Below are 56,335 nucleotides of genomic sequence, written 5' to 3' on the forward strand. Positions count from 1 at the left end.
CGCGGCCAGTTCCGCCTCTACCTGCTCTCGCTCCTCTTTTAGCTCGGCGATGCGTTGCCGAGCGTCGTCCTCCGAAATGACGTATCGGATGACAAGATCGATGTTGCGCTGCCGCTCGCCCTCGATCCGATCTCGCTTCATCTCCAGGCGCGTGCGTGTTGCGGCGGAGTCTCCGGCAAGCCGCGTTCTTTCCCGATTGTAGTTGCGCACGTAAGTCTCAATCATCCGTGGATCCTTCAGCTCTTCAGCCATGCCGCTTAGGACCAGATTTTCCACGTCTCGAAGGTACAAGATCCTGCGGTTCGAACAGCTGCCGCTTTCTCGCACGGCCGAGCAGCGGACGCGGGTTTTGCCCGTCTTGTCCCGGTCATGAACCGACAGGCCGGACCCGCAGGAACCGCAGCGAAGAAGGCCGGAAAGCAGATGTGGCGTCCGGCGCTTCACATGGCTGGCCAGACGGCTCTTCTGCGACTTCAAAAGATGAGCCTGCTCCCAGACGGACTGTTCGACGATCCGCAGGTGGGGCGCTTCCATGCGCTGCCACTCGTCGGGCGGGTTGGGGCGAGATAGCCGCTTTCCGGTGTCAGGATCTTTGACCATTCGGACCTTGTTCCAGACGATGCGACCCGCATACAGCTCGTTGAAAATGAGCCCGTTCCCGCGTTGCGCGTTGCCGTTGATCGTCGATGCATTCCATCGCTTGCCACGTGGTGGAGGAATGTCTTCGCGATTGAGATCGTGGGCAATGTCGCGAGGTGTTCGTCCCTCGGCGTAAGCGCTGAAAATCCTGCGGACGATGGCGGCCTCATCTTCAACGATCTCGAGTTCGCCCGATTGGCCGGGTACCGCACGATAGCCATAGGCGCGTCCGCCGGCGTGGCGGCCGTCGCGTATCACGCCCGCCATGCCGCGACGAACCTTCTTCGCGCCGTCCTCACGTTGCATCTGACCGACAAGACCTCGAATTCCAATCAAGACGGAGTCTGCCGTACCGTCATGCACTGCTTGGATCTGGATCCCCTGAAAGGACAGCCTCTTGTGAATTCCGGCGAGATCCTCCATGTCGCGCGAGAGCCGATCCAATGCCTCCACGACGACGACATCGAATGTGTGCTGGCGTGCAGCATCCATCAGCTGCATCAAACCATCCCGCCCAAAGACCGAGGCGCCCGAACGGGCCCTGTCCTCGAACGTTGCGACGACTGCGAGTTGATGACGAGCCGCATAGTTCCGGCACAAAGCTATCTGATCTTCAGTCGATCTTTCGCTTTGGAGCTCGGTCGAGAATCTGGCGTAAATAGCTGCGCGTTTCATCATGTATACCATTGCTGCGGCACTGAGAGCTGACCGCATCAAGATGGCGTTTTGTCAGCGGATCTCTTTCCCGCAGATGATCGCGCCTCGCATCGGCAATCGCAAGCGCTTCAACGAATTTGACCAGGGCATTGTCAGTTTCGGCAACACAGCCTGTTGCCCGATGCGATCCCTGTCCGGTCTTTTGTCGCGCCATCTCGACAGGATGCTGCGCGGGAAGAGCCGAGGCGAGATCGGGGAACGATGAAGCGTAGCATTGGATAGAATCGAGAACGGAAACGTCGTTTGGATGCGGATCGCTTTGACCTTGGGCACTGTGCCTGCCGTCGGCACAGTCAAAAGAGGGGTGTCCGGAAACGGAAGAGGATCGGAGACGCGCTCGCCGTTTAGGATGCGCTGGCGAAGGAAAAGGTCCGCGATCGAGAGTGGGGAGCGTATGAATTGAGATACGAGAGCACGAGTCTTTACGTTCTGCGGCCGGTTGAAGGATCGCAAATCGAGCTTACCGGGCTTCCTCGAATCGGCCTTCCGCACGCCATCCGACTGGATCTGCGATCCATCGGTTGATATCGGATTCATGCCAGCCCGAACCGTTGCTGCTGATTTTGAGCTGGGGCGGGAACGTGCCCCCGGCGATCTTGCGGTAGATGGTGGACCGGGACAGCCCGGTCCTGGCAAGGACCGTTTTCAACCTAATGATACGGTCTGGCTCGCGCATGGCCGGGATGCCCCTTGCTGGTTGCTTCTGACGTCTTGTAAGATCAGAGAGGCCAAACAGGTGCAGGCGGGCAATAGGAGCTCGCGCGTTGCCGGGTGTAGCGCAGAGCCGGCGGCAAACGGGATGGGTCAAATTCCAAGGCTTCGGCCTCTGCCGAGATCGATGCCATGGACGAAGGCCAGATCCTGGCCGAGCCGGCGGCCTGATTCGAATGCAATGCCGAGATCGTTCTTGCGACCGGCGAGGATGGATTCCAATTGCGGGTCGCGTTCGAGAGTTTTCGCCATGTCGCTCATCGCTGAGCGCGTAGCCTTGTAGCCGGACAAGTCGCCCGCCTGATATAGGCGCTGGCTGGTCTGGTCGAGCTTCCGCCATCGCTCAACAAAGGCTTCGGCGCGACGGGCAGGATCGATGCGCAGTTCGGTCTCGAGCTGAAGCGCGCGGATAACGCCGCTGAGACGTCCGCCGGCAGCTTCCCGGGCGAGCTCCGGGTTCTTCCTATATGCGGCTTCAGCGTCGTGCGAGCCAAAGGGGCGCACCTCCTCGAAAGCTTGACGCGCCTTTTGCAACTCTTTCACCTGTTCGCTACTCGCTCGGCCGCTCTTCTCCCGCGCCGCGAAGATCGCATCCACCGCGCGAGCATGGCGCACCAGCGCCCGGGTCCGGACGCGACGTGCGTCCGCTTCGGGATCTGGCGCCACGTTCCTTGCCGGGACTTTGGCTCCGCGCCGGTCGGCTGCGGGATCGCTGCTTTCCCTTTTCGGCGTTGCCCGTTCGGGTCTCTGTCCGATATGCAGTCCGGCCACATCAGCCGAAGGGCGCAGGCCGTCGAAGATGTCACGCAGCTTCTCGGGCATGATCTTGCGCACGATCTCGGTCACGCGATCGCGGAAGGTGATCCCACGCCGCTCGGCGTAGCTCTGGAGCGGATCGGCGCGCTCGTAATCCGAGGCCATGTCCTTGGCGCGGTCGCGCGACAGGGCGCGGGTAAGCCGGTCTGCATTGGCAAAATCATCGCGACCATAATGCAGGTCCACCTCGTCGCGATGCCGCGACAGGGCGACATAGCTGCTGTGGGCGTCCATGCCGGGCGTCGCCAGGACATGGACGCGGTCGACCGTCATGCCCTGCGCCTTATGGATTGTCGCCGCATAGCCATGGTCGAGCCGATTGTAATCCTTGAGGTCGAAGCGCACGGATCGGCCATCGTCGGTCTGCACGGCTATGGACTGCGCGCTGACCTGCTCGATGGTTCCGAGCGTGCCGTTCTTGACGCTAAGGCCTCGCTCGTTCTGCAGGAACATCACCCGATCCCCACTGGCAAAGTTTCTCGCGCCGCGCTCGACCGTCACCTCCACGTCGTCGCCGAGATCGCCAGCTGCCCGCATCCGCTCGCGCGCTGCCTCGTTCAGGATGCGGACCTCGTCGTTCGTGTGGGTCAGGATGATACGGCTCCGATCCAGTGATGACTGCCGGTCGCGATCCCAGTGATCAATCAGATCGCCGCGCGCCTGGTCGCGACTCTCAGACTCATGCACCATGCCGTGGGCGCGGTACGCCTCAAGCGCGTGGCCCACCTTGCCGGTCGCCAGATCACGCGTGGCGTCGCGTTGCCAGTCCTCCCTCTGACGGCGCACGTCACCGATCTCGGCGCCGACGTGACGCTCATGAATCGACCGGAACGCCGCGCCGGCTTCGATGGCCTGCAACTGTTGCGGATCACCGACCAGCACCACCTTTGCGCCGGCCTCGGTCGCATGCGACAGCACGCGTTCGAGCTGCCGCGTGCCGACCATCCCCGCCTCGTCGATGACGAGCACATCGGTCGATTTGAGCAGGTCACGACCCTGTCCCCAGCCGTGCTCCAGGCTGGCGATCGTGCGCGAGGCAATGCCCGATCCGCTCTCGAGGTTTTCCGCCGCAATGCCGGACAGCGCGACGCCCCGGACCTCGAAGCCGGCTGCTTTCCACGCCTCCCGCGCCACCCCCAGCATGGCGCTCTTTCCCGTCCCGGCATGGCCGACAACGACGCTGAGATCGCGCCCGTCTGTGACGTGCGCCAATGCCTCGGTCTGCTCGGACGACAGCACCAGGCCGCGCACTTCCGCACTCGCCAAAGCAGCCTGGCGATCGAGATCGCGTACCTCATGGCGCGACCGTTTCGCCATCCGTTCAGCGGCCCGGTGCAGGCGCTGCTCCGCATCGACCATTCCGCGGGTGGTGAACCGATCCTCGCCGCGACCGTCCTTACCGAGTTCAACCAGATCGGGCGCTCCCTGCATCGCGCCCATGACCTGATTGAACTGGTCCATCCCGTCACTGTGACGGTGCCCGAACTTGGCGAGGTCGCGGCGTGTGAAGGTCGATTGCTGCTGGGTGATAGCCTCCAACCCAACGCTGGGATCGGCGATGATCCGCGCGCCATTGTTCCGCGCGATCTCGCGGTGCATCTCGGCGCGATCGGCCTCAAACCCTCCGCCCGCAATGCCCCGAACATTAATCCGCTTCGCCGGCGCGCCGATCTGGCTTTGCGGCTCAAGCGCGATACCCTGGGCCTCCAGACTCCGATGGTCGATCCGCGCGTCGATGTCGAGCTCGGACAAGCGCTCGTTAGCGAGCTCGGCCCAGCGCCGCCGCCAGCGCTCAACCATCTCGGTGCGGTTCCAGTCTCGTACTTTTTGGCCGAACCCGTTCTCGTCGACCGCGCGCATTGTCAGCATGACATGGGCATGGGGTTTGGGCAGGCCGTCCTCGGCCCTGTCCCAATGCACATTGAGATCGGCGATCATGCCGCGACGGACGAACTCGCTCTGAACGAAGTCCCGAGCCAGCTCGATGCCCTGCGCCTCAGTCAGTTCTCGCGGAAGGGCGAACTCGATCTCCCGGGTCAGCTGGGCGTCCTTGCGGACTTCGAATGCTTCGACATCGTTCCAGAGCCGCTCGCGGTCGCTCCACGCCTCCGGCGCATTCTCCGGCAGCATCACCTCGGAATGGACGACGCCGCGCTTTCCAGAAAAATCCTGATCGCGGCCGAGCCGCTCGTCGCGCAGCCGCGAGCCTGAGCGGTAGGCGGCTGAAGCCACCGCGCTGCTCCCGGCCTTGCGGCCAATGACCTTGACGTGAAGATGATAGATCGCCATCGCGATCAGATCACTGGCACAGCGAAGCGCACGTCGGAACGACGTATAAGCGCGCCCTCCCTCGAAAAAATCTCGGGCGGGATTACCGGGTCCCAGGCCGTCCTGACGACCTTACAGCATTGTGCGTGATGCTCGACTATCATTTGCCCATCGACACTCATGGAGACAACGATGCGCAAACCAAGGGACTTTGATGCGAACCTAAAGGCACTCGAGGACAAGGCGCGAGGCCTGAAGACCCGCAAGGTGCGGCAGCTCGGCGGACTCGTTATCGCCACAGGAGCTGACTCACTAAGCGCCGATGAACTGGCCGACGCGCTGATGTGCTAGCCGAGACAAAGTAAGCCGGAAACAGGGACGCATGGGCCGGGCGCGGGGCCGCGCTCTTTCAAAGCCGGGCGCGAGGAAATGCGCCAGCAACTGATCGCAACATGTATGGCGCTTCTACGCCACCGAGCGGCGTGCAACCGCCATCAGGCCGCAAGAGCGCGACATGACATGCGCACATGGCAGATTGAGCGCCGCAAGCGCACACGGCATCTCATCGAACTGGGCGGACTCGTCGTCAAAGCCGGAGTGGTGGACCTGACGGGCGATGATCGCGCCACTCTCTACGGTGCGTTGCTCTGGATCGCTGACCGGCTCCAAAGCGATCAAGGCAAAGAGGAGCGTGAGCTATGGGCCGCCAAGGGGGAAAAAGCGTTAGAGGCGGGCTCCGCAGCTCAAAAGCGGACATATCGAGCTGCTTCAGCAGTTCGTCGTTGATGTGCAACTATGACTACAGCGCAGGTGACGCAGAACGTATTCGACACTCCTTCGGTATACTTCCTGTTGCCTCCGCGAGGAGCTCGCCTGATCGGCGTCTACGATGGCCAGGTCATGGCGGCTGAGTCGCGTGTGCTTCTTAAACGAAATTGATCATGCCAAATAGCCGTTCGATCGTACCTCGAACGCCAACCGGGGGGGCGATGCGGGCGGCTGCTACGGGCTCTCAGACGAGGTCGAAATCATTGGAGACAACTCATCAAGAAGCGATGGATGTCAGCAATTGAGCCAGATACGGCTGGCATCAAATGGACAGCCAAGAAGGGGCCGCTTCTTGCTTGTGGGGGCGCCACCGATATCCGATGTTCATGAATGTCATATGTCGGGTCGAATTCGACCGATCGCCTATCGCCGCACGCCAACGCGGCTGACGCCGCCGTTCAGATTGGTCGGGCGAACCGTGCTTGCCCGTACAGCTGCGCGCGCGACGGGGCGAGGCCTCAGCACGACGTCGGCTCTTGCGACGCAGCTCGGCGGATAGTTGACGTACTGGCAGTAGACAACGGCTTCGGCCGGCGCCGATTCAACCATGACCGCAGTCAAGCCCCAGCAGGGCGCTGGCCGCGAGTCCCATCAATGTCACGTGCTTCATGGCGTTTCGTCCTCTCGCTGATGAGCTGTTTTACTTGTTCAAGCGGCTGCTCAGCTGAGCGTTTGACAGGCGTGATCAGCCAGCCGGCCCTCGGTGTTAACGCGCCATCTTGACCAAGTCGCATCCTCTCGTCCTTGAATATGACGGCGACGGCATCAATGACGCGTATGTCGGGATTGGTCTTGCAATGAACGATAATGTCGTGCTCGAGTCTCTTGGCTTCGTCAGGGTTCGGAAGGTGCTTTCGCGTCAGTCCGTTGTACCACCCGCTATACCAGGCAACCAGAAGATCGGCGTCTTCTTGAAACGTGCCGGCCAGTTGTCTGCATGTGAGCTTTTGGACGTCGAGGTAGCGGTTGGCGTCACTGTAGGTACTTTGCGGAACCTGTGCGGCTGCCTGGACTGACGCGAGGGACAGCACCGCGACGATTGAAAGCAGGCTATTGCGCATTGGGGACTCCTGTCTCGACTGCTGTAGCAGCACCTGGAAGCCTCGAAGAGATGGGTCGGCGATGCGCGACCGTTGATCTAAATCAAGATCATGAGTTGGCGGCCGTCGACACATCCGGTGAAAGCCGCGGGGCGTGCGCTCGGCATCTCCGTAGCCGCTCGCTTGCTTGTTTCGCCCCGCCGTGCGGTCCAGCGTCACGAGGTGTTTGAATGAGCTTGACGTCCGACCAACGCGCGGGATGGACGCGATTCTTTCCAGTCTGCGGCTGGTTGGCAGCCTATCGTCGCGAATGGCTCCCCTCGGACGCGGTGGCCGGAATAACGTTGGCAGCTTATGCGATCCCCGTATCGCTGGCTTACGCGACGCTCGCCGGCCTGCCGCCGCAGGTCGGCATCTACGGCTATATGCTCGGCGGCGTCGGCTATGCCTCGCTTGGTTCCTCGCGGCAGCTCGCGATCGGTCCAACGTCGGCGATTTCGCTTATGATTGCCTCCACCGTCGGTGCGCTCGCGGGTGGGGATGCAGTGCGATACGCGCAGATCGCCAGCCTTGCGGCGTGCGCGGTCGCGGTCTTGTGCTTTGCCTGCTGGCTGTTCAAGCTCAGTGTTCTCGTCCGCCTGGTCAGCGACAGCATTCTGGTCGGCTTCAAGGCCGGCGCGGGGCTCACCATCATCATGAGCCAGTTGCCGAGCGTGTTCGGGGTTGCTGGCGGTGGGCACAATTTCTTTGATCGCGGTATCAGGCTCGCCGGTCAGCTGGGCGACGTCAATCTCCTCGTCATGGCGATCGGCGCTGGGGCGCTCGCGCTGTTGTTGCTTGGTGAGCGGCTTCTGCCAGGTAAGCCGGTCGGGATCACGATCGTGGCGTTGTCGATCCTGGTTGCGACATTGCTTGGGCTGCCGGCTGCCGGCGTGCCGGTCACAGGGAGGATTCCCGAGGGATTGCCGTCGCTGCGACCGCCGACATTCGGTCTGGTGGAGTTCGACGATCTATTCCCGCTCGCCGCCGGATGTGTGCTGTTGGCTTATATCGAGGGTGTCTCCGCGGCCCGCAGCTTCGCTGCCAAGCACGACTATGGCTTGGACGTGCGGCAGGAGTTTCTGGGACTGGGAGCCGCGAACCTGGCTGCCGCCTTCGGCCATGGCTATCCCGTTGCCGGCGGCCTGTCGCAATCCGCGGTCAATGACAACGCGGGCGCCCGCACGCCCTTGGCTCTCGTGATCTGCTCGGTCGCGCTTGCCCTGTGCCTGCTGTTCTTCACGAGCTTGCTTACCAACCTGCCCAAGGCGGTGCTGGCGGCAATCGTGTTTGCCGCGGTTTACCGGCTGGTCGACGTCCGTACTCTGCTGCGAATGTGGAAGGTCAGCCGCATCGACTTCCTGGCTGCAACGATCGCTCTTGTGGCCGTGCTGCTGCTCGGAATTCTGCAAGGCGTTCTGCTGGCCTCGATTGCGTCCATCTTCCTGCTGCTGGCACGCGCCTCGCGCCCCAATGTGGCATTCCTCGGCCGTCTGCCCGGCAGCGGCCGCTATTCCGATAGCGCCAGGCATCAGGATGTCGAGCCGCTGCCCGGCGTCATCGCCTTTCGCCCCGAAGCCTCGCTGCTCTACATCAATGCCGACTCGGTTCTGGAGGCGGTGTTCAGCGTGCTGTCCAGGTCGCACGATGTCAGGCTGGTCGCCTGCGACCTCTCGGCGGCACCCTATATCGACATGGCCGGCGCGCGCATGTTGCGCGATCTTTACGACGACCTCGCGTCCCGTCACGTTGTACTATGCGTCGTCGGTGCACATGCACAGGTCCGCGATCTGCTGCGGGCCGAAGGCTTGGCGGAGAAGACCGATAGCGCGAAGTGGATGCAATCGCTCGACCGGGTGCTTGGCGACGCGCCGGCGAAGTAGTTCTGCTCGTTATGAGATTCGATCCGGACGCTGTCCCGCCAATTGCGGTCCATTGCGGCTTCGTCTATTCAATTGGGCCGCGGTCTGATGGTCGGCATTTTGGAAGAGCGCCCGCAAGGGGGCAGCCACGTCATCCCGTCGGTATCAGTATCTTTCGGCAACGAAGTTCATGCCGCGCAGGGTGACCTGGTCGTTGTAGTGCCCCCTGTCGGAGCGCGGCGGAAGCTCGACCTTGTCCTTCTTGACGCGCTGGTAGGGGATTGCTTCCAGCAGGTGCGCGATGCAGTTCAGACGGGCCCGGCGCTTGTCGTCGGAGCGAACGATGTACCATGGCGCGTGCTTGGTGCTGGTCTTCTTCAGCATCAGGTCGCGCGCTCGCGAATAGTCGTACCAGCGTCGATAGGATTCCAAGTCCATCGGGCTCAGCTTCCACTGACGGAGGGGATCGTCGATGCGTGCCTTGAAGCGCCGTTCCTGCTCGTCCATCCCGACCTCGAGCCAGAACTTGATCAGGACGATGCCGCCGTCGATGATGTACTTCTCCATCAATGGACAGAGCGTGAGGAAGCGCTCGTGCTCGGCGGGTGCACAAAAGCCCATCACATATTCAACGCCGGCGCGGTTGTACCAGCTCCGGTCGAAGATGACGATCTCACCGCCAGCGGGAAACCGCTCCATGTAGCGCTGAAAGAAAAGCTGCGTCTTTTCGCGATCGGACGGCGCCGGAAGCGCGACGACGCGAAACACTCGCGGGCTGACCTTTTCCGTGATCGCCTTGATCGTCCCGCCCTTGCCAGCGGCGTCCCGGCCTTCGAAGAGGATGATGATCCGAAGGTTGTTCGCCTTGACGAAGTCCTGGAGATGGCACAACTCGACCTGCAGCCCTTCAAGGTGCTTCTCATAGTTCTTGCGCTTCATGTGCCCCGCGGGTTCGGTCTTTGCCATGTGGCCCTCTTCACGATTTCCCCTCCGACACCGTGCTCCCAGCCTGTCTCCGTCAGGTTGATCGCGCGGCCTCCTGCTCGAGCAGGCCGGAGATTGGCTCTAGCCAATCAAGCCTCCATTTTCCTTTGCTTGATCTGGATCAAGATTGGGACGCAAACGCCGAAGCTAGCTCGGTCATACTCCAAACGGGAGCGCGGTCGTGCGGACACTTCGCCAGCTTCTCACCGGGGAGGAAATGATCCAGCTGGTGATCCGGCTCGGATTGCTCGCCTTGTTGATCGTGTGGACGTTCGTATTGATCCGTCCGTTCGTGCCGATCCTCGCCTGGGCGCTCGTTCTCGCGGTTGCGCTGCACCCCGTATTCATCTGGCTGGCCAAGCTATTGGGCGGCAGTCCGGGGCTTGCCGCGATCATTCTCACGTCGATCAACATTGCCATCATCGTCGGCCCCGCAACCTGGCTTGGCCTGGAGGCGGTCGACGGGGTGAGGGAGTTTGCCGGCGAGCTGGGTTCAGGAAACTTCGCCATCCCATCGCCACCGGAACGGATCAAGGATTGGTGGCTCGTAGGGCCTCAGCTCCACGAATTGTGGAGCCAGGCATCCAATAACATCCGGGCCGTCTTGCGCGAGATCGGCCCGCATCTGAAGCCTGTGGCGCGGACGATGCTTGGGCTTGCGGGTGGCGCCGGTGTCGGAACGCTCAAATTCATCTTGGCGGTGCTCGTCGCGGGGGTTCTCTTTCCCTACGGTTCTCAATTGGTTGGGGCGGGGCGGCGGTTTCTCTCCCATATTGTCCCTGAGCAGAGCGAACATTTTCTGGATCTTGCTGGCGCGACGATCCGCGCTGTGTCCCAAGGTGTGATCGGCGTCGCCGTGCTACAGGCCTTGTTGGCTGGCATCGGCTTCAAGATGGCCGGGATTCCAAGTGCCGGGCTGCTGGCGTTTGCCGTCATGCTTCTCAGCATCGTGCAGATCGGCGCCGCAGTCGTTCTTCTTCCCGTGATCATCTGGATCTGGATGGACAAGGATGTCACGACCGCGCTGCTGTTGACGGTGTTTTTCGTCGTCGTCGGCCTGCTCGACAATGTTTTGAAGCCGCTCGTGATGGGACGGGGCCTGACGACGCCCACGCTGGTCATTTTCCTCGGCGTGATCGGCGGCACCCTCGCGCACGGAATTGTCGGCCTCTTCATCGGACCGATCATTCTGGCCGTGTCCTGGGAACTATTGGTGGCCTGGGTTCGTGACGATCGCGCCCAGGGCGGAGCCGCCGACAATCGTAGAACGTTGACCTAGATCAACGTTGCGCATCGCGGGACTTCTCGAATGTGCTTGTGCGCCGATGAGGTGAGAACATGCCAAGCAAGACTGTAGACGTACCGGGCGGTCCCATGTCCGGGCTTGTCGCCTCGGCTGTGGAATACATGATCGATGCGGGACAGCGGAGCGTGCTGTTCCTGGACGTGATGCGACGGCGCGGTGACGGCTACCGCGAGCACATCGCCAAGACCGCACCGCATGTTCTGCAATATGCCGCCGAGTTGATCGTCGACGGCCGCAAGCTCGATGAGCCGGTCAACTACGCGCTGGTCCGCATCATTCCGCCCAAAGGCGTCGTGATCGACCTCGCACGGCGGCCATTCATCGTGGTGGATCCGCGCGCTGGCCATGGTCCGGGTATCGGCGGCTTCAAGGCGGACAGCGAAATCGGCGTCGCGATGAAGGCAGGGCACCCCTGCTATTTCATCGGCTTTCTGCCGGACCCCATGCCCGGACAAACCATCGAGCGCGTCGCACGTGCCGAGGCGCTCTTCATCGAGAGGGTCATCAGCCGGCATCCGGAAGCCGACGGGAAGCCTTGCGTGATCGGCAACTGTCAGGCCGGCTGGGCCGTGATGATCCTGGCGGCGCTCCGGCCGGAACTGTTCGGGCCGCTGATCATCGCGGGCGCGCCGCTGTCCTACTGGGCTGGCGTGCATGGCAGATATCCGATGCGTTATTCGGGCGGCCTGTTGGGTGGTAGCTGGCTGACGGCGCTGACCAGCGATCTCGGCGGCGGCAAGTTCGACGGCGCTTGGCTGGTGCAGAATTTCGAGAACCAGAACCCGTCCAATACTCTTTGGACCAAGCAATACAACGTCTATTCCAAGGTCGACACCGAAGCCGAGCGTTACCTCGAATTCGAGCGCTGGTGGGGTGGGCACGTCAACCTGAACGCCGAGGAAATCCAGTTCATCGTCGATGAGCTTTTCATCGGCAACAATCTCGCGGCCGGCAAGATCGAGATGTCGAACGGCGAGAAGGTGGACTTGCGCAACATCGGCTCGCCGATTGTGGTGTTCTGCTCCGAGGGCGATAACGTTACACCGCCGCAGCAGGCATTGGACTGGATCCTCGATTGCTATGCCGACGTCGATGATATTCGGGCCTACGGTCAGACGATCGTCTATACGGTCCATCAGAGCGTCGGCCATCTCGGCATTTTCGTGTCGGGCGGCGTTGCCAAGAAGGAACACGCGGAATTCTCCAGCAATATCGACCTGATCGACGTGCTCCCGCCGGGGCTCTATGAGGCGACGTTCGACGCCAAGGGAGAGGAGACTGCAAACTCCGAGCTCGTCGTCGGCCAATGGGTGATGCGCTGCGAGGCCCGAACGCTCGACGATATCAGGGCCATGGGCGGTAACTCGCCGGAGGACGAGCGCCGCTTCGCCGCCGCCAAGCGCGTCTCCGAGCTCAATCTCGCCGCCTACCAGAAGTTCGTTCAGCCGTGGATCAGGACGATTGTGACGCCCCAGATGGCGGAGACGATGCGCAAGCTGCATCCGCTGCGACTGCAATATGAAGCATTGAGCAGCCACAATCCCTGGATGACCGCAGTCAAGTCGGCCGCGGACGAGATCGAACAGAACCGCAAGCCGGTCTCGAAGGACAATCCGTTCCTGTCGTTCCAAGAACAGATGTCCAAGCAGATCGTCCATATGCTGGATAGCTGGCGCGACTCATCGGAGGCGCTGAGCGAGGCCATTTTCCTCAACGTGTACGGCTCACCGGCACTGCAGGCGGTGCTTGGAATCGACCCGCAGTCAGAACCGTCACGCCGGCGGGAGATGGCTGCCGAGCACCGTGCCGTTCTGGAGAAGCGGATCGCCGAGCTCAAATCCAAGATCGGCGAGGGCGGCCTTCGCGAGGCGGCCATTCGCAGCCTGCTGTACATCGGTTCGGCACGTGGAATGGTCGATGAACGAAGCATCGAGGCGCTGCGGCAGGTGCGTCGCGACTATGGTGCTCAACGATTGACGCTGCCAGAGTTCAAGAGCCTGGTGCGGGAGCAGTTCTTCATGCTGCTTCTCGATGAAGAGGGGGCATTGGCTGCCATCCCGAAGCTGCTGCCTGATGATGGTGACCAGAAGCGGAGCGCATTCGCGGCGATACGGGCGGTGCTGTCCGCGAGCGGCGACATCACCGGCGCGCGCGCCAGCCGCCTGAAGCGCGTCGCGGATTTGTTCGGCGTCGACGTCACACAAGAGCCCGAGAAGTCGAACGTTGCCCCTTTCGATCCGAAGGCGAAAGCGTCGTAACGCCGGTTGCAAGGAATGGGAGTGGCAGGATGTCGGCCGAGACAAGGCAACAGCAGGCGACCAGCAAGTATGACCGTTTGATTGCGGCGGCCAAGGCCGTGCCGGCGGTCCCAACTATCGTCGTGCATCCGTGTGACGAAACATCGTTGCGTGGCACGATTGAAAGCGCGGAAGCCGGCATCATCCGGCCGATCCTGGTTGGACCGGCAAGGAAGATCAGGGAAGTCGCAAGCAAGCACGGCCTGGACATCTCCGGCTTCGAGATCGTCGATGCCGCGCACAGCGAGGAGGCCGCTACCAGAGGTGTCGAGCTCATTCACGCCGCCAGAGGCGAGATGCTGATGAAGGGCAGCCTTCATACCGACGAACTGATGCGCGCCGTCACCGCAAAGGTCGGTGGCCTTCGCACCGAACGACGCATCAGCCATGTGTTCGTCATGGACGTGCCAGCCTACGATGAGACGCTGCTGGTGACGGACGCGGCCATCAACATCTTTCCTGATCTCGACGCCAAGCGCGATATCATCCAGAACGCCATCGATCTCTACAACCAGGCCGGCTTCGGCAAAACGCCTCGGGTGGCGATCCTGTCGGCGGTCGAAACCGTGACGACAAAGATTCCGTCGACGATCGAGGCGGCGGCGCTCTGCAAGATGGCCGACCGCGGTCAGATCACCGGCGGGCTGCTCGACGGCCCGCTGGCGTTCGACAACGCCATCGACGCCGAAGCGGCGCGGATCAAGGGAATCAAGTCCGAGGTCGCGGGCCGCGCACAGATCCTGGTCGTTCCGGACCTCGAGGCCGGGAATATGCTGGCGAAGAACCTTGCCTATTTCGCCAAGGCAGATGGCGCCGGCATCGTGCTGGGTGCCCGGGTGCCGGTCGTGCTGACGTCGCGCGCCGACACGCCGCGCGCGCGCATGGCGTCCTGCGCGGTGGCAGCGCTCTACGCCAACGCCCGGCGTCAACACGCGCCAACAATCGCCGCGTGATCGTCATGGACACCATCCTCGTCATCAACGCAGGCTCCTCCAGCGTCAAGTTCCAAGTCTTCTCGATCGAGGGGGAAGGCCGGCTGCGGCGCCGGATCAAGGGGCAGATCGACGGCATCGGGAGCCGGCCGCGATTGCGGGCCAGCGGCGTGAACGGCGATTCGATGGCCGACCGTGCCTATCCGATCGAGGCCGTCCCGGATGTTGCCGCGGCAATGGCGATCGCCGGTGATTGGCTGCGCCACGAGCTTCGCATCGATCCCATTGCGGTCGGCCATCGTGTCGTGCACGGCGGCCCGGACTATGGCAAGCCCGTGCTGATCGATCACGGCGTTGTTGCGCGCCTGGAGCGGTTCATTCCGCTGGCGCCGCTGCATCAGCCGCACAATCTGTCACCCATTCGATCGATCCTCGCAGCCTTTCCGGCGCTGCCGCAGGTCGCCTGCTTCGATACCGCATTCCATCGGACGCATAGCGCGGTTGCCGACCATTACGCGATTCCGCATCAGCTTCACGCGGAGGGAGTGCGGCGCTACGGATTCCACGGATTGTCCTACGAATACATCGCGAAATCGCTGCCGCAGATCGCGCCCGATATCGCGCAAGGCCGGGTGATCGTCGCTCATCTCGGCAGCGGGGCATCCATGTGTGCGATGAAATCCGGTCAGAGCGTCGAGAGCACGATGGGATTTACCGCGCTGGACGGGCTTCCGATGGGCACGCGCCCCGGCCAGCTCGATCCAGGCGTGGTGCTGTATCTGATGTCCGAGGAGGGAATGTCGGCGTCGAAAGTGCAGGATTTCCTCTATCGCGAATGTGGGCTGAAGGGCCTGTCCGGTGTCAGCAACGACATGCGCGAGCTCGAGGCCAGCGCAGACGGAAAAGCCGCTTTGGCGATCGACTATTTTGTCCATCGGATTTGCCTCAATGTCGGCATGCTCGCCGCCGCATTGCAGGGTCTCGATGCGTTCGTCTTCACGGCCGGGATCGGCGAGAACTCCGCAAGGATCCGCGCGCGGGTATCCGAGCGACTCGAATGGCTCGGCATCGCACTCGATGCCGCCGAGAACACCCGTCATTCGCGGCTGATATCGCGCTCCGGCACCCTCGTTCCTGTCTACGTCGTTCCGACCGACGAAGAACTGATGGTTGCCCAGCACACACTGTCGCTGCTGATGAACCGGCCATCGACCAACCCAAGACAAGAGAGGGTGCCATGATTCCCGTATTTCCGGATTCCAAGGTTGCCTTGAAGGGGAAGAAAGGCCTCATCGTCGGCATCGCCAACGACCAGTCGATCGCGTGGGGGTGCGCGAGAGCGTTTCGCGCGCTCGGAGCCGATCTGGCGGTCACCTACCTGAACGATCGTGCCAGGAAGCATGTCGAACCGCTCGCCCAGGCGCTGGAAGCGCCGATCTTCATGCCGTTGGACGTCATGGCGGAGGGGCAGACGGAGGCGGTGTTCGAGCGCATCTCGAAGGAATGGGGCCAGCTCGACTTCATGCTGCACTCGATCGCGTTCTCGCCGAAGGAAGCCCTGCACGGACGCGTGGTCGACGTCGGCCGTGACGGCTTTCTCAAGACCATGGACGTCTCCTGCTGGTCGTTCCTGCGGATGGCGCACCTCGCCGAACCGCTGATGAAGAATGGCGGCACCATGTTCACCATGACCTACTACGGCAGCCAGATGGTCGTGGAGAATTACAACATCATGGGTGTGGCGAAGGCAGCGCTGGAAGCAGCCGTCCGCTACGCCGCGGCAGAACTGGGCCCGAAGGGCATACGCGTGCATGCGATCTCGCCTGGCCCGCTCGCCACGCGCGCGGCGTCAGGCATTCCTGAATTCGACGAGCTCATGGACAAGGCGCGATCAACCGCGCCTGCACGCAGACTCGTCAGCATCGAGGATGTCGGCAACGCAACGGCGTTCCTGGCTCTCGACGGCGCCAAGCTCATCACCGGTGGCGTCCTGTATATCGATGGCGGCTATCACATCATCGACTGAGCGCGCAGGCCCAGCAGCGCTCGGGGAGTTGCGCGCCTTCGTGCCACGCATGTTGCTGCGGGTCGTCGGCTCACGTCTGCAAACTCAGACATCGAACCTATGAATCCCGATATCTCGTTTTCACGAAGGTGATGACTGGGCGGCGGGGCGTGACGTTGAGTGCCGCTTCACATCGCTGCCGCAGTGTCAGGCGTGCGACGGTGACTGACGGCTCAGAGCGGGCATCTTCCGCACTCAGCGATAGTGCAGGGCGATCAGCTCGGCCACACAGGCGGGCTTTTTGCTGCCCTCGATCTCGATCACCAGGTGATAGTTGACGCGCAGGCCGTCCGGCGGCACGTCCTCGGCTTCCGCGACGGTGATCCGGCCGCGCAGCCTGGAGCCGGCGGGCACCGGGGCCAGATATCGTATCCGATCTGCGCCGTAGTTCAGGGTGTTCCGCAGGCCCTTCAGACCCATCACCGACCGGATGAAAAGCGGTGCGAGCGAGAGTGAAAGCAGGCCGTGCGCGATGGTCTTTCCGCCGGGCGCTTCCTTTGCGGCACGCTCCTGGTCGACGTGAATCCACTGCTCGTCGCAGGTCGCTTGCGCAAACTGGTTGATGCGGTCCTGCGAAACTTCGACCCAGTCGCTGACGCCGATTTCGGTCCCAACGGCGGCTTTGAGCTCGCTGAAATCGCCAAATATCCGCATGGTCGCATCCTCGTCAGATCTTCATTTCCGGAACGCTGTCGGGAACGACGAGCTCGGCTTCGGTCACCGCCATGACCTCGCCGACACTGACGCCTGGCGCAGTCTCGAGCAAGGTGGCCTTGCCTTCGGGGAAGCCGATGACAGCCATGTCGGTTACGACCAGGCTGACCGGCCGCACCGAGGTCAGGGGAAGATTGCATCGGTTGACAATCTTCGACTTGCCCTTGGCCGCGTGCTGCATGGCGACGATGACGCTCCTGGCGCCGCTGACGAGGTCCATGGCGCCGCCCATCCCCGGCACCATCTTGCCCGGGATCGTCCAGTTGGCGAGGAGTCCTAGCGCATCGACCTGGAGGCCGCCAAGCACGGTCACATCGACATGACCGCCGCGGATCAGTCCGAACGACATCGCACTGTCGAACGTGCTGGCGCCGGGCAGCGCGCTGATTGGACGGCCCCCGGCATCCGTCAGCAGAGGATGCGCCAACCCCTGCTCGGGGATCGGCCCGGTGCCGATCAATCCGTTCTCGGACTGAAAGAAAACGTTCAGGCCCGTCGGGACGTAGTTGGCCACCAGCGTCGGAATGCCGATTCCGAGATTCACGAGGTCGCCGGCATGAAGCTCCTGCGCGACGCGACGGGCGATGATCTCCGGTGCTTCCATGACTCACCCGTTTGGAGTCGTGACGAGATAGTCGACGAGCGGCGCCGGCGTCACGACGTGGTCGGGCGCAATCACGCCAACCGGCACGATATGCTCCGCCGTCACGATCACGGTGTCCGCTGCCATCGCCATCACCGGATTGAAGTTGCGAGCGGTCAACGCATAGGAGAGGTTGCCAAGATAGTCAGCGAGAAAAGCGTGAACCAACGCGAACTGCGCCCGAATCGCGGTCTCCAGCAGGAAGGGTTTTCCTTCGACCTCGATCTGGCGCTTGCCTTCCGCGACCAACGTGCCAACGCCGGTCGGCGTGAGCACACCTCCCAGGCCGCAGCCGCCGGCGCGAATGCGCTCGACGAAGGTACCTTGCGGAATCAGATCGACCGAAACCTGCTTGGCCAGCATCTGCTGCTGCACTTTGGGATTGAGCCCGATGTGAGTCGCGGTGAGCCGCGAGACGAGGGCGGCGTCGAACAGCTTGCCGATGCCTTTGCCCGGCGTCGCCGCGTCGTTGCAGATCAGCGTCAGCCCATTCTTGCTCTGCCGGACGATCTCATCGAGCAGACGCTCCGGTGTACCGACACCCATGAAGCCTCCGATCATGACGCTCGCGCCAGTCGGGATCATCGCAACGGCTTCTTCGACGGAAACGGCCCTCATGGTTGGAACTCCTGCCGGCGGTGATCGAGCGAAGGACCACAGGCGATGAACGTTGGCCAGTGACGACCGCGGTCCGTTGATCTGCATCAAGGCTTTCCATCAATCGCGATCGGTGATGCCGACACCTTCGAGCGCTTCGGCCCACAACTTGCGAACCTCGACATGGCGCCGCTCCAGGGCCGCGCTGACGGCCTCGCGAAACGGCAGAAGGTCCGGGCTTTTCAGGAACAGGATTTGCGCTTGAAGAGCCCGGCTACTCTCGAACTCGGTACGCCGCAAGGCCATCACGAAGGGATCGCTGGCGTTGGCCTCGACTGGCAGCAGGGCCGCCGGCCTGATGCCGGCATGAACGGCATGCGCGAACGTCGCAAGGCTGACGGCCTGCGCCAGGCGAGAATCTGAAATCCCCTCGATCGGTTGCGGAAGCCACGACGTCTCCCAGGCCATCGTCAACAGGACCAACGCGACATCAGGCACCCACGAGGTCGCACGCAGCAGCAGCGAAACGACCTCGGCCTCGTGATGGAGCTGCGCGTTCAACTCGGTTTGCCAGCCGGACTCGAATCGCGCGGGCAGTATGGCCGCGAACTGGCGCGCCAATGCCCCGTGCGCGGAGGTGAGAAAGGCGGCGGCACGCGTCTGCTGGCGCGGCGGTACGCGGCCTTCGGCGTCGAGTGGCCCAAAAAACGCGCTCATCGGACCGGACCCTGCACGGGGATCGCGCGCAGATGGTCGTAACCGGCCGGAAACGGAATAAGCTCGCCGCCGGCGTCGTCTGGTGCGATCAATACCGCCTTGTTGCCGAGCCAGCGACCGGCCATCACATCCTGCGCAAATCGCGCGAGCAGGTCCGCCGTCAATGCTGGCTTTTCCAGCGTGAAAGCATGATAGGCCCTTGGAATGATCACGAGCGCGCTGTCGGGTATCTCGACGCGCAGGGTTTCATGCAGCGCGCGGGGAGTCAGAAAGTCGAACTCGCCGTTCAGGATCATGGTTGGCACACCGATCGTCGACAATTGCGGTGTCAGTGGCTGGAAGTCGAGGAAAGACTCCATCAGGTTCTGCAAGGCATACACGTCGTTGACCCGCCATCCCTGACGTTTCACCTGATCGAGCTTGTCCAGGACGGACTCGAGCCATTGATCGGAGACGTTCATTGGCAAAAGCAGATCCTGGAGGTAGCTAGTGCCGCCGAGGATCAGCCCGGTGCGGAGCGCGTTGCCGAGCAGGAAGAGTTGCGGGGGCAGCTCGGCAAAGCAACTCATCGGGACGAGGCCCGCGAGCCGCCGGCCATGCAAGATGGCGTAGCGCAGTGCAATCAGGCCGCCGAAGCTGATGCCGCTGAGGAAAACGGGACCATCGCCGAGTTCGCCGATCAGGAGATGAAGTGCGGCGACCTGGTCGTCCTGGCCGATGAAGAGGGCCGGCTTGTCGGACTCGCCTTGGCCGAGCAGGTCGAAGGTTGCAACGCGAAATTGGCGCGCGACGAGGGCGTCGCGATAGGCCGTCCAGAGCTCAGCATATTGCGTAAGGCCGTTGACAAGCACGTAGGCCGGACCGTCCGCCGGGCCATCGAGCTCATAGCGTATGCGATATGAGCCGTGCCTGAGAAAGGGCATCGTGGACATCCCAAGGAAGAAACGATCGGTACTATTCGTCGCTCGAGGCGCAAACCCTTGAGTTAGATCAACGGTTGATCGCGTCGGGCGTACCTAGCTGCCGACAAAATGATCAGGAGGATTTCGCCATGCGCGGGTCAAAGGTGGTTAAGAATTGCTTTGTCAGCCTCCTTGTATTGCTGGTCGGCACCGTGCTCGCAGCCGCGGAGCCCCTTACGCGCCGCTCGTCGCAGATGCAGCATGACGAGCTCAAGAAGACGGTCGAGATCGCGAACTTCCGGCTCGGCGGCAAGTATGATCTTGCCGATCCCTCGAAATGGGAGAACGGCGGCGAGGGCGGCGTCACGCTGGAATCGCTCGGCGCCGGGAAGCTGCATAGCGCCTACATTGCGATCGGAACGCCACAGCGCAACGCGGCGGGTGAAATCACCAATGCCGTGATCATCAATTCCTATTACTCCGGCGATTCCACCGACATGTACGAGCAGTGGGTCAAGGGCGCTCCCCTGTCAGGTGGCGTACCGATCGTCGGCCCGGGCCGCCCGATCGACACCAATCGCTACTACGTCGTCATGGTCGACCCGCTCGGCACCTGGGGCGCCAGCAAGCCGTCCGAAGGACTCGGGATCAAATTTCCGCAATACAGCTACTACGACATGGTGCAGGTCAATTACCGCATGTTACGCGACGGGCTGAAGATCGCCCACGCGGCGCTGATCACGGGCGTGTCGATGGGCGGTACGCAGACCTATGTCTGGGGCGTCATGCATCCCGACTTCATGGGCGGGCTGATGCCGATCGGCGGCACCACGCAGTCGGACGGCGACGATCCGGTCGGCAACTGGACGTTCCAGATGATGACGGCGGCGATCGAGAGCGATCCCGTATGGCAGGCAACCAAGGGCGATTACTACAAGCTGCCCAAGGAGAAACATCCCGTGCCCGGCGTTGCGTTCGGCTGGTCGATCCTGGGCATGACGGGCTACGACTTCGCCTTTCGCACGACGCAGAATTGGAAGGCGGTCCAGCCGGAGATCTTCTATTGGGATCCGCCGAACGAGAACGCGGGGCTGAACGTCACCAACCGCGCGAAGCTTTATGACGCCGTCGACCTCGTCTGGCGCAACAGGGTCGGCGAGACCCATAACATCAATCCCTATCTGGGTCGTATCCGGGCGCGCACGCTTGTGATGCACATCACCAACGATCTCTGGCTGAACTTCAAGCTGGCCCAGCAGGCCGTCGATCGCGTGCCCGGTGCCGAGCTGATCGCGCAGGAGAGCCCGGTCGCGCATTACGGTGTGTTCCCCATCATCAACCAGCGCAAGAATGATCCGAAGTTCGTCGCATTCATGGACGACGTGGCGAGCCTCGATCGCGCGCAGAAGTACGTCGACAAGAATTACCGCGTGCCGGGCGTAGCCGCGAACATCGATCCCGCCAAGTCGTTTTGGAAGAACTACGTGACCTATCCCTATCCGGTCAAATACGCGGATACGAAGGACAAGCGGGGCACGACCTGGCAGATCGGCTACATGGACGAGTACGCCGGCACCGAGAAGGATCCCAAGGTGCTGGTCGTCATCCACGGAAAGGGCGCCTTCGGTGGGCACTACGGCAATGTCATGCAATACGCGCTGCGCAGCGGGCTCCGCGTGATCGTACCGGATCTGCCACATTACGGCATGTCCGGGCCAGGCAATCTCGACAAGAGCCCGGCCCGGACCATGCAGGACATGCGCGAGACGGTGCATGACCTCGTCGTCAACCAGCTCGGCGTCAAGAAGGCCTACTACCTCGGCCATTCGCTCGGTGGCCAGATCGTGATGGGCTATGCGCTGACCTGGCCGGAGGCCGTGCAGGGCCTTGCGCTGGAAGCACCCTCGGGTCTCGAAGAGTACCCGCGCGATATCACCATCGCCAAGGACAAGAAGGCGCGCCTGTTCGATCAGGATTTCGACCACGATTTCGACAAGTGGAAGGAGACCTGGGGCCCTACCGGCATCCTCGCCGCGGAGATCGGGCGCTCGGAGCAAAGCGTTCGCGACTTCTTTTATTTCAAGAAGCGCGACCCGGAGACCAACACGTTTTCGGCTGCGAAGAGCGGCTATTTCTACAACGACAGCGAATATGCGCGCTTCCACACCGAGCAGCGTGTCGGCCTGATCAAGGGCAATCCCAAGGAGCTCGAGCAATGGGCAAATGTCTTCATCTATGACATCTATTCGATCGGGTCCGAACTGCAGCAGGACGATCCGAAAAACCTCTACCAGCGGCTGACCCAGATCAAGGCGCCGATCTTCCTCTCCTTCGGTGACAGGGAGCCGTTCATCCCGACGCCGGCCTTCAACGGGCTGGCGGACCTTGCGCGTGATGTCATCACGCCGTTCATGTCGCGCATGACCAATGCCGGCAACCGGCCGATTCTGAAGATATACCCAGAGACCGGGCACTTCATTCACACGGACAATCCGGTGGAATTCCCGGTCGATGTGGTGGACTTCGTGACCAAGGGAACCGTCGACACCTCGTCTCCGCTCGGCACTGACCGCATGATCAAAGGCTCGGTGGTCTCGGCCTTGCCGGTCGCGCCGACGCCGCCCGGCGCCGCGCCCACGGCCGGCCTGAACAAATAGGAGCAGGACATGGCGACGGTGCAGGCGGGCGATGTCCAGCTGGGCTGGCGGGAGTGGGGGCAGGGCGATGTTACCGTCGTCTTCATCCACGGCAATCTCGCGAGCAAGGACTGGATCGAGCTCGCCGCGCCGTTGTTTCCGTCGGGCCTACGGGTGATCGGCATCGATTGGCGTGGTTGTGGCGAGAGCGATCGCCCGACGCCAGCCGCCGATTATTCGAACTACTCCATGCAGCAGCATGCCATGGACATGCTGGCAGCGCTCGACCGGCTGGAAATCAACTTCTGCCACCTCGCCACCCATTCGACCGGCGGCATCATTGCCGCGCGCATGTTGTTGATGCAGCCGCAGCGCTTTGGACGGGTGTTCGCGCTCGACCCGGTCACGCCGCTTGGCATCGCCTTCAATGCGGATCAGATCGGCCTGTTCCGCTCGATGATGGCGAGCAAGCAACTGACGCGCACGGTGATGGCAACCGCCGCGTCCTCGCTGTTTGTGCCGGAGAGCCTGGCGCCCGGCGTGATCCCGCGATTCCGCGACGGGCTCGGCGAGAGTCAGCGGCTGTTCGACCGGATCATCGAGCAGACCTTTGGCGTCTCCGAAGGTGTCTGGATCGGGACGCCGGTCAATCTCACCCGCGAAAAGGAAAGCCGGGAGCTGGAACGCCGGATGCCGGAGATCCGGCACCCGCATCTTGTACTGTGGGGCGAATGCGACGGATGGATTCCGCCGGCCGACCTGCGAGCCATGGCGGCAGCGATGCCGGACTGCCGGCTTGTCGTTGTGCCCGGTATCGGGCATTCCATGAACCTCGAATTGCCGGCGCTCTATGCGGGCTATTTCGGCGGCTGGTTCGGAGGGCTCGCCAAATAGGTGTCTTGACCGTCCACGGCCTCACAATATCTGATCGGCTCAGGCGTCAGGATCGTGAACATCATGGTCCGCGCTCGGTCGCGCACACGCTGGAGGCTCTGAATTGGCGCTGGCTTATAAGATGATCATCGGTGCTGCGGAAACCGATCTCGTCGATTTTGCCGACGTCAACAATACGACCCCCGGTATGGCGATATCACGCTGTGGCAGCCGACAGGGCCGATGACCGCAATGAACGGCATCGTGATGTTCGGCTGGTCGACTGCGGTCCTCAAGGTGCTACCCCTGATCCATCTCGCTGGCCTCGGCGCGCGCCCCCGAGCCTAGTTCTGCAGATCAAGGCCAGCGAGCTGCTGCCGGTCGAGCAGCAGGATCTGGCGCTGCGTGTTGCCTTGGAACCCGAGGATGCCGAGTTCATGGAGCCGCGACAACGCGCGAGAGACGGTTTCCAAGGTAAGGCCGAGGTAATCGGCGATATCGCGGCGCGACATTGGCAGGGCCATGACACCGGCAGCTGTCAGCCGCTTGTCCATCTCGAGCAGGAATGCCGCGACCCGCTCCAGCGAGGTTTTCCGTCCTAGCAGAAGCATGTGATCCTCTGCATGTTGCAGGTTGCTTGTGGTCATGCTCAGCAGGTTGCGAGCGACCATCGTATCGCTTTCGGCAACCCCTTCGAGGCTTTGGCGTTTGATGAGGCGCACCGTGGTCGTCACGATGGCTTCCGTCGTGAACCGGTGCTGGCTCCCGTTCTCGAGCCCAAAGATATCTCCCGCGAGATGGAACGCGCCAATCTGACGGCGTCCATCGGCGAGCAGCTTATAGCTTCGCACTGCACCAGACTTGACCTGATAGACATATTCGGCGGGTTCCTTTTCGCCGTAGATCTCGCTGCCCTTCTTGTAGGTAAATGTATTCAAACTGACGACTGGATTCGAACCGCTTGTAAGCCCTAGTCCGTCGAGTGAATTGGGACAGGGCGTCGGGTTGGTGTTGGTACGGACAAACATGGGCCAACTCCTGAACTCATCCGATTCAGCTATTAAACCGATCATGATTCAAGTTGGGGGAATTCGGCGCGCCAACCTTCCTCCCCCGGGGATTTACGACCCTTGAAGCGATTTTCGCCATTGTCCCAAGGTGCATTGTACCAAAGGACAGTGTGGGGTAGCATAGTATACTGGAGGCAAAACTTCATCTCGCGCAAGTCAACCGAGGTGGATCGTGCAAAGGCATCTTCCAATGCCGGATCCATGCCAAGCCAGAATTCTTTGCTGAGTGCCACACGTTGACGAACGGACGGGAGCTAGATCCGGGCTGAGGTTTGCCAGCGAGTTTCCATGGGGGAAAATTGCCTAGCCTCATTCACGTAGTAGATGACGATGCATCGTTTCGGACCGCGATCGAGCGGCGGCTGAAACTTGCCGGCTACGAAGTGGCGACCTATGCATCGGCTCAACAACTTTTGGCCCGGCTGCCTGACGCTGGCGGTACGGCCTGTATTTTGCTCGACGTGCGGATTCCGGGCCTGAGCGGGTTGGAATTACAGAGTCAGTTGATCAATCTTGGCCTCACCGTTCCGATCGTGTTCCTTACCGGGCACGTCGACACGGCGACGACGGTGCGGGCCATCAAGGCCGGGGCCGAGGATTTTCTGACCAAGCCGGTGTCATCCGAACAGCTCATCGACGCGATCGAGCGCGCGTTGACCCGTCATGAGGCCGCTCGCGGTCAGCGCGGCAGGCTCGATTCGCTACGTACCCTGCTGGGGGGCCTGACACCACGCGAGCGGCAGGTCTTCGACCTGATCGTTCGCGGCAAGATCAACAAGCAGATCGCTTATGAACTCGGAACGACCGAGCGTACCGTTAAGGCGCATCGCCATCAGGTCATGGAAAAGATGCAAGTGTACTCGCTTGCCGAACTGGTCTCGATCGCAGAGCGACTTGGCGTGCTCGGTTCGACCGACGAAGCGAACGCCTAGTACGGCGTCTGACCAGCCAGATCGACTGGACCGACAAGCCAGATTTCATTCGTCGATGTCCTGCTCGAGGATCTGTGCTGGCGCGCCCTTATGAACAGAGGCGAACTGCGTCAGCGGCAGCGAGGTTGTCAGTGACAGCAGATTGGAATCGACCAATTCCAGAACGAGCACGCGCCCCGATTCCATGTCCTTGACGATCTTGGGATCCGCGACGTCGGCGGCAATGCACGCGTTGCTGAGGCACCAAGTGTAAGGTAGTTTATAGGAATTGCCATGATCGACGGTCAGCTTTGCGGGATGCTGCAAATACATGCCGACAGGCACAAACAATTGCAGTCGCGCCTTGCGGTCCCCATCGCGCTCGATCAGATCCAGACGCACAGCGATCTGACCGGTGGTAAAAGTTCCGGTGATCGAGGTCCTGCACAATGTCGGAGCTCCACCTGCCTTGAAGCACAGCTTGCGCCAGCTTCCGTAGGTAACGTCCTTCACCTCGCGTTGGCCGCGGATTGCGCCTTCGGCCGGCTCGGCCGTGGGCGGCTTGTTGCCCGCCGAGGCGTTCGGCACGGGCGCTGTCGTGAACATGACCGCTGCGATCAGGAAACTCGACAGACAGTGGCGCGCGTTGATCATGGTCGTGCCTCCAGACGCAAGTGACCTCGTCTATTTCTGGGTGTCGAGAAATTTTGCCACGAGCGGGGACCAAATCGGGATCGTGTCCGGCGAACCGATGAAGAAGTGCCCCTCGTTGCCGAACGGCGGCATCAGATGATATTCGGCGTGGCCGCCGCCGGCGGTGAAGGCGTCGTGCATGCGCTTCGACAAGGCTGGACCGAAGAACGTGTCGTTCTCGATATAGATCCAGAGCATCGGCACCCGCGAGGTGCGTCCGAACTCCGCAGCCGCTTCGACCAGCTTGTCGGGCGCGCAATTGTTGTTCGGCTTCCCGTCGACACGACCGCCGCGGCCGGCGGCAAAAGTGATGATCCCCTTGACCTGCGGCGGGTTGAGGCTCGATAGCGCGATGGCCGCCCAGCCGCCAGCGGATTGCCCGACGACGACGACCTGATCAGGCACGATGCGCTTCTCGGCCGTCATGTAGTCGATGATCCAGAGGTCGGCTTGGGCCACCGCCATGCCAGCATCGCGGAAATTCGGGTTGCTGCACTTGCCGATCTTGGAGAAAAACGGACCGTATAGCGCACGCTCGGGAATGTCGATCGCCGCTGCGCCATATCCGGAGCCGACCGGCGCCACCACGAGATGGCCGCGGCTGGCGAACCATTTGGCCGCATCACGAAACTCCACCAGGGGAAAGAAGCTGCGCTCGGTCGGATTGAGCGACACGCCGTGATTCATGATCACAAGCGGAAATGGACCGTCCCCGACGGGGCGCACCACGTAGGCGAACGTCGGCAGCGGCAGCGGCAGCGCCCAGATCTCTTCCTGGATGCGGCGCGATCCGTCTTGATCGCCGGGATAAGCGGGCGTGACGCTGGGAATAAGGAGGAGCAACGCCGTCCATATCGACTTGCAGGTGGACCATGGCCGCATCTCGTCCTCCTCCTCAGCTGGCGTAGGTGGCGGCGACAATGATTGGGCCGAGCACGGTCAGGACAACATTGCCGACAGCGTAGGGCACGGCGACGCCTAGTACGGGCGTCTTGCTTTCCGCGATCTCGCAGGCGCCGGTGACGGCGGCATCGACCGTCATCGCGCCGGCCAGCGCGCCGCAGGTGATGACCGGGTTCAGTCGCAGAACGTGATGAGCAAACAAGGTCGCAACAACGAGAGGGACCACCGTCACGACAAGGCCCATGCCGACCAGTTGCAGGCCGTGCGTCTGCATGGCGATCCATGCCGCGTGGCCGTTGCCGAGCCCGATCGCCGCGATGAAGCCACCGAGTCCGAGATCGCTGAGTGTCTGCTGCGCGGCCGGCGCAATTGCACCCAAGGTCGGCCGGCGCGAGCGCAGCCAGCCGCAGACGAGCCCCGCGATCAGCGCGCCGCCTCCGCCGCCGAGCGTCAGGGCAACGTTGCCGATCTTGACGCTGAGGAGGCCGGCCAACAGACCGGCGGTAATGCCCGCAGTGAGGAACGCAATATCGGTGCGGTCACCGGAGCGCAGAACCTGTCCAACCTGCGCGGCCGCGCGTTCGATGTTGCGGGTGCTGCCGACCAGCGTCATGACGTCACCGACGTAGATCCGCGTATCCGGGCTCAACGGGACTTCGCGCCCCATTCGCGTCAAGGCACGAAGGAAGACGCCGCGAGCGCTGTCCCCGACACGACTTGCGACGTCCTTGAGCGAGCGGCCATGGAGTCTGCGGTCGTCAACAAGCACGTCGAGCACATTGCCGGGGATCGCCTTCAGGATCTCGTCGGCATCGATTTCGGTGCCGATGACAGGCTTGGCCGTCACGATGGCGGCGGAGGGCCCGGCAATGACGATGTCGTCATCGGCCTCGAGTACGGTATCCAGTGTCGGCTGGATGTCCGTACCGCGACGCACGATGCGCTCGATCACCGTACGATGGCCGATCTCTTCCTCGATCGAACTGACGGTTCGGCCGGCCGCGACCGAAACGCGGTAGGCCCGTGCCTGGAATTTGCGATAGTGAAGGCTCTGGGTCTTCGGCGGTTCGCCACCTGCAAGCTCCGCCTCGAGCTTCTTGGCCTCTTGCTTGAGGTCGATCCGCATCAGCATCGGAGCCACGAACGGCACGAATAGCAATGTCAGGATATAGCCGAGCACGTATGTGACGGCATAACCAGCCGCGATGTTCGCCTCCTGCTGCTCTAGCACGTCTTTTGGTAACCCCAGTTGTGCCAGAGCGCCGGATGCGGTGCCAATGACCGATGATTGCGTGAGCGCACCGGCGGCGAGGCCCGACGCGGTGCCGGTGTCGAGCTTGAGAGCGAAAGCGAAGAGCAGCACGAGGATCAGCCCAGTGACGCCGAGCACGAGCGCCAAGGCGACCTGGGACAGAGTGCGGATGCTCAGCGAGGCGAAGAACTCCGGTCCGGACTTGTAGCCGATCGTGAACACGAAGAGGCTGAAGAGGATCACCCTCAGGAGTGCCGGGAAAGTAAAGCTACCAAGCTGACCGATCAGGACAGCCACGATCAGGATGCAAGCCGTGGTACCCACGGCGAAGCCGCGGATCTTGATCCGACCCAGAACCGTACCGATGGCGACCGCCATCAGCAGGAAGATTTCCGGTGCGGTAGAAATGATCCAGCTGAGACTGTGCATGGTCGCATCCCCCGAGCGCTTATGTCGGAATGGAATGTGATTGCTCGGAACCGCGCCGAGGCTTGATCCAAATCAATCCTTTTGCGCACCGAAGCGCCGTTGCTGGACATCTCCGACCAGCGCAGCGAACCGGGCGATGATGAGCTCACTGGACATGACCGCTGCTTCATCGCGGCGTCGCGATGAAACGGTGCAGGTGGCGCTCCTGCTGGCTTTTACAGGCGGCTACCTCGATGCCTTCACGTGGATCGTTCACGGCGTCATGGCCAATGCCCAGACGACGAATCTCGTTCTACTCTGGGTGCATGGGTCGTCGGGAAATTGGCCGGAGGCACTTCGCTTCGTACCTCCGATCCTCGCATTCGTTGTCGGTGCCGCGGTCGCGACTTGGCTGCGCCGCACCATTGGAGTCTGGGCGAGCGCGATCAGCACGCTCATTGAGATCATTCTGCTCATCGTGATCGGCGTCCTGCACAACCGGCTGCCGGATCTTGCGGGGACGCTCGGCATCTCCTTCGTTGCCGCGATGCAGGCCACGATCTTCACCAAGGTCGAAGGCCTGGCCTACAGTTCGGTGATGATCACCGGCAACCTGCGTCAAGCCATCGAGGGCCTGGTCGAGGTGGCGGGCGGCCCGGTCCGGCATGGCGAACTACGCCGTCCCCGCGTCTTTGCGACGTTGTGCATCACGTTCGGCGTCGGAGCTGCAGTCGGTGCCTTTGCTACGGAGGCGATCCCGGAGCTCGCGCTGGTGGTGCCGGTGTTCGCGCTGCTGATCGTGCTGATGCGCTGCGGCACGCGCGATGTCGTTCATCGAAAACAGGCGAACGTTGACTTGGATCAAAGGATGGTCGGGGGCCCGACCGACGATCCGGCCTCATCGTTGCCCAACGACCGGGAGAGAGACATGTCAAAGGACGCCAAGTCCCCAGTAACGTCCGCCGCAAAGCGTATCGATCAGTTCTTTTCCGGACCTGGAGGACGGGCAGACGACTGGCGTGATCTGGTTGAAGCTGCAAAGACGTGGGCGCGCGGCAATGATCGCGCAAAATACGATGTGGCGCTCGGCGATCTCTCGGTGACGGAAGAGTATCACGGCTATCCCGGCCTGCACCTGATGGACGCATTGAGGGAAGCAGCCTTGGCCGGCGATGCAACCACCTCGCTGGCGCTTGCCACGCGCATCACGCAGGCGCTGACGACGCGGTCGTTCCGTCGGCATGCCGGTGATTGGAATCTGCATGAGGAAGCCGACGGTGACGTCCCCGATCTGCTGCCGCCGACCTTCGGGGGCAAGGAGGCCCATCGGCCCTATTTCGAGACCCTGATCGTCACCGGCGTCTCCTCCAGCACCTGGTCAGCGCTTGCGGCCGAATGGCGCAAGCTGAGGCGGCCGATCGACGCATTCGTCTACGAACCCGTCATCGTGGGCAGCCTCGAGGACGCCTTCTGCGCGGCGCTGCTCAATCCCGACCTTGCCGCCGTCGTGATCAACGAGGGGTTTGCACTCCACTCACGCCATGATGCGCCGGTCCTGCGCCCATTCGTCGACGCGATCGGAACGCATGAGGAGACGGATGCGTCTGCGCTCCGGCTCGCCCACATCCTCAAGCGGGTGCGTCCCGAGCTCGACATCTACCTGATGTCGAACCGCAATGTGGAGGAGATGGCCGGCAATCCCGAGGCCAATGTGGCTCGCCGCATCTTCTACTCCGTCGAGGAAATCCTGGAGCTGCATCTGTCGATCCTCGAAGGCGTACAGGACCGCTACGACACGCCGTTTTTCGACAATCTCAAAAGATACGCGCAGCGTCCGATCGGGACGTTCCACGCGCTGCCGATCGCTCGCGGCAAGTCGATCTTCAAGTCGGACTGGATCCGCGATATGGGCGAATTCTACGGCCCGAACCTGTTCCTGGCCGAAAGCAGCGCGACCACCGGTGGCCTGGACAGCCTGCTGGAGCCGACCGGCAACATCAAGAAGGCGCAGGAGAAGGCTGCGCGCGCGTTCGGCGCCGACCATGTCTTCTTCGTCACCAACGGCACCTCGACCTCGAACAAGATGGCGGTGCAGGCGCTGCTCGCGCCCGGCGACATCGCGATCGTCGATCGCAACTGCCACAAGTCCCACCACTACGGGATGGTACTTGCCGGCGCGCAGCCGCTTTACGTCGAAGCGTTCCCGATGACGGCCTATTCGATGTATGGCGCCGTGCCGCTGAAGACGATCAAGCAGGCACTTCTCAGTGCCAAGGCCGACGGCCGGCTCGACCGGGTGAAAATGGTCGACCTGACCAACTGCACGTTCGACGGCCACATCTACAATACCCGTCGTGTGATGGAAGAATGCCTTGCCATCAAACCGGACCTGATCTTCCTCTGGGACGAAGCCTGGTTCGGCTTTGCGCGCTTCTCGCCGTTCCTGCGGCCGCGTACCGCGATGGGCGCCGCCAACGATATCGAGGCGTGGATGCACGATCCGAAGTCCGTGGCGGTCTTTGAGAAGCAGCAGGCTGAGCTCGGCAAGAATCCATCGGACGAGATGCTGCTCAAGACGCGGCTGATTCCCGACCCCCGCCAGATCAGGCTCCGCGTCTACCAGACCAACTCGACCCATAAGTCGATGTCCGCGTTACGTCAGGGCTCGATGCTCTTCGTCAAGGACGTGGAATTCCACACGGTCGAGGCACAATTCCACGAGGCGGTGTTCACGCATGCGTCGACCAGTCCCAACCAGCAGCTGATCGGGAGCCTCGACGTCGCCCGCCGGCAGATGGAGCTCGAGGGCTACGGCCTTGTCAACAATGCGATGGAGATCGCGCTCGCCATCCGCCAGGCGGTGAACAACAATCCCCTGATCTCACGATATTTCCGCATTCTCGGGGCTGACGCCATGGTTCCGGCGGCATATCGGCAGACCGGGTTTGTCGACTATCTGGCGCCCGGCAGCAACTGGGCCACCGCATGGAAGAGCCTGCAGGATGACGAGTTCTGCCTCGACCCGACCCGCATGACGCTGGTATGCGGCACCGCGGGTTTCGACGGCACGCAGTTCAAGGGCGTGCTGGCCAACCAATACGGCATCCAGGTCAACAAGACCTCGCGCAATTCGGTGCTGTTGCAGTCCAACATCAACAACACCCGCTCCGACGTCGCGCATCTGATCCGGGTGCTGGCCGAGATTGCCGGCGAGGTCGACCGTGGCCTTTCGCAGGGCGGGGCGAATGCCAAGAAGACCTTCGAGGCGCGGGTCAAGAGCCTGATGACCGATGTGCCGGATCTACCGAACTTCTCGCATTTCCACCAGAGCTTCCGGGGTGATGCGGGAACCAAGACGAACGAGGGCGACATCCGCAGCGGCTTCTACTCGGCCTACGACGCGGCAGGTTGCGAATACATCCGCCTTGCAGATCCCGAGATCGACCGCCGCCTCAAGGCCGGTCCCGATCTTGTGTCCGCCAACTTTGTGATTCCCTATCCGCCGGGCTTCCCGATCATGGTGCCGGGCCAGGTCATCACCCAGGAAACCATCGACTTCATGCGCAAGCTCGATGTGAAGGAAATCCACGGCTACGACGCCAAGGAGGGCCTCAAGCTCGTGCGCACCGAGGCCCTGGCAAAGATGAGCAAATCGAAGCCTGGCGCAGCGGCTCAACTGAAGGCCGCGTCTTGAATGGGGGGGAATGACAATGCAGGGCTTTTTCACATTCCTGCAGCAGAATCCGTATCTGTTGCTGTTCTTCGTCGTCGGGCTCGCCGTCTGGATCGGACGTGCAAGCATCAAAGGCTATGGACTCGGCATGGTTGCAGGCGCAATCGTCGTCGGTGCCGGACTGTCGGTTCTCGCGTCGACCTATGGCGTCAAGCTCGAGCTCAACAACTTCGCCAAGAGCCTGTTCTACTATCTGTTCATGTATGGCGTCGGTCTTCGAGTGGGGCCGTCGTTCATCAACAGCCTGAAAGGCGATGGCCTCAAATTCACCTTGCTGGCGCTGGTGTCCAGCGTCCTCGGGCTCGTGCTGGTTGTTTTCGGAGCGAAGCTGTTCTCGCTGCCGACCGGCGCTGCAGGTGGCATGCTCGCCGGCTCGCAAACGATGTCCGCCGCGATCGGCTCCGCCGAGCAGGCCGTCACCTCGGGTGTCGTCAAGCTGCCCGAGGGCATGAAGCCCGAGGATGCGACCGGCATGATCGCATTGTCCTACGGCATCACTTACATCTGGGGTACTGTCGGCATCATCCTGATCTGCAAATATCTGCCGCGCTGGTGGGGAGTGGACGCCAAAGCGGCTGCCAGAAAGTATGAGGCCGAGTTCGGCGTCAAGGATCTCGAAGGCGGTGCGCTCACGGGGTACCGCCAGTTCGGTCTGCGCGCGTACCGGCTGGAGAATCCAGCGCAGGTCGGCATGAGCATTGCCGGCTTCCGCAAGGCGAATCCCGAATATCGGATCGTCAACGTCTCCCGCAACGGAGAGCTGGTAGGTGCCGATCCCGATCTCGTACTGGAAAAGAACGATGTCATTGCTCTCGGCGGCTCCACATCGAGCCTGACCGACAAGATGGGGCTGATCGGTCCGGAAGTCGCCGATGCCAAGACCCTCGGCGTTCCGCTCGATCAGGCCGACATCCTTGTCACCAACAAGGAGGTTGTCGGACGGACCTTCGAGTCCTTCCGCGGGCAGGCCCTGGCCGGGCAGCTTCAAGTCACCAAGGTTGAGCGTGGTGGCGTGCCGATTCCTGCCGGTCTCAAGACCGAGTTGCAGCGGATGGATATCGTGTCAGTGGTCGGCCTCAAGTCGGCCGTGAACGAGCTCGGAGAGTTGTGGGGCCGGATCGCGCGGTCGAATAGCGCGACGGACCTGCTGACGCTGTCGGTCGGCATGATCATTGGCTTCCTGATCGGCCGGATCGAGTTCCCGGCTTTCGGCGCCAAGATTGGTCTTGGCAACGCCGGGGGCCTGTTGCTCTCGGGCGTCATCGTCTCCTCCATCGTTTCCCGGCTGCGCTTCTTCGGAAATACACCGAACGCGGCGCGAAACGTGCTGGAGGATCTTGGCCTGGTCGTTTTCGTCGCCATCGTAGGTGTCAATGCCGGCGCGGGACTGCTTGCCCAGCTATCTGGGGCGGTCGCACTGAAGATCTTTCTCGTCGGATTCGTTGCCTGCACCATTCCTCCGTTCGTCGTCTGGGCGATCGGTTTTCACATCTTCAAGATCAACCCGGCTGTGCTCATGGGTGGTGTGGCCGGCGCCCGATCGCATTCGGGTCCCTGCCGCGAGGCCGCGGTGGAAATCCAGAGTACGGTCCCCTGGATCGGTTTTCCGGTCGGCTACGCCGTATCCGGCATCCTGCTCACGGTGTTCGGATACTTCGCAATGCTTCTGGCGCAGTAGGATTGAACATGTGGATACGGCGGGCGATATGGATCGCGCTGATGACGCCGGCGCTCTTCCTTGGCTCTGCTCTGCCGTCGCACGCGGGGACGGTTCGCGTCACCATGTTGAAGGCTGGCTTCGGCGTCGGCGCGGGCGGGGGGCGGGGCGTTCTGACCTTCCGCCATCGCAACTATCCGTTCACGGTCAGAGGATTGAGCGTTGGCCTGGCTGCAGGGGCCTCGATCGGCAGGCTCGTTGGACGGGCGGATCATATCGACAAGCTGAGCGACTTCTCCGGCACCTACAGCGTGGTCGGCGCCGGTGTTGCTCTGGTCGGTGGGGTCGGCGGCGTGCAGCTCAGGAACGCCAAGGGCGTCACGATCAACTTGCAGGGCGCGAGAGCTGGTCTCGAAGTGGCCGCCAGTGCCGGCAAGGTCGTCATCATCCTCGATCAATCTCGTTCCACCCCCAATTGACCGGTCCATCATCGGAGAGACGATCATGAGAAGTTATTCGAAGCGATTTATTGGAGCGGCGTTCCTCGTCTTGCTGGCGTCGTGCCTTGCGACGCCGTCGCGAGCAGACAGCGGAGCGGTGCGCGTGGTCTTCACCAAGGGCGGATTCATCGTCGGCGTTGGCGGTGGCCATGGCGTCCTGACGTTCCACGGCCGGCACTATCCGTTCAACGTGTCTGGGATGAGTGTAGGCTTCACGATCGGCGCCTCGACGACCCAGCTGTCTGGACGCGCTCTGAACCTGCGAAGTCCCCGTGACCTCGAGGGGACCTACGCCGTCATTGGGGCCGGCGGAGCTCTTGCAGCTGGAGCAGGGGGCGTCCAATTGCAGAACGAGAAGGGCGTGATCCTTCAACTGGCCGGCGGAAAGGTCGGCGTCGAGTTGTCAGCGGCCGTGGGCGGTGTGACGGTTGCGCTCCGGTGAGTGACGGCCATAGCCGCCTCCAACTGGCTCGGTCGAGCGATCTTGGCTGATTGCCATGTGATGCCGCCCTCCCGGCGGCATCACAAACGTAAGGTGCGCTCGCATTCATGCATGGTTGCAGATGGCAAGCGCGACCTGATCCCAGGCGCGACCTGATCCAACGGCCTGGATCCTCGGCTTGCTCGCGGTCGACGCAGCCAAGCCGCTTGCTCTCCAGGTTTCAGGACGGCGTCCTCATTCGCCCCAATCGATAGTGATAGCAATGTCACCCGGCATGCCTCCGGGGAAATCGATGATCTGGTAGCGAATACGATAGCCCCGCGGCTTGAGATAATCGGACCAGAGCTGATAGATCTCCTTGGGAATCCCGGTCAGCGTGTTTTCCCAGCCGCTCTCCATTTGGTTGATGGCACGGCCTCTGTCTGTGCACATCACATTTGGAAAGCGATAGACCTGAACTTCCGTCAAGCCGTTATGCACCGCGCGCTGGATCACCGTCGAGGCCAGCATGATCTTCTCCTCCTCGGATTTGCCGGACGGACGACTGAACTGCTCGATAAGGGCTCTTTTCTCCGCTTCGGCGGCGGCTGCACGGCGGGCATATTCGTCGGCTTTTTCTGCCTCTTTGAGGGCGGCTTCCTTGCGGATCTGCGCGGCACTGGGGATCACATCATCGAGCTTGGCGGACATGGCTTCCGGCTCCTGAATTGAGTGTCTCGTTTCACCGTAGCGGAAGGCTAGGTGCGGCAACTGCAATTCCCTTGATTCAGGTCAAGCAAATCAGCATCGGTGGCCCCACGCTGCAGCCCTGGCCTGACCGGCTCCAGACTTTCGGGAGGGACCGTTTTGAGCGAACAACTTCATCCGATGAGTCCGCATCATCTGCCATTCTATCTCGCTCCGGGAAGCGGGACCGATGTGCTGATGGTGGTGATGGGGCTGTTCCTGGTCGGCACCTTGCTCTGGCTCGGCACGCTGTACTGGCGCCTGCACAGCCTTCCGGAACGGATGGCTCACAAGTCACAAAAGCTGCAATTCGAAATCGTCGCAGTTCTTGGCTTGATCTCGCTGTTTACGCATATGCATATCTTCTGGGTGGCAGGCCTGCTGCTTGCGCTGATTGATATTCCTGACTTCGGTACGCCGCTCCGCAGCATTGCTGATTCCGTCGAAAAGATCGCAGATGGAACTCCAGCAGGAGCAGCCGAGGCGGCTCAGCCGAATCCGCCGCCGCCAGACATGCCCATTGCTGTCGAAGCGAGGGGGAACGGCCATGTTTGAACTGATGTTCTGCTCGCTTCTCACGATCTTGCCTGACTACCTGTACCGGCGTTACGCGCAGGGAAAGCGGTTCGGCAAGGAGATCACGTTCTATTCGGTCTGGTACGAGCTGCGATGGGGCATCACCGGATGCCTGATGCTTACCATCTCGCTGATCACCATGATCTTCTATTTCCATCCGGCGACGGAGTCGGCGACGCTGTACTTTCGCACGATTCCGATCCTGCCCGAGGGCTCGGGAAGGGTTGCCGAGGTCAATGCCAGCTTCAGCCAGGCGGTGAAGAAGGGAGATGTGCTGTTCACGCTCGACAGCTCGAAGCAGCGAGCCGCACTCGAAACGGCCAAGCGTAAGATTGCTGAGGTCGACGCTTCGATGGCGAGCGCACAGGCGGAGGTGGTCAAGGCTGAAGCGCAGATCCAGGAGGCCAGGAGTAATCTTCAGCAGGCGACCGATGAGCGTGACGTCAAGGTCGAGCTGCAGCGACGAAATCCGGGTATCGTGCCACAGCGCGACATCGAGAAGCTGCAGGTCCTGGTCGACCAGCGTCAGGCCGGCGTCGATGCGGCCACGGCCGCGAAGCAATCGGCGACGTTGCGGCTATCCACGTTGCTGCCTGCAGAAAAGGGAAGCGCCGAGGCCGAACTGGCGCAGGCCCAGGTGGAGTTCGACAAGACGTTCGTGCGTGCGGGCGTCGACGGACGGGTCGAGCAGTTCCTGCTTCGCGTGGGCGACGTCGTCAACCAGTTGATGCGACCGGCCGGAGTTCTCATTCCGGAGGGGGCTGGCCAAGCGGCGCTGCAGGCCGGCTTCGGTCAGATCGAGGCCCAGGTGATGAAGGAGGGCATGGTGGCCGAAGCAACCTGCATATCGAAGCCGTGGGTAATCATTCCGATGGTGGTAACGAAGGTGCAGAACTACATCGCCGCCGGGCAGTTCCGTTCGGGAGAGCAGTTGCTTGAAGCCCAGAACGTCGCGAAACCTGGCACGATATTGGTTTTCCTGGAACCGCTCTACAAGGGCGGGCTCGACGGGGTCACACCTGGGTCAAGCTGCATCGTCAACGCCTACACCAGCAATCACGACGAGATCGTTGCGAAGGAGACTAGCACAGGCCGGGCGATCGCTCTCCATGTCGTCGACGGCGTCGGATTGGTGCACGCTTTGCTGTTGCGAATCCAGGCGCTCCTGCTGCCGATCAAGACGCTCGTGCTGAGCGGTCATTGAAACCCGAGGACGGATGCCTGATTGAGAGTTAAGGAGTTTCGCTGCTGTCGATCACCGTGACACGCGAGCTTTGACTTATATCAAGAGAGGCTAGTCGCGCGGCGACTGAATAGAGGCTGCATCAGGAGGATTGAGAATGACACCAACGAAATCCCTTCATGCGATCATCGCGGCGACAGCTCTCGCCGCAGCCTCGGTCGCAACCGCGCTAGCGTCGCCTGCGCATGCGGATGATGCAGCTCAGATTCTCAAGTCGATGGCGAACTACCTTGGCAGCCAGAAGACGCTTTCCGCCTCGTTCGACAGCGACATCGAGGTTATCACGCCCGAGCTCGAGAAGATTCAATTTGCGAGTTCTGGGCAGCTGAAGCTAAGCCGTCCTGACAAGCTCCGTGTCACACGCACCGGCGGCTATGCCGACGTCGAGTTGGTGTATGATGGTCAGACGATATCGATCTACGGCAGGAACGCGAAGTCCTATGTGCAGGCGAATGCGCCGGGCGGCGTCGACCAGATGATAGATGCGATCCAAGAGCGCTCTGGCGTCGGCCTGCCGGGAACCGACCTCTTGCTGTCCGACGCTTACGATGTGCTGATGGCGAACGTGGCTGTTAGCCAGCACATCGGCCAGGGCGTTATCGACGGCGTCGAATGCGAGCATCTCGCATTCCGGACGGCCGATACTGACTGGCAGATCTGGGTAGAGACCGGCGACAAGCCCGTGCCGCGCAAATATGTGATCACCAGCAAGACAGTGGCGGGTGCGCCGCAGTATACGTTGCGTCTGAAGGACTGGAAGACGGATGCGTTCGCCGATGCCGACACGTTCGTTTTTAAGCCGCCCGTCGGCGCGACCAAAGTCGACCTGGACTCAGCAGCGATGGCCGAATTCGATGAGATCCCCCCGGGCACACCGTCAGGAGCGAAGCAATGATCAAATTGAGTAAACTCGTCCTATTTGCATTGGCTTCAGTTGCATTCGCTGCAGGCTTGTCCGGTAGCAACGGGACCGGGTCGGGGAGCCTGTTCTCGGAAGCCGAGGCAAGAATCGGCCGTCCGCTGACGCCGATGAGCTACGCCGGCGTGGCCCGGAGGACAACGCGTCGGGCGGTTGCCGTGGGTGCGGCAGGCGCAGCGGGCGTGTATTATGGCTCGTCCTGCGTGCAGGTGGTGGACGCCTACGGTCGGGTGACGACGCGCTGCTGAGGCCGTGCAGCAGGCCGCTGGCTGAAATGGGGGCGCGCCTGTAATCATAGCACCCATTCGGAAGTATGAGCGGCCGAGGATGAGAATGCGCGGGCGCGTCCCCATAGCCTGGATCAAGAGGATCTGGCCAGCGATGGCGACGCGCCTCGGCGTCTCGTTGACCGTCCTTGTCTCTCTGACGGTTCTTTTCTGGCTGGTCCCGCCAAGCCCGGCCGACTGCGCCGAGCGCGGTGAACCCAAGCGCGTTTTGATGCTGTACTCCTTCGGGCGAGACTTCGGGCCGTGGGACGAATATGCGCGCACGATCAAGGCCGAGCTTGAGCGGCAATCGCCTTGGCCGCTGGATATCCAGGAACATACGCTGCTATCGGCCCGGTTCAACAATCCGGGGCCGGAAGCACCGTTCGTCGCGTATCTGAGTTCGCTCTACTCCGACCATCTTCCGGACATCGTACTGAGCATCGGCGCGCCGGCCGCCAACTTCATTCAGAAGTATCGTGCTCAACTTCTTCCTTCCGTTCCGACCGTGCTGACGGCGGTTGAGGAGCGGTTGGTGAACCGCGCCAACCTCACGGATTACGACACGGTCGTCTCGGTCGACAGCAGTTTCCCAGCCTTCTTCCGCAGCATTCTTCAGGTTCTGCCGGAGACGCAGACAATTGCCGTCGTCATTGGGGCCTCTCCTCTGGAGAAGTTCTGGCTCGCCGAAGCGAAGAGGGAGGCTGAGTCCCTTGAAGGCCGGGTTGCGTTCGTCTGGTACCCGGATTTGTCGTTTGAGGAGGTGCTGAGGCAGGCGGCTACGCTTCCCCCGCACACGGCGTTGTTTTGGGCTTTGCTGTCCGTAGACGCAGCAGGTGTCTCCCATGAGGGAGGTCTCGCCCTGCGCAGGCTCCACGCAGTCGCGAACGCTCCGATCTTCTCTTTTCAGGAAGCCTTCTTCGGCCAGGGCACCGTCGGCGGCCCGATGCACTCAATCGCCGGAACGAGTGAGGCAACCGTGAGAGCCGCGATTAGCATTGTTAGGGGTGAAAAGCCGGCCAGCATCAAGATCGATCCGATCAAGTTTTCGCCCCCCAAATACGATTGGCGCGAAATGCGGCGGTGGGGGATCCGCGAAGATGATCTGCCGCCGGACAGTCAAGTGTTGTTCCAGGAGCCAGGGATCTGGGAGCAGTACCGTTGGCAACTGGCGCTGATAGCGGCCGTGATCCTGGTCCAGACCGGATTGATCGGCGGTCTTCTGTATGAGCGGGGTCGCCGTCGTCTTGCCGAAGCGGAGTCGCGGCGGCGGCTTGCTGAGCTCGCGCATGTCAACCGCTATTCGGCAGCCGGCGAGTTGACGGCTTCGATTGCGCATGAACTGAACCAGCCGTTAGGCTCGATCCTGACCAACACCGAGAGCGCAGAGCTCATATTGAAGGCGGCGTCGCCGGATCTCGACGAACTCAGGGCGATTCTCGGCGACATCCGTCGCGACGATCAACGCGCCAGCGAAGTGATACGACGGCTTCGCAGCATGCTCAAGAAAGCCCCATTCGAAGTCAGGAACATCGAGCTCAACGAGGCCGTGCGGGAGGCCGTGTCGTTTGTGACGACGATGTCGGAAGGACTTGGGATCGCGCTGGAATGCCGCGTCGAGTCGAGCGATGTCCAGGTCAGCGCCGATCGTGTTCAACTGCAGCAGGTCATCCTCAATCTTCTCATTAACGCAATGGAGGCGATCTCGGGCGTTCACGCCAGGAAGCGTGAGGTCAATATTGCAGTGCGTCGATCCGGCTCGTATGCGGAGATCAGAGTGCGCGACACTGGCCCTGGTCTTCCCGATCAGGACCTCGAGAACATCTTCGCCCCGTTCTTCAGCACCAAGCCGCAAGGGATAGGCATGGGTCTTGCGATTGCCCGCACGATCATTGAATCGCATCGGGGAACAATCTCGGCGGAAAATCAGGTGACCGGTGGTGCGCTATTCACCATCAGGCTCCCGATCGTTCGTGAGAGTCGCCACCATCCGCGCCCTTGACGCAGGGTCGACAGCAATCATTTGCGTACGGCTGATGGCCGCGCCAGCGTCCTCAATTCCTTTGATATTGATCAAAGAAAGCTCGTGACACCGGTCGATCCTCCCATGGCTGGGTCGAGGGAGGGTCTCATGTTCCGCTGCCGCAATAGTTTCGTTGCGCTTGCGCTGCTCATGGTGATGACGGTCGGCGCGCTGGCGCAAACGTCCGATCAGCCCTCGATGTCGGCCGCGCAGCCCCAGCCGCCGGCACGCGAGCTCCCGCCAAGCGCCGAGCTTCTGAAACCCGAGCAGCTTGAAGCGCTCGTCGCCCCTATCGCGCTTTATCCCGACCAGTTGTTGGCCAATGTCCTAGCGGCGTCGACTTACCCGCTGGAGGTGGTGCAGGCCGATCGCTGGCTGAAGCAGCGCAAGACGGTGAAGGGCGATGCGCTGAAGAAGGAAGTCGACAAGCAAACCTGGGACGACAGCATCAAGGCGCTGACCTCCATGTCCGAAGTCCTGTCCATGATGAGCGACAAGCTCGAATGGACCAAGAGCCTCGGCGATGCTGTTCTTGCGCAGCAGGCGGACGTTATGGACGCAATCCAGCGCCTGCGCACTAAGGCCTATGACAACAAGAAGCTTGTCGACACCAAGCAGCAAAAGGTCATCGTCCAGACGCAGGAAGCCAAGCAGGTCATCGTCATAGAGCCGACCGACCCGGCAACGATGTACGTGCCCTATTATGAGCCGGCAACCGTCTATGGATCGTGGCCTTATGCGGAGTATCCGCCTTATTATTTCGGCTATCCGAGCTACATCGGCGCCGGCGTGATCGCGGCCGGTGTCGCTTTTGGTGCGGCCTGGGGCATCGCGCGCTGGGGCAACTATTGGGGCGGCGGCTGCAACTGGGGCAATCGCAACCTCTACGTCAACCACTACAACAGAACCAACAACATCGGAAACAGCTGGCAACACAACCCGGCGCATCGCCAGGGTGTGCGCTACAACAACGCCAATGTACAGCAGCGTTTCGGCAATACCAATCTGCGGGCTGGCGTTGCTGATCGTGGAGACTTTCGAGGCCGCGACGGGCAGCAGGTGCTTCGTCCAGGCTCGGACCGTGCCGGCGGCGGCGATCGCCCCGGTGCCGCCGACCGCGCTGGAGATCGCGCGGCAGATCGCAGCGGCAGTCGCGGTGGTGACCGCGCCGGTGCCGATCGAGGCAATCGTCCGACCACGGCGGATCGCGCCAAGGGTGGCGGCGATGGCGGCAAGGCGGCTGCCAGGACCGGCGGCAAGGATGCTGCCAAACGGGCCGGCAAAGGCGGGGGCGATCGCGCGAAGGCGGCCAGCCGCGGGGGCGGGAGCGGTCGTGGCGGCGCGATGAATGTGTCCTCGGGCAGGGCGGCTGCTGCGGCATCGGCGCGTGGTCGCGCGAGCATGGCGAGCATGGGTCCGCGCGGCGGCGGAGCGAGCTTTACCGGACATGGCGGCGGTGCTGCTATGCGCGGCGGTGGCGGCTTCGGCGGCGGCCGTGGTGGTGGCGGCGGACGTCGCTCCGACATCGCGCTGAAGCACGATATCGTGCTGCTCGGCCATCTCGCCAACGGCCTCGGCTACTATCGGTTCAGCTATATCGGCAGTCACAAGGCATATGTCGGTGTCATTGCCCAGGAGGTGCAGAATGTCATGCCGGAGGCCGTGACCCGCGGCAGTGACGGCTATCTGCGGGTCTATTACGAAAAAATTGGACTGAAACTGATCGGCTATCGCGCTTGGCTGGGCGGCGGAGCAAGAATCCCCACGGAGGTGTCGCGATGAAGATCCTGAACGTGCTCCGGCGCGCTACTCTGCCGGTCATCCTTGCTGCCGCGCTGCTGACGTCGGCGTCTCGCGCGCAGCAGGCCTACCCGTCGCCGGAACAAGCCGCGTCGGCGCTCGCCACCGCCGTGAAGAGCGGTCAGCGCCGGCAATTTCTGAAGATCCTCGGCCATGACGCCCTGGACATCATCGAGTCGGGTGATGAGGTGGCGGACGCCGAGATGCGTCGGCGGTTCCTGGCAGCCTACGATGCCAGCCATTCGATCAAGGTTGAAGGCAACAAGAAGGCCACGATTATTCTTGGGACCGAAGACTTTCCGTTTCCAATTCCGCTGGTGAACAACAAGGACGGCTGGGAATTCGACACGGACAAAGGCCGCGTTGAGATCCTCTATCGTCGTATCGGGCGCAACGAACTCGATGCCATCCAGACCTGCCTTGCGTTTGTCGATGCCCAGAATGAATATGCCGACAAGGATCGAGGTGACGGCGTCGGCGTCTACGCGCAGCGCATTGTCAGTAGTCCTGGCAAGAAAGACGGCCTGTTCTGGCGCGACGAGCGCGAACCGAGCCCGCTCGGCGAGCTTGCTGCGCGGGCGTCGGCCGAAGGCTACGCGCTTGGCGAGAAGAAGGTGCCCTATCACGGCTACTATTTCCGTATCCTGAAAGGGCAGGGAGAGGAGGCTCCTGGCGGCGCCGTCTACTACGTCGTCAGGGGCAAGATGATCGGCGGCTTTGCGCTGATCGCCTATCCCGCGGAATATGGAAATTCTGGCGTCATGACCTTCATGGTTAGCCACGCCGGTATCGTCTACCAGAAGGATCTGGGGACGCGGACGGAGGTCGTTGCAGAGCGCATGAGGCGTTTTTCTCCCGACCAAACCTGGAAGAAGGTCGATGCCACACAGCGGTGAGCGGAGCTTATGCGATGAGACCTGGCCTGCGACGGTGCGCGGTGGTTTTGCTCGGAGTTCCGCTGGTCGTGCCACTGGTTGCCGAAGCCCTTCCCCTCACGCCCTATCGATACGAAGCCCAGGCTCAGCGCCATTGTCCCGGCGACGCCGTGGTCTGGCTGGATTTCCGAAAGGAAGTCTACTACCTCAAATCAGCAAAGAACTACGGTCAGGGCGCCACGGGGAGCTTTGCTTGTGAGAAGGAGGTTCGCGCCAGCGGCTTCCGTCGCTCTCTGCTTGGGATACGCGCCAGGCTGAGAGAGGTACGATCGCGGCATTGATCAAGGTCAATGGGCTCGCAGGTCACCCACGCTCAACTGTTGGGTTGAAACGATGAGCGCTCAGAGAGACTTGGCCGGTAAGATCTCCGTTCTCTCACAGTTCAAGGAACCCGATACGGATGCCGACGCACACCTCTCGCTCCATGCCGGAGCTCTCGACTACTACAACGGCGACCATGAGAGCTTTCTGGACAAGTGGAGCAATGTCATCTTTCTGGCGCCAATGGTGCTGGGCGCGCTCGCTTCCATGCGCGGGCATAGGCTGGAAGTTCATCCGGTCTGACAAGCCCGTGATGAACGAGGGGGCGCTCGACTCGCTTTACGCACTCGGAAAGAAGACAAGGAGCGCTCAGGCTGAAGCCGACTTGTCGGAGATCGAAGATCAAGTTGACGCAGTCCCCGCTGCGCAACGAGTCAGGGCCGCAACTGACGACGAGAGCGCGCCCGACGCCGCCACTCTCAATGTAGCGGCACATCGTCTCGAGAGCCTTATCCATAATCGCAAGGCCGCACTGGGCTCCCCAACGTTCATGCGGGGCTGAATAGCGTGGCCAAAAACATGAGGCGGGCACATTCTCCGCCGCAGAGCCGTTGCCCTTCTCCACGAGCGCCCGAAGTTCATCATCTCGTTGGTCGTCGGTGGTGCCTCGAATCAGGTTGGTGTCAGCAACCCGACCCTACCGGGCAATCGCCGGTAAACACCGTAAAGCCGTCCACCCGCTAGAACGCAATTGGGGAGCGCGGCCGGACGGCTTTGCTCTTATCGACTCACGCCACGCCGGGGAACACGACCGGTTCGCTGAAATCTTCTATGTGCCAAGATCGTGCCTCGGCGAAGCAGGGGGACATTATTAGAGAGTTGACTAAATCGTTGTTTTGATTGGATCAATTGCGGTCGAGCCTAGGACCTCTCCCGTGTGATGGGTACCGACATTCAACGGGGGGATCTTCCTTCATTGCAATCCGCGCCTGAGCACCGGCAGTCACCTCAGATAGCAATGGCAAGCGAATGTCGGTATCGGTGGTTGCGCCTCCTCGATTTCAACCCGCTCGCCGACCATTTTGGGCGGCGACGGATCGCGCATGAACTGCGGTTTTTGGGGGGCTGTCGAGATCCGACCTTCCGAATTAGGCTGCTCTTCGGTAAGAAAATAGAGCTTCCGGAATAGTGGGTTTCGCGATGTAGCGGACCCCCGCTACCAACGGTCACCCCTCCACCCGAACGCTTCGTCCCCATTCTCCCGGTCCGCAAGGCTCGCGCGCCACGCCACGGCGCGGCCTACGATGCCAGCCGCGCGATCACCAGATCGAGCACAGCCCGCAGCCGCGCCAGCCGGCGCAGATCTCGATGATAGCCGAGATAGGTGTCCCGCCCCGGCGGCTGCTCGCCGACGTCGACCTGCTGGAGGCCGGGCGTAGCGTCTCCGAGCGGTCGGGGCAGGACGGCAAGGCCCGCTCCCTGCGCGCAGAGAATGGCCTGAACGTCCCGGTTGTTGCTCCGCATCGCGACCTCCGCCTTCGGGAGTTTCTTCGCCAGCCAGCGCGCGTCGGGCATGTCGGCGAAGGCCGTGTCCATGGTGACGACCCTGATCCCTTCGCCGTCGCCTCCGACGTTCCGGGGGCCGTGAACCGGGCCGTACACAGCATAGGGAATGTGCAAGAGCCGCCGCGAGATCACCTCCGGCTCGTCGAACGACCGAATGCGGAACACGAGGTCCGCCTCGCGGCGGGGAAGGCTGTAGAGCCGAGCATCGGTCAGCAGCTCGACACAAACGCGCGGGTGGAGACGGCCGAACTCGGCAAGGACAGGCGCCAGCATCAAGCGGCCAAACCAGTCCGACGATGAGATCCTGAGGAAGCCGTCGAGTTGCGCCTGCGTTCCGGCCAGGCGTCGCTCGAAGGCGAGCGCTTCCTCCTCCACGCGCTCGGCGTGGGCCAGCACGGCCGTGCCTTCGTGTGTGAGCACGAAACCCTCGGACGTCCGCTGGAACAGCGTCTGGTTCACGGCGGCCTCAAGGGCTGCGAGGCGGCGTCCCATGGTCGGTTGAGACAGGCCGAGCCGACGCGCTGCAGCACCGAGCGTGCCCTCGCGCGCAATGGCAAGGAAGATCCGCAGGTCGCTCCACTCCATGCCGGTCCTTTCAAAAACAGCCCGACGGGATCGCTGGACACCTATTCAGAACTGAATGAATTACGTACAAATTCGATGATGTCCATTCAGAAAATGAGGGATCATGGTCTCCGCCATCACAGCAGGAGGTCTCAATGACCCATTCGATGACGGCTGCCGTCCTCCACGAAACTGGCGCGCCGCTCCGCGTCACCCCGATCAGCCGCCCGACGCCGGGGCACCGTGAGGTCCTTGTGCGCATCGCCGCGGCGGGCACCAACCCGTTGGACGCCAAGATCCAAGCCGGCCAGGCCGCGCATGCCAAGCATCCCGCGCCCGCCATCCTCGGGCTGGACATGGCTGGGACGGTCGAGGTCGTCGGCCCCGGCGTCACCCGGTTTCGCCCTGGCGACGAGGTGTACGGCATGGTCGGCGGCGTCGGCGGTCATCCCGGAACGCTGGCCGAATATGTCAGCGCCGATGAGGATCTGCTTGCGGCCAAGCCGGCCAACCTCTCCATGCGCGAGGCCGCGGTTCTGCCCCTCGTGACGATCACGGCCTGGGAGGGTCTTGTCGATCGCGTCGGCATTCGACAAGGACAGACGCTCCTTGTGCTGGGCGGAGCCGGTGGCGTCGGTCATATCGTGGTCCAGCTGGGGCTCGCATTCGGTGCAACGGTCCATGCCACGGGAAGCGCGGAGAGCAGGCCCGTGATCGAACGCCTTGGCGCGACCTTCATCGACCGGCACGAGCCGATTGCCGAAGCGGTCCGCCGCGTGACGGGCGGGCGTGGCTTCGACGTCGTGTACGATACGGTTGGCGCTCTCGACGTCGCCTTCGCCGCGGTGGCGAGGTTTGGTCACGTGACCTCATCGCTGGGGTGGGGCACCCATCCGCTCGCGCCTCTCTCGTTCAAGGGCGGCACCTATTCCGGCGTTTTCACCCTCCTGCCGCTGATCGAGGGTGAAGGACGGCGGCACCACGGCGAGATTCTCGAGAAGGCCGCGCAGATGGTCGAGGCCGGCAAGCTCACGCCGCTGCTCGACCCGCGCCGGTTCGCACTCGAGGACGTCGGCGCGGCCTATGACGCCCTCAAGAAGGGGGGTGGCGCAGGCAAGATTGCGGTCGACATCGGGGCGGCGTGAGCTTGCTCGACCAATCACGGCTGCACAGGTTTCACTCGCAAATGGCAACGCCAAGGGATCGCGCGATGAGAGTCTGGTGCCGCGCCCGCTTCGACCACCTTGTCGACAAAGCCGGAGCAGGCCTCTTCGCCACCGTCGACCAGGTGACACCCGAGATGTTCGATAACCTGCTCGCCACGCATCTCAAGGGTTCGTTCTTCCTCGATCGAGGTCTCCGGTGGGGACCAGATCTGAGAGGCGAGACATGGTGACGGCCAGCGAGACACGTCACGCGCGGGGCTTGCCTCAGGCGGCGGAAGTCACCTCGTTCCGCATGAAGCCGGGGATTGCGGCGAAGCAGGCCGTCGAAGCCGGCCGTGACATCGATGCTTGGCTTCGTCAGCAGCCCGGCTTCGTCTCCCGGCTCATGATCTCCAACGCGGATGGCTCGATCACCGACATCGTCGTCTGGAGGTCTGAGCGGCACGGTCAGAATTCGTCGAGAAGGCTAATGGCCGAGACCGCGTTCTCGCCCTTCCACGCAATGGTCGATGGCAAGTCGGTCGACTGGAGATTCGCTGCCGTCCTGATCTGACGCAGGCGAGGACATGCGCAGCACGCCTGCAGTTGCCCGCACATTCACGGGTGAACGTGTCGCTCGCACCGGATTGCGCAAGGCGGGCTTCGACCTATTCTCTATCGACACCACCCAGACGACAACTCCACGGCGCCCTCGCTAGCACCGCCCGAGCTCGAGGTCGCGGACCTTCTGAACCATGTCCGTCACGGATGTCGCCTCGAGCTTTCTGAAGGCATTGCTTCGATGCATCTTCACCGTGATGAGGGAGATCCCGAGTTCGGCCGCGATCTGCTTGTTGACCAGGCCGCGATCGAGAGCCGTCAGGACCTCCATCTCTCGCGGCGTCAACCGGGTGGCGCGATCCCTCAAGTGATCCTTCGCGCGCTCCTCCTTCTGCCGTCGCGCCTCGATGTCAATGGCTTCGTGGATCGCCGTGAGGAGGTTCCGCGGCTGGAATGGCTTCTCCACGAAGTTGATTGCGCCGGATCGCATGGCGCCGACAGCGGTCGACACATCCGCGTCGCGGGCGCTCATGATGATCGGGGTTCGGACGTTGCGTGCAAAGAGATGCTGCTGCAGCGCCAAGCCGCTCTTGCCCGGCAACCGGACGTCGATCAGGAGGCAGCCGACTTCGCGATCCACGCCCCTGGTGAGCAGCGAAGCTATCGAATCGTGCCACCTGGACTCGAGACCCGCTGACATCAAGATGGCATCGAGTACGTCTCGCGACGTCGTGTCGTCATCGACGACAGCGACGACATGAGGTGGTGGGATCTCCGGCCTGGCCAACCTGAGATGGTGCAACTCGCCGCGGCCACGCGTCCGCGCACCGTGCTGCAGGAGAGGGGAGTCCGCAGCCGAATGCGAGGATGTTCGACGGCGAGGAAGCTCTGCCGTCATTCTGCGATGAACGCGAGAATGTCTGCGTTGAGGACGTCGGCATGGATCGTCAGCATGCCGTGCGGAAAGCCCTTGTAGAGCTTCAAGGTGCCATGCTTGAGCTGTTTGGCCGACAGCAGCGCGGCGTCTTGATAAGGCACGATCTGATCGTCATCGCCGTGCATGACCAGCGTCGGTACATCGATGAGCTTGAGGTCCTCGTTGAAGTCCGTTTCCGAGAACACCCTGATGCATTCATAATGCGCGTGGGCTGCGCCCATCATGCCCTGACGCCACCAATTGTCGACGACACCCTCGATGAGGCGCGCGCCCGGCCGGTTGAAGCCGTAGAACGGAATCGGCACATCGCGATAGAACTGCGCCCGGTTGGCCGCGAGCTGGGCGCGGAGATCATCGAATACGGCGAGCGGCGTGCCGTCTGGATTCGCTGACGTCTTGAGCATGATCGGAGGGATCGCGCTGACCAGAACGGCCTTTGCAACGCGCCCCTGGCCGTGACGGGCGACGTAACGCGTGACCTCGCCGCCGCCGGTCGAGTGTCCGACGTGGACGGTATTGCGCAGATCGAGCGCGCGTGCGAGCTCCGCCACGTCGGCCGCATAGGTGTCCATGTCATGGCCGGTCGAGGACTGGCTCGACCGGCCGTGACCGCGCCGATCGTGCGCGATCACGCGATAGCCGCGATGCAGAAAGAATAGCATCTGGGTGTCCCAATCGTCGGCGCTGAGCGGCCAGCCGTGATGAAACAGGATCGGCTGTCCGTTGCCCCAATCCTTGTAGAAAATCTCGGTTCCGTCGGTCGTCGTGATGAAGGGCATGGATGCATCTCCAGTTGAGACCCGTCGAGGATTCCGATTGCAGCGCGGGCTACGGCGCGGCCTCGGACGTGAGCGTTCGTTCGACAACGACTTAAAAGAGACCCACCGGAGAAGTCTTCCGTGCGGACTTCCAATCTTGAAAGAATGCACGAGCACGCGCTGGGCAGCTGCAGCGGATGGAGCTACGGTTCAGCTTGTTCGATTGCGGGCGCCCAGCCGCCAAAGCGCCGGGGAGTTTCCGGTCATTCGCCGAAAGGCGGTGGTGAAATGGGCCTGACTGCTGAAGCCGAGATCGAAGGCGATCGAGACGACTGGCTGTTCCGTCGCTCGAAGCCTCTCCTGGGCGCGGACGATCCGGCGGTGCAGGATATAGGCATGGGGCGGATGCCCGGTGGCGGCCTTGAACTGGGCGGCAAATCGAGATCGGGGAAGGCCAGCGATGTCACTGAGTTGCGACAGGGAGATCGTCCTACCAAGGTGCGCATCGATATAGTCGAGGGCGCGGCCGATACGGTCGGCCGCGGGCTTCGCCGCGTCGCCGGCGCTGATCGTGCGGCCATGATGTCGTTCGATCAAGCGCGAGCCGAACGCCAAGGCGAGACCTTCCACGAAGGAGGGTCCCGCGATTCCGTCATAGAGGTCCGCGGCCCTGAATGCCAAGGCAAGCTGTCGGAGACCGTCGTCGACGATCCGGTCGGTCTCGAACAGACAGATGTCGCCCGATGGCAAACGCCCGAGCACGCTGTTCATGCACTCGCGCAGCAGATCCTGCGAGAGAAAAACCCTGAGATTGTCGAGCCGGCCCCTGGCCACCCCGCGCCAACGTCCCTGCCGCGGGCCGGTGATCAGCATGGCATTCGGCTCCTCGCCGCCGCTCCAGACGCTGCGTCCGGAGATCAGCAACTCTTGTCGCGCGCGCCGCTGCACCAGCGTCACGACGTGTGAATCATCCTCGCAATCGGAGCAGACTTCGATAGGACCGTTGTGCTCGCTTCGCCAGCGCGACAGGCCGACTTGAAGATGGCGGCCGTTTGCGAGCGTGGCGGGGGCAGGCTTGGCGCGCCATTGAGTTTCGTCGTGCACCAGCATGGAGAGACCTCGTCGAGAAATCGTTTAGTTAGACAGCGCCGACCGGATGCGAAAGAGGCCGTAGGCCGCAGCGCCATCGATTGACGTGCGAATTGGAAAGTCATTCGCACTTTCAGGAAGCAAGCATGGTCTCTCGTCCGCTAGATGTCGTGACCAGCCGTCGCAACGCTGCGCCGAGGCCAGATTGTGGTGGCTGCCGGGAGACGTTGCTGCCGAACGGGCAATGGGAGATCGCAAGATGACACTGGCTGAGAACCATTCCCGCCGAACGTTCTGCATCTGCTGTATCGCCGCAGCCGGTGCAGTTGCCGCGGGAGGCTGGCTCACGCCATCGCAGGCGTTTGCCGAAGCCCGCAACATCGTGGATACGATCCGCGACGCGGCGGCGCATGCGCCGATCAAGGTCCACGCGCTACGCGGCGATGTCAGCATTCTCGAAGGATCCGGCGGCAACATCGCGGTTCTCTCCGGACGCGACGGCAAGCTGCTTGTCGATGCAGGCATTACGGCGTCGCGTCCGAAGCTGCTGCAGAGTCTGAATACCATTGGCCGCGGCCCTGTGACGCGCCTGATCAACTCGCACTGGCATTTCGACCATACTGACGGGAATGCGTGGTTGAACGGCGAGGGAGCGGCGATCGTCGCCCACGCGAACACCCGCAAGCATCTGTTGTCAGCGCAGCGCGTCGAGGACTGGGACTACAACTTCCCGACATCGCCGCTCGCCGCAGTTCCGAGCGAGACCGTCAGCGCCGAGACGACGCTGAAGCACGGCGGCGCGACGGTTGTGCTCCGGCCCTACGGCGCTGCGCATACCGATTCCGATTTGTCGATCACGTTCACCGAGGCCGACGTCCTGCACTGTGGCGACACGTACTGGAACGGAATCTATCCTTTCATCGACTATTCGACCGGCGGCAGCATCGACGGCATGATCAAGGCCGCCGATGCCAATCTGGCCGCGGCGGGCGACAGGACGATCGTCGTTCCCGGACATGGCGCGCCCGTGAGCAACAGGAAAGAGCTCGCGGTTTATCGGGACATGCTCTCCGCCATCCGCGACAATGTCGCCAAGCTGAAGCAGCAGGGACGTTCGGTGGAGGAGGCCATCGCGGCCAAGCCGACCACGGCCTTCGACAGCCGCTTCGGCCAATTCCTGATCACGCCGGCGTTCTTTACCCGACTGGTCTACCAGGGCGTCTGACGTCCGCGGCCAAGACGAAATCATGGCACAGCGCGGCGCCAGCGTCCGGGCGCTTCTCCGACCAGGCGCCGGAACACATTGATGAAATGCGTTTCGCTCTTGAATCCGACGGAGATGGCAACATCCCGGATCGATCGCTCGGGATCGAGCAGCAGCCGCTTCGACGCATGAACCCGGCACTGGAGGACATACATGTGGGGCGACATGCCGGTGGAGGCCTTGAACTGAGCTGCGAAATGCATGCGGCTGAGACCCGCGGCGGCGCTCAGATCCGCCAGCGCGATCGGCTGTTGAAGATGAGCATCAATGAAGGCCTTTGCCCGATTCAGCCGCCACGGTGTCAGCGGCGACAGCTTTCGCTTCGGCGAATGCTCCTGCTTCAGGTGGTAGCGCCCGATCAGGTGGGCCGCGAAGCTGATGCTCAGGCTGTCGAGGAACAACCGGCTCGGGGCGGCGTCATCGGCGAAGGCGCGCATCAGCGACGTCATCAGGTGACGCAGCACCTTGTCGTCCGCTTCCTGCGGGCCGAACAACTCCATCGAAGGGTCGGCGGGCCTGCCGCTGATGTCCTCGTAACATTCCGTCACGGTGGCCGGAGAGACGAACGCCCGCAGGATCGCGTAGTCCTCGCGATAGATTGCCCGCGCATTGGGAAGCGCGGGCCCTGTCAGGACGATGGTGCCTGGAACGACGTCGCCATCGATCACGGACCGTCCGGCAATGGAGAGCGACAGGTTCGTGCACCGCACGGCGTAAGACACCGTGTAGGGCAGGTCGGCCAGATCGGCTTGCACCTCGAGTGCGGCTCTGTCGATCCTTCCGCTCCACATCGAGACCGAGAGTCGTGCTCCGCCGTCCGCGGTCAGCGATGGTGAGTGCGGTGGCTCGCGCCAGCGTCGTTCGGCAGGGATGTGCGCCAGGCTTGGCAGCGAGGTGACCAGGGCCGGCACATGTCGGCCCGTGTGCGATAGTCGCGTCGCCGTGTTGGCTTCTCTGGCCTCGTTGTCCATTGCGCGCCTCCGTCCTTGACCGAGGGGGATGATCCATACAATCTGTCAGAAGAAGCATGCAATCAAAGGAATTGCGGAGAATTGCATGGATTGGCTCCCTACACTTTCCGAATGGCAAGGGCCGCTGTTCGTCCGCATCGTCGATGCGCTCGCCGCGGATATCGCGAGCGGACGGCTGCTGCGTGGGCAGCGGCTGCCGACGCACCGCAGCCTCGCGGCGGAGCTGAGGATCGATCTGACGACGGTCACACGCGCCTATAGCGAGGCGCGTCGTCGAGGCTTGATCGAGGGGCGCGTCGGGCAGGGGACGTTCGTGTCCGAGACCACGGCGCGTGCGTCTCCGGACCAGCCGGCCACGGTCACCATCGACCTCTCGATGAACCTGCCGCCACAGCCGGTCGAGGCGCAGCTCGAACGGCGGATCGAGCAGGGGCTTTCGACCATTCGCACGGAGGCCGGCTTGAGCGCGTTTCTGAGCTACGCGCCGCCGGGCGGCAGCGTGGACCAGCGCGAAGCTGCCGCCCTCTGGCTGCAACCGCGGCTGTCTCATGCCTCGCCCGAGCGGATCGTGATCTATCCGGGATCGCAAGCGATCATCTTCAATGCTCTGCTGGCGCTGACGCAGCCGGGCGATGTCGTCGTGACGGAGGCGCTCACCTTTCCCGGAATCAAGGCTGCCGCTGCGCAGCTAGGTGTGCGTCTCATCGGGGCTGCCATGGATCTGGAGGGGGTCCGGCCCGACGCGCTGGATGACGCCGTGCGCAAGCACCGGCCGAAGGCGGTCTATCTGGTTCCGACACAGCAGAATCCGACTACCGCGACGATGAGCGCCGGACGGCGGCAGGCAATCGCCGACATCATCCGCAAGCGCAACACCGTGCTGATCGAGGATGATGCCTATGGCCCGCTGGAGCCGCGCGTCGCGCCGATCGCGACCTTGATCCCCGAGCGAACCTATTACGCGGCCAGCATCGCCAAATGCATCGCGCCGGCCCTGCGTGTCGCCTATCTGCTGGCGCCCGACGACAAGGCCGAGCAGATGATGCGCGTCAACCTGCAGGCAACGATGCAGATGCCGGCGTCGCCGATGGTTGCGCTGGTCACGCACTGGCTGAAGTCCGGTGTCGCCGACGAGATCATCCGCGCCATCCGCAACGAGGCCGCCGCCCGTCAGCAGCTCGCGTCGCGTCTGCTGAAGGGAGTGACCTATGCCGCGCGTCCCGCCAGTCATCATCTTTGGATGCCGCTGTCGCCGCAGCTCGACGGCACCGACCTGCTGTCGCATCTGATGCGGAACGGCCTGGCCGTCGTCGGTGAGGTCGCGTTCGCGGTCGGCCAGCCGGCACCGCGCGGTCTGCGTCTCTCTCTCGGAGCGGCACGCAACCGGGCCGAGCTCGGCCAGGCATTGCAGGTGCTGTCGCGCGCAGTCACCGCGCGCTCCGTCAGACAGATCGTATAGCGCGATCCCCGGGCGTTCACATCCCCCGGTATAATGGAGGCGCCACCGAATTGCAGATAAGCCTCTGCGACCTCCGTCATCCTGAGGGCACGCATGAGCATCGAAAAGCCGTCTCACACCTGGCTCCGGTCCGATGAGGGAGGCGGCATCTCGCGTCGACGCTTCGTCAAGGCGTCGGCGGTCGCCGTCAGCGTCTCGATAGCCGGCGAAGCGCTCGCCGACGATCTGGCCGACGTGCCGGCGCGGGAGCCGGGTGATGCGTTGTCCGCCTTCAGCGCGCGCTCGCCCTATGTTCACATCGGACGGATTCCGGAGGCGACGCCCGGCAAGCGGAATGTCGATCCCGCCGATGCGATCAACTCTAAGACGCCACTCGACAGGCTCGTCGGCACGATCACCCCGTCGGATCTGCACTATGAGCGCAGCCATTCCGGTGTTCCGAACATCGATCCGGCCAGGCACAGGCTGCTCATCCACGGCATGACACGCGAGCAGCTTGTGCTGACGCCCGATGACATCGCGCGAATGCCCTCGATCTCGCGCGTCGTTTTCATCGAGTGCACCGGCAATGGCTGGGAGAACTGGAAGAAGGCCGACCCCAATCTGACGGTGCAGAATACTCATGGTCTCGTCAGCAGCAACGAATGGACCGGTGTCCCGCTTCGCCATCTGATCGAGCTGGTCGGCAAGGATCATCGCTCCGCCTGGATGCTGGCCGAGGGCGGCGACGCGGCGGGCGTTGCACGAAGCATCCCGCTCACGGATGAGATCATGGACGAGGCGTTCGTCGCCTATGGCCAGAACGGCGAGCCGCTGCGGCCGGCCCATGGCTTCCCGTTGCGTCTCATCATGCCCGGATTCGAAGGCAATCTGAACATCAAATGGCTGCGCCGCCTGAAATTCGGCGACGCGCCCTGGATGACGCGCTGGGAGACCGCGCGCTACACCCAGCTGCTGGCCAACGGCAAGGCGATGCAGTTCCAGCTCAGGATGGAGACCAATTCCGTCATCACCTCGCCCTCGGGGACGATGACGATCCGCCCCGGCTACAACCGCATCACCGGCCTGGCCTGGAGCGGCCATGGTCGGATCGCAAAGGTCGAGGTGAGCACCGACGCGGCCCGAACCTGGCAGCAGGCCCGGTTGAACCATCCCGTGCTGCCGAAGGCGCAGGCGCGCTTCCAGCTCGACTGGCAGTGGGACGGCAAGCCCACCAGGATCGTCAGCCGCTCGACCGACGAGAAGGGCAATGTGCAGCCCGATCGCAAATCGTTCATCGCGAAGACCGGGACCAACGCGCTGTTCCATTACAGCGCCCAGCAGACATGGAGTATCAGCGGCGATGGGAAGGTCAGCAATGTTCTCGCCTGAGCGCCTTTTCGCTACCGCGCTGGCCGCGGCGCTTCTCGTCTGTCCGGCACATGCGGCCGAATTCGGACGCCCGGCAACGGCGCAGGAGATCAGGCTATGGGACATCGACGTCCGTCCCGACGGCAAGGGCTTGCCAGAGGGCAGCGGCACGGCCGCGCGTGGCAGGGAGCTGTTTGCCGAGAACTGTGCCGCCTGCCATGGCGAAGGCGGGCAGGGCGGCATCAAGGATCGTCTGGTGGGCGGTCAGGGGACGCTCGCCTCTGGCAATCCGGTGAAGACCGTCGGCAGTTTCTGGCCTTATGCCACGACCTTGTTCGACTACATCCATCGCGCCATGCCGTACCAGGCTCCGGGCTCGCTCAGCGTCGACGACTACTACGCATTGTCGGCCTACATCCTCAGCCTGAACGGCATCCTGCCGCCGGACGGCCGTCTCGATCAGGCCTCGCTTCCGAAGGTTAGAATGCCGAACCGCGACGGCTTCGTTCCCGTGCCGGAGTTCAGCAGGGTGCGGGCGCCAAAATGAGCGGATCAGGCTGCCGGCAATCCGCCGGCCGGGGCCTCGTGATCGGGTGGACGCTCGCTCTGCTCGGCCTTCTGACATTGTCGACAACGATCGGAGCACAAGCCATGGACCCGAACGGGCTGATCACGATTCAAAGCCATAATGATCCGAGCACCACGATGCGGAAGCTGCAGGACGCGGTCACATCGAGGGGACTGACGATCTTTGCTCATGTCGACCA

The 56,335-nt window shown here is 62.5% G+C and carries 50 protein-coding genes and 2 pseudogenes (2 of these 52 only partly in view); 32 read left to right on the forward strand and 20 right to left on the reverse strand.

What is annotated here, in order from left to right; all coding sequences use genetic code 11:
• Positions 1-1,353, reverse strand: the 5' portion of a protein-coding gene (locus ACQR1H_RS23835; RefSeq protein ID WP_434908345.1) for a recombinase family protein. The gene continues 318 nt to the left of window position 1, outside the view; only the first 1,353 of its 1,671 coding nucleotides appear in the window; its start codon is at positions 1,351-1,353; the stop codon falls past the left edge of the window.
• Here ACQR1H_RS23835 and ACQR1H_RS23840 point away from each other — a divergent pair.
• Positions 1,316-1,561 carry a hypothetical protein gene (locus tag ACQR1H_RS23840; RefSeq protein WP_434908267.1) on the forward strand — a complete coding sequence of 82 codons (246 nt, stop codon included), beginning with the start codon at positions 1,316-1,318 and terminating at the stop codon, positions 1,559-1,561. The genes ACQR1H_RS23835 and ACQR1H_RS23840 overlap by 38 nt on opposite strands.
• A gap of 255 nt (positions 1,562-1,816) precedes the next feature.
• Here ACQR1H_RS23840 and ACQR1H_RS23845 read toward each other — a convergent pair whose 3' ends face one another.
• Positions 1,817-2,032, reverse strand: a complete 216-nt coding sequence (locus ACQR1H_RS23845) for a helix-turn-helix transcriptional regulator (protein WP_434908268.1) — start codon at positions 2,030-2,032, stop codon at positions 1,817-1,819.
• Between the two features lie 128 nt (positions 2,033-2,160).
• A complete protein-coding gene (gene traA, locus ACQR1H_RS23850) occupies positions 2,161-5,172 on the reverse strand; it encodes a Ti-type conjugative transfer relaxase TraA (protein ID WP_434908269.1) in 3,012 nt (1,003 codons plus the stop codon).
• Between the two features lie 171 nt (positions 5,173-5,343).
• Between traA and ACQR1H_RS23855 the strand changes: the two are divergent.
• Positions 5,344-5,669: pseudogene (locus ACQR1H_RS23855) on the forward strand (conjugal transfer protein TraD).
• Between the two features lies 1 nt (position 5,670).
• Positions 5,671-5,937 (forward strand): conjugal transfer protein TraD, encoded by a 267-nt coding sequence (locus tag ACQR1H_RS23860; protein ID WP_434908270.1) that lies wholly within the window; start codon positions 5,671-5,673, stop codon positions 5,935-5,937.
• Between the two features lie 599 nt (positions 5,938-6,536).
• Here the strand turns inward: ACQR1H_RS23860 and ACQR1H_RS23865 are convergent.
• Positions 6,537-7,040: an HdeA/HdeB family chaperone gene (locus tag ACQR1H_RS23865; protein ID WP_434908271.1), complete on the reverse strand. Its 504-nt coding sequence runs from the start codon at positions 7,038-7,040 to the stop codon at positions 6,537-6,539.
• 209 nt (positions 7,041-7,249) lie between these two features.
• Here ACQR1H_RS23865 and ACQR1H_RS23870 point away from each other — a divergent pair, with 209 nt between their 5' ends.
• A complete protein-coding gene (locus ACQR1H_RS23870; RefSeq protein ID WP_434883702.1) occupies positions 7,250-8,941 on the forward strand; it encodes a SulP family inorganic anion transporter in 1,692 nt (563 codons plus the stop codon).
• A 144-nt stretch (positions 8,942-9,085) separates the two neighbouring features.
• Here the strand turns inward: ACQR1H_RS23870 and ppk2 are convergent, their stop codons facing one another.
• Positions 9,086-9,886, reverse strand: coding sequence for a polyphosphate kinase 2 (ppk2, locus tag ACQR1H_RS23875; protein ID WP_434908272.1), 801 nt, complete (start codon positions 9,884-9,886; stop codon positions 9,086-9,088).
• Positions 9,887-10,085: 199 nt separating this feature from the next.
• Here ppk2 and ACQR1H_RS23880 point away from each other — a divergent pair, with 199 nt between their 5' ends.
• Genes ACQR1H_RS23880 through fabI form a run of 5 tightly spaced genes read left to right on the forward strand, consistent with a single transcriptional unit; the run spans position 10,086 to position 16,465 of the window.
• Entirely contained in the window at positions 10,086-11,183 is a 1,098-nt protein-coding gene (locus tag ACQR1H_RS23880; protein WP_434908273.1) for an AI-2E family transporter, read from the forward strand.
• Positions 11,184-11,242: 59 nt separating this feature from the next.
• Positions 11,243-13,468, forward strand: a complete 2,226-nt coding sequence (locus tag ACQR1H_RS23885; protein ID WP_434908274.1) for a DUF3141 domain-containing protein — start codon at positions 11,243-11,245, stop codon at positions 13,466-13,468.
• Between the two features lie 29 nt (positions 13,469-13,497).
• Entirely contained in the window at positions 13,498-14,460 is a 963-nt protein-coding gene (locus ACQR1H_RS23890) for a phosphate acetyltransferase (protein WP_434846467.1), read from the forward strand.
• Positions 14,461-14,465: 5 nt separating this feature from the next.
• On the forward strand, positions 14,466-15,680 hold the full coding sequence (locus ACQR1H_RS23895) for an acetate/propionate family kinase (protein WP_434908346.1): 1,215 nt from the start codon (positions 14,466-14,468) through the stop codon (positions 15,678-15,680).
• Positions 15,677-16,465 carry an enoyl-ACP reductase FabI gene (fabI, locus tag ACQR1H_RS23900; protein ID WP_434883698.1) on the forward strand — a complete coding sequence of 263 codons (789 nt, stop codon included), beginning with the start codon at positions 15,677-15,679 and terminating at the stop codon, positions 16,463-16,465. The genes ACQR1H_RS23895 and fabI overlap by 4 nt, the downstream gene beginning before the upstream one ends.
• A gap of 234 nt (positions 16,466-16,699) precedes the next feature.
• On the opposite strand, the gene ACQR1H_RS23905 is transcribed toward fabI, so the two are convergent.
• The 5 genes from ACQR1H_RS23905 to ACQR1H_RS23925 all read right to left on the reverse strand — a co-directional run bounded on the left by ACQR1H_RS23905 (position 16,700) and on the right by ACQR1H_RS23925 (position 20,098).
• Positions 16,700-17,158 carry a MaoC family dehydratase gene (locus ACQR1H_RS23905; protein WP_434846464.1) on the reverse strand — a complete coding sequence of 153 codons (459 nt, stop codon included), beginning with the start codon at positions 17,156-17,158 and terminating at the stop codon, positions 16,700-16,702.
• Between the two features lie 13 nt (positions 17,159-17,171).
• Entirely contained in the window at positions 17,172-17,822 is a 651-nt protein-coding gene (locus ACQR1H_RS23910; protein ID WP_434908275.1) for a 3-oxoacid CoA-transferase subunit B, read from the reverse strand.
• 3 nt (positions 17,823-17,825) lie between these two features.
• Positions 17,826-18,479 carry a CoA transferase subunit A gene (locus tag ACQR1H_RS23915; RefSeq protein ID WP_434908347.1) on the reverse strand — a complete coding sequence of 218 codons (654 nt, stop codon included), beginning with the start codon at positions 18,477-18,479 and terminating at the stop codon, positions 17,826-17,828.
• 99 nt (positions 18,480-18,578) lie between these two features.
• Positions 18,579-19,175: a hypothetical protein gene (locus tag ACQR1H_RS23920; protein WP_434908276.1), complete on the reverse strand. Its 597-nt coding sequence runs from the start codon at positions 19,173-19,175 to the stop codon at positions 18,579-18,581.
• Positions 19,172-20,098, reverse strand: a complete 927-nt coding sequence (locus tag ACQR1H_RS23925) for an alpha/beta fold hydrolase (protein ID WP_434908277.1) — start codon at positions 20,096-20,098, stop codon at positions 19,172-19,174. The genes ACQR1H_RS23920 and ACQR1H_RS23925 overlap by 4 nt, the downstream gene beginning before the upstream one ends.
• Positions 20,099-20,226: 128 nt before the next feature.
• Between ACQR1H_RS23925 and ACQR1H_RS23930 the strand changes: the two genes are divergently transcribed.
• Together ACQR1H_RS23930 and ACQR1H_RS23935 are read left to right on the forward strand one after the other, a co-directional pair.
• A complete protein-coding gene (locus tag ACQR1H_RS23930; RefSeq protein ID WP_434908278.1) occupies positions 20,227-22,734 on the forward strand; it encodes an alpha/beta hydrolase in 2,508 nt (835 codons plus the stop codon).
• A 9-nt stretch (positions 22,735-22,743) separates the two neighbouring features.
• On the forward strand, positions 22,744-23,607 hold the full coding sequence (locus tag ACQR1H_RS23935) for an alpha/beta fold hydrolase (RefSeq protein ID WP_434908279.1): 864 nt from the start codon (positions 22,744-22,746) through the stop codon (positions 23,605-23,607).
• Between the two features lie 323 nt (positions 23,608-23,930).
• Here ACQR1H_RS23935 and ACQR1H_RS23940 read toward each other — a convergent pair whose 3' ends face one another.
• Positions 23,931-24,614, reverse strand: coding sequence for a helix-turn-helix domain-containing protein (locus tag ACQR1H_RS23940; protein ID WP_434883691.1), 684 nt, complete (start codon positions 24,612-24,614; stop codon positions 23,931-23,933).
• A 341-nt stretch (positions 24,615-24,955) separates the two neighbouring features.
• Between ACQR1H_RS23940 and ACQR1H_RS23945 the strand changes: the two genes are divergently transcribed.
• Positions 24,956-25,588 (forward strand): response regulator transcription factor, encoded by a 633-nt coding sequence (locus ACQR1H_RS23945; RefSeq protein ID WP_434883690.1) that lies wholly within the window; start codon positions 24,956-24,958, stop codon positions 25,586-25,588.
• A 45-nt stretch (positions 25,589-25,633) separates the two neighbouring features.
• On the opposite strand, the gene ACQR1H_RS23950 is transcribed toward ACQR1H_RS23945, so the two are convergent.
• Genes ACQR1H_RS23950 through ACQR1H_RS23960 form a run of 3 tightly spaced genes read right to left on the reverse strand, consistent with a single transcriptional unit; the run spans position 25,634 to position 28,844 of the window.
• A complete protein-coding gene (locus ACQR1H_RS23950; RefSeq protein ID WP_434846456.1) occupies positions 25,634-26,221 on the reverse strand; it encodes an invasion associated locus B family protein in 588 nt (195 codons plus the stop codon).
• Positions 26,222-26,251: 30 nt separating this feature from the next.
• Positions 26,252-27,142: a dienelactone hydrolase family protein gene (locus tag ACQR1H_RS23955; RefSeq protein WP_434846455.1), complete on the reverse strand. Its 891-nt coding sequence runs from the start codon at positions 27,140-27,142 to the stop codon at positions 26,252-26,254.
• 13 nt (positions 27,143-27,155) lie between these two features.
• The gene (locus ACQR1H_RS23960) at positions 27,156-28,844 is read right to left on the reverse strand and encodes an aspartate:alanine exchanger family transporter (protein WP_434908280.1); all 1,689 of its coding nucleotides are present in this window, start codon (positions 28,842-28,844) and stop codon (positions 27,156-27,158) included.
• A 154-nt stretch (positions 28,845-28,998) separates the two neighbouring features.
• Here ACQR1H_RS23960 and ACQR1H_RS23965 point away from each other — a divergent pair.
• The 5 genes and pseudogenes from ACQR1H_RS23965 to ACQR1H_RS23985 form a co-directional block, all read left to right on the forward strand.
• A pseudogene (locus ACQR1H_RS23965) lies at positions 28,999-29,616 on the forward strand (YoaK family protein); the annotation flags it as partial.
• Positions 29,617-29,751: 135 nt separating this feature from the next.
• A complete protein-coding gene (locus ACQR1H_RS23970) occupies positions 29,752-32,517 on the forward strand; it encodes a decarboxylase (protein ID WP_434908348.1) in 2,766 nt (921 codons plus the stop codon).
• Positions 32,518-32,533: 16 nt separating this feature from the next.
• Complete coding sequence (locus tag ACQR1H_RS23975; RefSeq protein ID WP_434846453.1) at positions 32,534-34,234, forward strand: aspartate:alanine exchanger family transporter; 1,701 nt, start codon at positions 32,534-32,536, stop codon at positions 34,232-34,234.
• A gap of 41 nt (positions 34,235-34,275) precedes the next feature.
• Entirely contained in the window at positions 34,276-34,692 is a 417-nt protein-coding gene (locus ACQR1H_RS23980) for a hypothetical protein (protein WP_434846452.1), read from the forward strand.
• A gap of 25 nt (positions 34,693-34,717) precedes the next feature.
• Complete coding sequence (locus ACQR1H_RS23985; protein ID WP_434908281.1) at positions 34,718-35,155, forward strand: hypothetical protein; 438 nt, start codon at positions 34,718-34,720, stop codon at positions 35,153-35,155.
• Between the two features lie 234 nt (positions 35,156-35,389).
• Here ACQR1H_RS23985 and ACQR1H_RS23990 read toward each other — a convergent pair whose 3' ends face one another.
• Positions 35,390-35,845, reverse strand: a complete 456-nt coding sequence (locus ACQR1H_RS23990) for a hypothetical protein (protein ID WP_434846451.1) — start codon at positions 35,843-35,845, stop codon at positions 35,390-35,392.
• A 156-nt stretch (positions 35,846-36,001) separates the two neighbouring features.
• On the opposite strand from ACQR1H_RS23990, the gene ACQR1H_RS23995 reads away from it, so the two are divergent.
• The 8 genes from ACQR1H_RS23995 (at position 36,002) to ACQR1H_RS24030 (ending at position 44,207) form a co-directional block, all read left to right on the forward strand.
• Complete coding sequence (locus ACQR1H_RS23995; protein WP_434908282.1) at positions 36,002-36,436, forward strand: hypothetical protein; 435 nt, start codon at positions 36,002-36,004, stop codon at positions 36,434-36,436.
• Positions 36,429-37,661: an HlyD family secretion protein gene (locus tag ACQR1H_RS24000; protein WP_434846450.1), complete on the forward strand. Its 1,233-nt coding sequence runs from the start codon at positions 36,429-36,431 to the stop codon at positions 37,659-37,661. Before ACQR1H_RS23995 ends, ACQR1H_RS24000 begins: the two co-directional genes overlap by 8 nt.
• A 136-nt stretch (positions 37,662-37,797) precedes the next feature.
• Positions 37,798-38,595: a DUF2092 domain-containing protein gene (locus tag ACQR1H_RS24005; protein WP_434908283.1), complete on the forward strand. Its 798-nt coding sequence runs from the start codon at positions 37,798-37,800 to the stop codon at positions 38,593-38,595.
• Positions 38,592-38,867, forward strand: coding sequence for a hypothetical protein (locus ACQR1H_RS24010; protein ID WP_434846448.1), 276 nt, complete (start codon positions 38,592-38,594; stop codon positions 38,865-38,867). The genes ACQR1H_RS24005 and ACQR1H_RS24010 overlap by 4 nt, the downstream gene beginning before the upstream one ends.
• A 133-nt stretch (positions 38,868-39,000) precedes the next feature.
• Entirely contained in the window at positions 39,001-40,887 is a 1,887-nt protein-coding gene (locus ACQR1H_RS24015) for a sensor histidine kinase (protein ID WP_434908284.1), read from the forward strand.
• A 129-nt stretch (positions 40,888-41,016) separates the two neighbouring features.
• Entirely contained in the window at positions 41,017-42,690 is a 1,674-nt protein-coding gene (locus tag ACQR1H_RS24020) for a DUF3300 domain-containing protein (protein ID WP_434908285.1), read from the forward strand.
• Positions 42,687-43,604 carry a DUF2950 domain-containing protein gene (locus tag ACQR1H_RS24025; protein ID WP_434908286.1) on the forward strand — a complete coding sequence of 306 codons (918 nt, stop codon included), beginning with the start codon at positions 42,687-42,689 and terminating at the stop codon, positions 43,602-43,604. The genes ACQR1H_RS24020 and ACQR1H_RS24025 overlap by 4 nt, the downstream gene beginning before the upstream one ends.
• Positions 43,605-43,994: 390 nt before the next feature.
• Positions 43,995-44,207 (forward strand): hypothetical protein, encoded by a 213-nt coding sequence (locus ACQR1H_RS24030; RefSeq protein WP_434908287.1) that lies wholly within the window; start codon positions 43,995-43,997, stop codon positions 44,205-44,207.
• A 996-nt stretch (positions 44,208-45,203) separates the two neighbouring features.
• On the opposite strand, the gene ACQR1H_RS24035 is transcribed toward ACQR1H_RS24030, so the two are convergent.
• Positions 45,204-46,055, reverse strand: coding sequence for a LysR family transcriptional regulator (locus ACQR1H_RS24035; RefSeq protein ID WP_315803365.1), 852 nt, complete (start codon positions 46,053-46,055; stop codon positions 45,204-45,206).
• A gap of 134 nt (positions 46,056-46,189) precedes the next feature.
• Here ACQR1H_RS24035 and ACQR1H_RS24040 point away from each other — a divergent pair, with 134 nt between their 5' ends.
• A complete protein-coding gene (locus ACQR1H_RS24040; RefSeq protein ID WP_434908288.1) occupies positions 46,190-47,179 on the forward strand; it encodes an alcohol dehydrogenase catalytic domain-containing protein in 990 nt (329 codons plus the stop codon).
• A 244-nt stretch (positions 47,180-47,423) separates the two neighbouring features.
• Entirely contained in the window at positions 47,424-47,753 is a 330-nt protein-coding gene (locus tag ACQR1H_RS24045) for a hypothetical protein (RefSeq protein WP_316182395.1), read from the forward strand.
• 141 nt (positions 47,754-47,894) lie between these two features.
• Here the strand turns inward: ACQR1H_RS24045 and ACQR1H_RS24050 are convergent, their stop codons facing one another.
• The 3 genes from ACQR1H_RS24050 to ACQR1H_RS24060 all read right to left on the reverse strand — a co-directional run bounded on the left by ACQR1H_RS24050 (position 47,895) and on the right by ACQR1H_RS24060 (position 50,545).
• Positions 47,895-48,527 (reverse strand): response regulator transcription factor, encoded by a 633-nt coding sequence (locus ACQR1H_RS24050; RefSeq protein ID WP_434908289.1) that lies wholly within the window; start codon positions 48,525-48,527, stop codon positions 47,895-47,897.
• Between the two features lie 107 nt (positions 48,528-48,634).
• Positions 48,635-49,456, reverse strand: a complete 822-nt coding sequence (locus ACQR1H_RS24055; protein ID WP_315803369.1) for an alpha/beta fold hydrolase — start codon at positions 49,454-49,456, stop codon at positions 48,635-48,637.
• A gap of 189 nt (positions 49,457-49,645) precedes the next feature.
• Positions 49,646-50,545, reverse strand: a complete 900-nt coding sequence (locus ACQR1H_RS24060) for an AraC family transcriptional regulator (RefSeq protein WP_315803370.1) — start codon at positions 50,543-50,545, stop codon at positions 49,646-49,648.
• Positions 50,546-50,783: 238 nt separating this feature from the next.
• On the opposite strand from ACQR1H_RS24060, the gene ACQR1H_RS24065 reads away from it, so the two are divergent.
• A complete protein-coding gene (locus ACQR1H_RS24065) occupies positions 50,784-51,749 on the forward strand; it encodes an MBL fold metallo-hydrolase (protein ID WP_315803498.1) in 966 nt (321 codons plus the stop codon).
• 20 nt (positions 51,750-51,769) lie between these two features.
• On the opposite strand, the gene ACQR1H_RS24070 is transcribed toward ACQR1H_RS24065, so the two are convergent.
• The gene (locus ACQR1H_RS24070) at positions 51,770-52,759 is read right to left on the reverse strand and encodes a helix-turn-helix transcriptional regulator (RefSeq protein ID WP_315803371.1); all 990 of its coding nucleotides are present in this window, start codon (positions 52,757-52,759) and stop codon (positions 51,770-51,772) included.
• A gap of 85 nt (positions 52,760-52,844) precedes the next feature.
• Here ACQR1H_RS24070 and ACQR1H_RS24075 point away from each other — a divergent pair, with 85 nt between their 5' ends.
• From ACQR1H_RS24075 to ACQR1H_RS24090, 4 genes are all read left to right on the forward strand, one after another.
• Positions 52,845-54,218 (forward strand): PLP-dependent aminotransferase family protein, encoded by a 1,374-nt coding sequence (locus ACQR1H_RS24075; RefSeq protein ID WP_315803372.1) that lies wholly within the window; start codon positions 52,845-52,847, stop codon positions 54,216-54,218.
• A 93-nt stretch (positions 54,219-54,311) separates the two neighbouring features.
• Positions 54,312-55,589 carry a sulfite dehydrogenase gene (gene soxC, locus ACQR1H_RS24080; protein WP_316182403.1) on the forward strand — a complete coding sequence of 426 codons (1,278 nt, stop codon included), beginning with the start codon at positions 54,312-54,314 and terminating at the stop codon, positions 55,587-55,589.
• Positions 55,576-56,115, forward strand: coding sequence for a c-type cytochrome (locus ACQR1H_RS24085; RefSeq protein WP_315803374.1), 540 nt, complete (start codon positions 55,576-55,578; stop codon positions 56,113-56,115). Before soxC ends, ACQR1H_RS24085 begins: the two co-directional genes overlap by 14 nt.
• Before the next feature lie 104 nt (positions 56,116-56,219).
• A protein-coding gene (locus tag ACQR1H_RS24090) for a DUF302 domain-containing protein (protein WP_315803375.1) crosses the window boundary here: on the forward strand, positions 56,220-56,335 show its 5' end (the start). The gene runs 298 nt beyond the window's last position; 116 of the gene's 414 nt are visible here — the first part of the coding sequence; its start codon is at positions 56,220-56,222; its stop codon lies off the right edge, out of view.

This window comes from Bradyrhizobium sp. HKCCYLRH2015 (assembly GCF_051168215.1).
Classification (GTDB): Bacteria; Pseudomonadota; Alphaproteobacteria; order Rhizobiales; family Xanthobacteraceae; genus Bradyrhizobium.

Bases quoted from the DNA above. Each gene is read 5' to 3' on its own strand.
- ACQR1H_RS23840 (WP_434908267.1), top strand. From the start codon at position 1,316: ATGTATACCATTGCTGCGGCACTGAGAGCTGACCGCATCAAGATGGCG.
- ACQR1H_RS23845 (WP_434908268.1), bottom strand. From the start codon at position 2,032: ATGCGCGAGCCAGACCGTATCATTAGGTTGAAAACGGTCCTTGCCAGG.
- traA (WP_434908269.1), bottom strand. From the start codon at position 5,172: ATGGCGATCTATCATCTTCACGTCAAGGTCATTGGCCGCAAGGCCGGG.
- ACQR1H_RS23860 (WP_434908270.1), top strand. From the start codon at position 5,671: ATGCGCACATGGCAGATTGAGCGCCGCAAGCGCACACGGCATCTCATC.
- ACQR1H_RS23865 (WP_434908271.1), bottom strand. From the start codon at position 7,040: ATGCGCAATAGCCTGCTTTCAATCGTCGCGGTGCTGTCCCTCGCGTCA.
- ACQR1H_RS23870 (WP_434883702.1), top strand. From the start codon at position 7,250: ATGAGCTTGACGTCCGACCAACGCGCGGGATGGACGCGATTCTTTCCA.
- ppk2 (WP_434908272.1), bottom strand. From the start codon at position 9,886: ATGGCAAAGACCGAACCCGCGGGGCACATGAAGCGCAAGAACTATGAG.
- ACQR1H_RS23885 (WP_434908274.1), top strand. From the start codon at position 11,243: ATGCCAAGCAAGACTGTAGACGTACCGGGCGGTCCCATGTCCGGGCTT.
- ACQR1H_RS23890 (WP_434846467.1), top strand. From the start codon at position 13,498: ATGTCGGCCGAGACAAGGCAACAGCAGGCGACCAGCAAGTATGACCGT.
- ACQR1H_RS23895 (WP_434908346.1), top strand. From the start codon at position 14,466: ATGGACACCATCCTCGTCATCAACGCAGGCTCCTCCAGCGTCAAGTTC.
- fabI (WP_434883698.1), top strand. From the start codon at position 15,677: ATGATTCCCGTATTTCCGGATTCCAAGGTTGCCTTGAAGGGGAAGAAA.
- ACQR1H_RS23905 (WP_434846464.1), bottom strand. From the start codon at position 17,158: ATGCGGATATTTGGCGATTTCAGCGAGCTCAAAGCCGCCGTTGGGACC.
- ACQR1H_RS23910 (WP_434908275.1), bottom strand. From the start codon at position 17,822: ATGGAAGCACCGGAGATCATCGCCCGTCGCGTCGCGCAGGAGCTTCAT.
- ACQR1H_RS23915 (WP_434908347.1), bottom strand. From the start codon at position 18,479: ATGAGGGCCGTTTCCGTCGAAGAAGCCGTTGCGATGATCCCGACTGGC.
- ACQR1H_RS23920 (WP_434908276.1), bottom strand. From the start codon at position 19,175: ATGAGCGCGTTTTTTGGGCCACTCGACGCCGAAGGCCGCGTACCGCCG.
- ACQR1H_RS23925 (WP_434908277.1), bottom strand. From the start codon at position 20,098: ATGCCCTTTCTCAGGCACGGCTCATATCGCATACGCTATGAGCTCGAT.
- ACQR1H_RS23930 (WP_434908278.1), top strand. From the start codon at position 20,227: ATGCGCGGGTCAAAGGTGGTTAAGAATTGCTTTGTCAGCCTCCTTGTA.
- ACQR1H_RS23935 (WP_434908279.1), top strand. From the start codon at position 22,744: ATGGCGACGGTGCAGGCGGGCGATGTCCAGCTGGGCTGGCGGGAGTGG.
- ACQR1H_RS23940 (WP_434883691.1), bottom strand. From the start codon at position 24,614: ATGTTTGTCCGTACCAACACCAACCCGACGCCCTGTCCCAATTCACTC.
- ACQR1H_RS23950 (WP_434846456.1), bottom strand. From the start codon at position 26,221: ATGATCAACGCGCGCCACTGTCTGTCGAGTTTCCTGATCGCAGCGGTC.
- ACQR1H_RS23955 (WP_434846455.1), bottom strand. From the start codon at position 27,142: ATGCGGCCATGGTCCACCTGCAAGTCGATATGGACGGCGTTGCTCCTC.
- ACQR1H_RS23960 (WP_434908280.1), bottom strand. From the start codon at position 28,844: ATGCACAGTCTCAGCTGGATCATTTCTACCGCACCGGAAATCTTCCTG.
- ACQR1H_RS23970 (WP_434908348.1), top strand. From the start codon at position 29,752: ATGTCAAAGGACGCCAAGTCCCCAGTAACGTCCGCCGCAAAGCGTATC.
- ACQR1H_RS23975 (WP_434846453.1), top strand. From the start codon at position 32,534: ATGCAGGGCTTTTTCACATTCCTGCAGCAGAATCCGTATCTGTTGCTG.
- ACQR1H_RS23980 (WP_434846452.1), top strand. From the start codon at position 34,276: ATGACGCCGGCGCTCTTCCTTGGCTCTGCTCTGCCGTCGCACGCGGGG.
- ACQR1H_RS23985 (WP_434908281.1), top strand. From the start codon at position 34,718: ATGAGAAGTTATTCGAAGCGATTTATTGGAGCGGCGTTCCTCGTCTTG.
- ACQR1H_RS23990 (WP_434846451.1), bottom strand. From the start codon at position 35,845: ATGTCCGCCAAGCTCGATGATGTGATCCCCAGTGCCGCGCAGATCCGC.
- ACQR1H_RS24000 (WP_434846450.1), top strand. From the start codon at position 36,429: ATGTTTGAACTGATGTTCTGCTCGCTTCTCACGATCTTGCCTGACTAC.
- ACQR1H_RS24005 (WP_434908283.1), top strand. From the start codon at position 37,798: ATGACACCAACGAAATCCCTTCATGCGATCATCGCGGCGACAGCTCTC.
- ACQR1H_RS24010 (WP_434846448.1), top strand. From the start codon at position 38,592: ATGATCAAATTGAGTAAACTCGTCCTATTTGCATTGGCTTCAGTTGCA.
- ACQR1H_RS24015 (WP_434908284.1), top strand. From the start codon at position 39,001: ATGGCGACGCGCCTCGGCGTCTCGTTGACCGTCCTTGTCTCTCTGACG.
- ACQR1H_RS24020 (WP_434908285.1), top strand. From the start codon at position 41,017: ATGTTCCGCTGCCGCAATAGTTTCGTTGCGCTTGCGCTGCTCATGGTG.
- ACQR1H_RS24025 (WP_434908286.1), top strand. From the start codon at position 42,687: ATGAAGATCCTGAACGTGCTCCGGCGCGCTACTCTGCCGGTCATCCTT.
- ACQR1H_RS24035 (WP_315803365.1), bottom strand. From the start codon at position 46,055: ATGGAGTGGAGCGACCTGCGGATCTTCCTTGCCATTGCGCGCGAGGGC.
- ACQR1H_RS24040 (WP_434908288.1), top strand. From the start codon at position 46,190: ATGACCCATTCGATGACGGCTGCCGTCCTCCACGAAACTGGCGCGCCG.
- ACQR1H_RS24045 (WP_316182395.1), top strand. From the start codon at position 47,424: ATGGTGACGGCCAGCGAGACACGTCACGCGCGGGGCTTGCCTCAGGCG.
- ACQR1H_RS24055 (WP_315803369.1), bottom strand. From the start codon at position 49,456: ATGCCCTTCATCACGACGACCGACGGAACCGAGATTTTCTACAAGGAT.
- ACQR1H_RS24060 (WP_315803370.1), bottom strand. From the start codon at position 50,545: ATGCTGGTGCACGACGAAACTCAATGGCGCGCCAAGCCTGCCCCCGCC.
- ACQR1H_RS24065 (WP_315803498.1), top strand. From the start codon at position 50,784: ATGACACTGGCTGAGAACCATTCCCGCCGAACGTTCTGCATCTGCTGT.
- ACQR1H_RS24070 (WP_315803371.1), bottom strand. From the start codon at position 52,759: ATGGACAACGAGGCCAGAGAAGCCAACACGGCGACGCGACTATCGCAC.
- ACQR1H_RS24075 (WP_315803372.1), top strand. From the start codon at position 52,845: ATGGATTGGCTCCCTACACTTTCCGAATGGCAAGGGCCGCTGTTCGTC.
- soxC (WP_316182403.1), top strand. From the start codon at position 54,312: ATGAGCATCGAAAAGCCGTCTCACACCTGGCTCCGGTCCGATGAGGGA.
- ACQR1H_RS24085 (WP_315803374.1), top strand. From the start codon at position 55,576: ATGTTCTCGCCTGAGCGCCTTTTCGCTACCGCGCTGGCCGCGGCGCTT.